Origin of the sequence: Moraxella canis, from assembly GCF_034424565.1 — a bacterium.
In the GTDB taxonomy this organism is placed as follows: Bacteria; Pseudomonadota; Gammaproteobacteria; order Pseudomonadales; family Moraxellaceae; genus Moraxella; species Moraxella canis.
Genome location: NZ_CP139961.1, coordinates 2,119,839 through 2,177,509, shown reverse-complemented (window position 1 = coordinate 2,177,509; position 57,671 = coordinate 2,119,839). Strand labels below are relative to the sequence as shown.

General features: G+C 44.5%; 57 protein-coding genes, 1 other RNA gene and 2 pseudogenes (2 of these 60 cut by a window edge). 36 read left to right on the top strand and 24 right to left on the bottom strand.

The window, feature by feature from the left end; translation table 11 throughout:
• The 6 genes from U0021_RS09890 to pheA all read right to left on the bottom strand — a co-directional run.
• Positions 1–387, bottom strand: partial view of an FMN-binding negative transcriptional regulator gene (locus U0021_RS09890; RefSeq protein WP_162816783.1) — the 5' portion only. Its footprint begins 48 nt before the window's first position; 387 of the gene's 435 nt are visible here — the first part of the coding sequence; it begins with the start codon at positions 385–387; its stop codon lies off the left edge, out of view.
• Between the two features lie 165 nt (positions 388–552).
• Positions 553–978: a 2-amino-4-hydroxy-6-hydroxymethyldihydropteridine diphosphokinase gene (locus U0021_RS09885; protein ID WP_114799956.1), complete on the bottom strand. Its 426-nt coding sequence runs from the start codon at positions 976–978 to the stop codon at positions 553–555.
• A complete protein-coding gene (folB, locus tag U0021_RS09880; protein ID WP_078256251.1) occupies positions 975–1,334 on the bottom strand; it encodes a dihydroneopterin aldolase in 360 nt (119 codons plus the stop codon). Before folB ends, U0021_RS09885 begins: the two co-directional genes overlap by 4 nt.
• A complete protein-coding gene (rarD, locus tag U0021_RS09875; protein WP_327037511.1) occupies positions 1,335–2,222 on the bottom strand; it encodes an EamA family transporter RarD in 888 nt (295 codons plus the stop codon). It lies immediately after the preceding gene.
• Between the two features lie 34 nt (positions 2,223–2,256).
• The gene (locus U0021_RS09870; protein WP_114799954.1) at positions 2,257–4,560 is read right to left on the bottom strand and encodes a bifunctional prephenate dehydrogenase/3-phosphoshikimate 1-carboxyvinyltransferase; all 2,304 of its coding nucleotides are present in this window, start codon (positions 4,558–4,560) and stop codon (positions 2,257–2,259) included.
• 30 nt (positions 4,561–4,590) lie between these two features.
• On the bottom strand, positions 4,591–5,703 hold the full coding sequence (gene pheA, locus U0021_RS09865) for a prephenate dehydratase (RefSeq protein ID WP_078256248.1): 1,113 nt from the start codon (positions 5,701–5,703) through the stop codon (positions 4,591–4,593).
• 203 nt (positions 5,704–5,906) lie between these two features.
• On the opposite strand from pheA, the gene U0021_RS09860 reads away from it, so the two are divergent.
• The 6 genes from U0021_RS09860 (at position 5,907) to U0021_RS09835 (ending at position 11,809) form a co-directional block, all read left to right on the top strand.
• Positions 5,907–6,821 carry a transaldolase gene (locus U0021_RS09860; protein WP_078256247.1) on the top strand — a complete coding sequence of 305 codons (915 nt, stop codon included), beginning with the start codon at positions 5,907–5,909 and terminating at the stop codon, positions 6,819–6,821.
• 203 nt (positions 6,822–7,024) lie between these two features.
• Positions 7,025–7,189 carry a rubredoxin gene (gene rd, locus U0021_RS09855; protein ID WP_003658257.1) on the top strand — a complete coding sequence of 55 codons (165 nt, stop codon included), beginning with the start codon at positions 7,025–7,027 and terminating at the stop codon, positions 7,187–7,189.
• Positions 7,190–7,195: 6 nt separating this feature from the next.
• Positions 7,196–8,185 (top strand): alpha/beta fold hydrolase, encoded by a 990-nt coding sequence (locus tag U0021_RS09850; protein WP_078256246.1) that lies wholly within the window; start codon positions 7,196–7,198, stop codon positions 8,183–8,185.
• A 108-nt stretch (positions 8,186–8,293) separates the two neighbouring features.
• Positions 8,294–8,926, top strand: a complete 633-nt coding sequence (locus U0021_RS09845; RefSeq protein WP_114799953.1) for a fumarylacetoacetate hydrolase family protein — start codon at positions 8,294–8,296, stop codon at positions 8,924–8,926.
• Positions 8,927–9,033: 107 nt separating this feature from the next.
• Entirely contained in the window at positions 9,034–10,305 is a 1,272-nt protein-coding gene (gene purD, locus U0021_RS09840; protein WP_114799952.1) for a phosphoribosylamine--glycine ligase, read from the top strand.
• 136 nt (positions 10,306–10,441) lie between these two features.
• Positions 10,442–11,809 (top strand): ABC1 kinase family protein, encoded by a 1,368-nt coding sequence (locus U0021_RS09835; protein WP_114799951.1) that lies wholly within the window; start codon positions 10,442–10,444, stop codon positions 11,807–11,809.
• 43 nt (positions 11,810–11,852) lie between these two features.
• Here the strand turns inward: U0021_RS09835 and U0021_RS09830 are convergent, their stop codons facing one another.
• Together U0021_RS09830 and trmB are read right to left on the bottom strand one after the other, a co-directional pair.
• The gene (locus U0021_RS09830; protein ID WP_114799950.1) at positions 11,853–13,061 is read right to left on the bottom strand and encodes a TIGR03862 family flavoprotein; all 1,209 of its coding nucleotides are present in this window, start codon (positions 13,059–13,061) and stop codon (positions 11,853–11,855) included.
• Positions 13,058–13,738, bottom strand: coding sequence for a tRNA (guanine(46)-N(7))-methyltransferase TrmB (gene trmB, locus U0021_RS09825; RefSeq protein ID WP_114799949.1), 681 nt, complete (start codon positions 13,736–13,738; stop codon positions 13,058–13,060). Before trmB ends, U0021_RS09830 begins: the two co-directional genes overlap by 4 nt.
• A 144-nt stretch (positions 13,739–13,882) precedes the next feature.
• Here trmB and rnhA point away from each other — a divergent pair.
• From rnhA to mnmD, 7 genes and pseudogenes are all read left to right on the top strand, one after another.
• Positions 13,883–14,977 (top strand): annotated as a pseudogene (gene rnhA / locus U0021_RS09820) (ribonuclease HI); the annotation flags it as partial.
• Between the two features lie 171 nt (positions 14,978–15,148).
• Positions 15,149–15,916, top strand: a pseudogene (dnaQ, locus tag U0021_RS09815) (DNA polymerase III subunit epsilon); the annotation flags it as partial.
• Positions 15,913–16,764, top strand: coding sequence for an NAD(+) diphosphatase (nudC, locus tag U0021_RS09810; RefSeq protein ID WP_114799948.1), 852 nt, complete (start codon positions 15,913–15,915; stop codon positions 16,762–16,764). The pseudogene dnaQ and the gene nudC, both read left to right, overlap by 4 nt.
• Positions 16,765–16,777: 13 nt before the next feature.
• A complete protein-coding gene (locus U0021_RS09805; RefSeq protein ID WP_114799947.1) occupies positions 16,778–17,632 on the top strand; it encodes an RnfABCDGE type electron transport complex subunit B in 855 nt (284 codons plus the stop codon).
• Complete coding sequence (locus U0021_RS09800) at positions 17,629–18,897, top strand: DUF2868 domain-containing protein (protein WP_114799946.1); 1,269 nt, start codon at positions 17,629–17,631, stop codon at positions 18,895–18,897. The genes U0021_RS09805 and U0021_RS09800 overlap by 4 nt, the downstream gene beginning before the upstream one ends.
• A gap of 21 nt (positions 18,898–18,918) precedes the next feature.
• Positions 18,919–19,215, top strand: coding sequence for a YciI family protein (locus U0021_RS09795; RefSeq protein ID WP_078256237.1), 297 nt, complete (start codon positions 18,919–18,921; stop codon positions 19,213–19,215).
• 11 nt (positions 19,216–19,226) lie between these two features.
• A complete protein-coding gene (gene mnmD / locus U0021_RS09790) occupies positions 19,227–21,173 on the top strand; it encodes a tRNA (5-methylaminomethyl-2-thiouridine)(34)-methyltransferase MnmD (RefSeq protein ID WP_114799983.1) in 1,947 nt (648 codons plus the stop codon).
• A gap of 30 nt (positions 21,174–21,203) precedes the next feature.
• On the opposite strand, the gene U0021_RS09785 is transcribed toward mnmD, so the two are convergent.
• A complete protein-coding gene (locus tag U0021_RS09785; protein ID WP_114799945.1) occupies positions 21,204–21,851 on the bottom strand; it encodes a MarC family protein in 648 nt (215 codons plus the stop codon).
• A 158-nt stretch (positions 21,852–22,009) separates the two neighbouring features.
• Between U0021_RS09785 and queC the strand changes: the two genes are divergently transcribed.
• Entirely contained in the window at positions 22,010–22,708 is a 699-nt protein-coding gene (queC, locus tag U0021_RS09780; protein ID WP_049235953.1) for a 7-cyano-7-deazaguanine synthase QueC, read from the top strand.
• Positions 22,709–22,781: 73 nt separating this feature from the next.
• Here queC and pyrF read toward each other — a convergent pair whose 3' ends face one another.
• From pyrF to U0021_RS09730, 10 genes are all read right to left on the bottom strand, one after another.
• Entirely contained in the window at positions 22,782–23,474 is a 693-nt protein-coding gene (gene pyrF / locus U0021_RS09775; protein WP_114799944.1) for an orotidine-5'-phosphate decarboxylase, read from the bottom strand.
• A gap of 128 nt (positions 23,475–23,602) precedes the next feature.
• Positions 23,603–24,004 (bottom strand): lipopolysaccharide assembly protein LapA domain-containing protein, encoded by a 402-nt coding sequence (locus tag U0021_RS09770; RefSeq protein ID WP_114799943.1) that lies wholly within the window; start codon positions 24,002–24,004, stop codon positions 23,603–23,605.
• 19 nt (positions 24,005–24,023) lie between these two features.
• Positions 24,024–24,323, bottom strand: a complete 300-nt coding sequence (locus tag U0021_RS09765) for an HU family DNA-binding protein (protein ID WP_114799942.1) — start codon at positions 24,321–24,323, stop codon at positions 24,024–24,026.
• 207 nt (positions 24,324–24,530) lie between these two features.
• Positions 24,531–26,207, bottom strand: coding sequence for a 30S ribosomal protein S1 (rpsA, locus tag U0021_RS09760; protein WP_114799941.1), 1,677 nt, complete (start codon positions 26,205–26,207; stop codon positions 24,531–24,533).
• Between the two features lie 214 nt (positions 26,208–26,421).
• Complete coding sequence (gene cmk / locus U0021_RS09755; protein WP_114799940.1) at positions 26,422–27,135, bottom strand: (d)CMP kinase; 714 nt, start codon at positions 27,133–27,135, stop codon at positions 26,422–26,424.
• 41 nt (positions 27,136–27,176) lie between these two features.
• Entirely contained in the window at positions 27,177–27,656 is a 480-nt protein-coding gene (tadA, locus tag U0021_RS09750; protein WP_227538668.1) for a tRNA adenosine(34) deaminase TadA, read from the bottom strand.
• A gap of 75 nt (positions 27,657–27,731) precedes the next feature.
• Positions 27,732–28,439 (bottom strand): uracil-DNA glycosylase, encoded by a 708-nt coding sequence (ung, locus tag U0021_RS09745; protein ID WP_114799938.1) that lies wholly within the window; start codon positions 28,437–28,439, stop codon positions 27,732–27,734.
• Between the two features lie 7 nt (positions 28,440–28,446).
• Complete coding sequence (locus U0021_RS09740) at positions 28,447–29,400, bottom strand: RDD family protein (protein ID WP_114799937.1); 954 nt, start codon at positions 29,398–29,400, stop codon at positions 28,447–28,449.
• Between the two features lie 152 nt (positions 29,401–29,552).
• The gene (locus U0021_RS09735) at positions 29,553–30,119 is read right to left on the bottom strand and encodes a flavodoxin family protein (RefSeq protein WP_078256227.1); all 567 of its coding nucleotides are present in this window, start codon (positions 30,117–30,119) and stop codon (positions 29,553–29,555) included.
• Positions 30,120–30,352: 233 nt separating this feature from the next.
• Entirely contained in the window at positions 30,353–31,498 is a 1,146-nt protein-coding gene (locus tag U0021_RS09730; protein ID WP_114799936.1) for a beta-ketoacyl-ACP synthase III, read from the bottom strand.
• A 309-nt stretch (positions 31,499–31,807) separates the two neighbouring features.
• Between U0021_RS09730 and argF the strand changes: the two genes are divergently transcribed.
• The 3 genes from argF to U0021_RS09715 all read left to right on the top strand — a co-directional run bounded on the left by argF (position 31,808) and on the right by U0021_RS09715 (position 34,819).
• Positions 31,808–32,731 (top strand): ornithine carbamoyltransferase, encoded by a 924-nt coding sequence (gene argF, locus U0021_RS09725; protein WP_078256225.1) that lies wholly within the window; start codon positions 31,808–31,810, stop codon positions 32,729–32,731.
• Between the two features lie 222 nt (positions 32,732–32,953).
• Entirely contained in the window at positions 32,954–33,655 is a 702-nt protein-coding gene (locus U0021_RS09720) for an SIMPL domain-containing protein (RefSeq protein WP_114799935.1), read from the top strand.
• Between the two features lie 102 nt (positions 33,656–33,757).
• A complete protein-coding gene (locus U0021_RS09715) occupies positions 33,758–34,819 on the top strand; it encodes a L,D-transpeptidase family protein (RefSeq protein WP_114799934.1) in 1,062 nt (353 codons plus the stop codon).
• 94 nt (positions 34,820–34,913) lie between these two features.
• On the opposite strand, the gene U0021_RS09710 is transcribed toward U0021_RS09715, so the two are convergent.
• Together U0021_RS09710 and U0021_RS09705 are read right to left on the bottom strand one after the other, a co-directional pair.
• A complete protein-coding gene (locus tag U0021_RS09710; RefSeq protein ID WP_114799933.1) occupies positions 34,914–36,395 on the bottom strand; it encodes an outer membrane protein transport protein in 1,482 nt (493 codons plus the stop codon).
• A gap of 196 nt (positions 36,396–36,591) precedes the next feature.
• On the bottom strand, positions 36,592–36,813 hold the full coding sequence (locus tag U0021_RS09705; protein WP_114799932.1) for a SlyX family protein: 222 nt from the start codon (positions 36,811–36,813) through the stop codon (positions 36,592–36,594).
• Between the two features lie 120 nt (positions 36,814–36,933).
• Here U0021_RS09705 and U0021_RS09700 point away from each other — a divergent pair, with 120 nt between their 5' ends.
• From U0021_RS09700 to ybeY, 19 genes are all read left to right on the top strand, one after another.
• On the top strand, positions 36,934–38,880 hold the full coding sequence (locus tag U0021_RS09700; RefSeq protein ID WP_114799931.1) for an ATP-binding cassette domain-containing protein: 1,947 nt from the start codon (positions 36,934–36,936) through the stop codon (positions 38,878–38,880).
• 26 nt (positions 38,881–38,906) lie between these two features.
• Positions 38,907–39,911, top strand: a complete 1,005-nt coding sequence (locus tag U0021_RS09695) for an LpxL/LpxP family acyltransferase (protein ID WP_227538663.1) — start codon at positions 38,907–38,909, stop codon at positions 39,909–39,911.
• Between the two features lie 23 nt (positions 39,912–39,934).
• Positions 39,935–40,318: an aspartate 1-decarboxylase gene (gene panD / locus U0021_RS09690; protein ID WP_114799929.1), complete on the top strand. Its 384-nt coding sequence runs from the start codon at positions 39,935–39,937 to the stop codon at positions 40,316–40,318.
• A gap of 357 nt (positions 40,319–40,675) precedes the next feature.
• Positions 40,676–41,299: an anthranilate synthase component II gene (locus U0021_RS09685; protein WP_114799928.1), complete on the top strand. Its 624-nt coding sequence runs from the start codon at positions 40,676–40,678 to the stop codon at positions 41,297–41,299.
• A gap of 42 nt (positions 41,300–41,341) precedes the next feature.
• Complete coding sequence (trpD, locus tag U0021_RS09680; protein ID WP_114799927.1) at positions 41,342–42,433, top strand: anthranilate phosphoribosyltransferase; 1,092 nt, start codon at positions 41,342–41,344, stop codon at positions 42,431–42,433.
• Between the two features lie 4 nt (positions 42,434–42,437).
• Complete coding sequence (trpC, locus tag U0021_RS09675; RefSeq protein ID WP_114799982.1) at positions 42,438–43,265, top strand: indole-3-glycerol phosphate synthase TrpC; 828 nt, start codon at positions 42,438–42,440, stop codon at positions 43,263–43,265.
• Positions 43,266–43,315: 50 nt separating this feature from the next.
• On the top strand, positions 43,316–44,374 hold the full coding sequence (gene trpS, locus U0021_RS09670) for a tryptophan--tRNA ligase (RefSeq protein ID WP_114799926.1): 1,059 nt from the start codon (positions 43,316–43,318) through the stop codon (positions 44,372–44,374).
• Entirely contained in the window at positions 44,371–45,246 is an 876-nt protein-coding gene (locus tag U0021_RS09665; protein WP_114799925.1) for a segregation and condensation protein A, read from the top strand. The genes trpS and U0021_RS09665 overlap by 4 nt, the downstream gene beginning before the upstream one ends.
• Positions 45,247–45,272: 26 nt before the next feature.
• Positions 45,273–45,839: an SMC-Scp complex subunit ScpB gene (gene scpB, locus U0021_RS09660; RefSeq protein ID WP_114799924.1), complete on the top strand. Its 567-nt coding sequence runs from the start codon at positions 45,273–45,275 to the stop codon at positions 45,837–45,839.
• Positions 45,840–46,017: 178 nt separating this feature from the next.
• Positions 46,018–46,956 (top strand): 23S rRNA pseudouridine(2605) synthase RluB, encoded by a 939-nt coding sequence (gene rluB, locus U0021_RS09655; protein WP_114799923.1) that lies wholly within the window; start codon positions 46,018–46,020, stop codon positions 46,954–46,956.
• 478 nt (positions 46,957–47,434) lie between these two features.
• On the top strand, positions 47,435–49,711 hold the full coding sequence (gene nrdA, locus U0021_RS09650; protein ID WP_114799922.1) for a class 1a ribonucleoside-diphosphate reductase subunit alpha: 2,277 nt from the start codon (positions 47,435–47,437) through the stop codon (positions 49,709–49,711).
• A gap of 160 nt (positions 49,712–49,871) precedes the next feature.
• Positions 49,872–50,204, top strand: a complete 333-nt coding sequence (locus tag U0021_RS09645; RefSeq protein WP_049235918.1) for a YbaB/EbfC family nucleoid-associated protein — start codon at positions 49,872–49,874, stop codon at positions 50,202–50,204.
• Complete coding sequence (gene recR / locus U0021_RS09640) at positions 50,205–50,798, top strand: recombination mediator RecR (protein ID WP_114799921.1); 594 nt, start codon at positions 50,205–50,207, stop codon at positions 50,796–50,798. It begins immediately after the preceding gene.
• Positions 50,799–50,806: 8 nt separating this feature from the next.
• Entirely contained in the window at positions 50,807–52,030 is a 1,224-nt protein-coding gene (locus U0021_RS09635) for a ribonuclease D (protein WP_114799920.1), read from the top strand.
• Between the two features lie 8 nt (positions 52,031–52,038).
• Complete coding sequence (locus U0021_RS09630; RefSeq protein ID WP_114799919.1) at positions 52,039–52,674, top strand: LOG family protein; 636 nt, start codon at positions 52,039–52,041, stop codon at positions 52,672–52,674.
• 192 nt (positions 52,675–52,866) lie between these two features.
• The gene (gene accB, locus U0021_RS09625; RefSeq protein WP_114799918.1) at positions 52,867–53,292 is read left to right on the top strand and encodes an acetyl-CoA carboxylase biotin carboxyl carrier protein; all 426 of its coding nucleotides are present in this window, start codon (positions 52,867–52,869) and stop codon (positions 53,290–53,292) included.
• Positions 53,293–53,304: 12 nt separating this feature from the next.
• Positions 53,305–54,648 carry an acetyl-CoA carboxylase biotin carboxylase subunit gene (gene accC / locus U0021_RS09620; protein ID WP_078256204.1) on the top strand — a complete coding sequence of 448 codons (1,344 nt, stop codon included), beginning with the start codon at positions 53,305–53,307 and terminating at the stop codon, positions 54,646–54,648.
• Positions 54,649–54,888: 240 nt separating this feature from the next.
• Positions 54,889–55,962, top strand: a complete 1,074-nt coding sequence (locus U0021_RS09615) for a PhoH family protein (protein ID WP_114799981.1) — start codon at positions 54,889–54,891, stop codon at positions 55,960–55,962.
• Positions 55,952–56,494 (top strand): rRNA maturation RNase YbeY, encoded by a 543-nt coding sequence (ybeY, locus tag U0021_RS09610; protein WP_114799917.1) that lies wholly within the window; start codon positions 55,952–55,954, stop codon positions 56,492–56,494. The genes U0021_RS09615 and ybeY overlap by 11 nt, the downstream gene beginning before the upstream one ends.
• An 88-nt stretch (positions 56,495–56,582) precedes the next feature.
• Here ybeY and ffs read toward each other — a convergent pair.
• The 3 genes from ffs to U0021_RS09595 all read right to left on the bottom strand — a co-directional run.
• Positions 56,583–56,679: signal recognition particle sRNA small type (ffs, locus tag U0021_RS09605), an RNA gene on the bottom strand.
• A gap of 66 nt (positions 56,680–56,745) precedes the next feature.
• Positions 56,746–57,243 (bottom strand): phosphohistidine phosphatase SixA, encoded by a 498-nt coding sequence (gene sixA, locus U0021_RS09600; RefSeq protein ID WP_114799916.1) that lies wholly within the window; start codon positions 57,241–57,243, stop codon positions 56,746–56,748.
• A gap of 32 nt (positions 57,244–57,275) precedes the next feature.
• Positions 57,276–57,671 carry the 3' portion of an NAD(P)H-dependent glycerol-3-phosphate dehydrogenase gene (locus tag U0021_RS09595; RefSeq protein WP_114799915.1) on the bottom strand. 933 nt of this gene lie beyond the right edge of the window, so the window shows 396 of its 1,329 coding nt (coding positions 934–1,329); its start codon lies off the right edge, out of view; the stop codon is at positions 57,276–57,278.

Genomic DNA, 57,671 nt, shown 5'->3' with positions numbered 1-57,671 from the left:
CGATTCATGCGTATTAAGCCTGGATAATCCATCAATGATGCCCTGCCTGTTTTGAGCATCTTTATTTTGGCTTAGCTTAAAAGCTGCTTGAATATCAATGACATCCAAATTAATCGCCGCCAACGCTTGGCACATCTTACGAATAAGCTCATCGGGCGCATCTGTCAGTCGCCATGGCGTATGCTCTGGATTGATATTGCTTAGATGATTTTCAAAGCAATCGGTGATCTTAGCCAAAATACGGATCGCATCCAAGCCTGTTGCGATACTTGGCATTGCACGGATATGAACCGCTTGGTAGTGATAAGTTGGCACTTCTTTGTGCGTGAGCGCCTTAGACGGATACCAAGTTGCACTGATGTAATGGCTGGCAACGACGAATGACAACAGCCAAGGCGTCTCAAGGTACTGCTAAATTGGATTGGCTTGATCGACATGGGTAAATAGCCAAATGCCATCATCACGACGCTCGGCAAGCACAGGCACATGACAAGCTTGAGCTGTGCCATCAGCCACATAACTCACTGTCGCCAAAAGTTCAATAATTAAAAGTCAATCAAGCAAAAACCCAGCCACTTGTTCTACGCCTGTCAAATCATGGCTTTTTAGCGGTAGTCGTGCCAAATTCATCTGCCACTCTTCATCAAAACGCACCGCTAAAATATCCAAATCCATCACCACCTCATAATCATATTCGGCACATTTTTTGGCAGGATGGCGCCCACAGCGACGTTCAATTTGTTTTAGCTTTTGTTCGATGTCTGTATATTGCATGGCTTTTGTCAGCACAATATAAGCGCAAGCATTATGATAAATGCGCTGACTGCGCCCAGTGAAATCTTTTCCGCAGATCACTTCTGACAGCATCACTTGCCCAAGCTCTTGAAGTGCTTTGATGGCGCAAGTAAAAGCGGCTTGGGCGTTATAATTACTACCCAAAGCGATGACAAGCTCATTGACACTTGCTTGACTACTCATGCGCCTGCCCTGCGGATGATTTTAACGCCCACACTATCGGCTTGTTTAATGGCATTGGGTTTATGTATGGTCAGCGTGATCTCGCGGCATGGATAATGGGTCAAAACATGGTGTGCAATTCTATCCGCCAAAGTCTCCAAAAGCTCGGCCTGCATCTCATGGCACAGCTTTTCGATATCCTCACAGACTGTTTTGTAGTTAATCACATGTGCCACATCATCATCGGCGATGGCGCGCGTCATATCACAAACCATCTGTGCATCGATAATGAGCCTTTGTTTGATGGCACGCTCCCAAGCATAGACGCCAATGACAGTATCAATTTTAAGCCCCTGGATAAATACAATATCACTCATTCACACTCCTTTTTTATTTTTGAACATATCCACGCTAAAGATCAAAAGCCCCACCCAAATCAATGAAAAAACCAACAATCGCTTGGCATTAAAAGGCTCATGATAATAAAAAACAGCAAATAAAAATATCAAGCTTGGCGTTAGGTAATTTAAAAAAGACAAGGTATTAAACTGTACCAGTTTGGTCGACATATTATATAAAAGCAGCGGCACCAATGTCACAGGACCTGCTAACATCAAAAGCCAAATCTCAGATGACACCCAAAACGCCATGGATGAGCTGGCAACATGGGCAAACTGCAGCCAAATCAGCGAGACAGGCACAAGCAGCGCCGTCTCAAGAAATAGTCCATCAAGCGCATCAAAAGGCGTTTGTCTTTGAATGACGCCATAAAATCCCCACGACAGAGGCAGCAGCATGCTCACCCATGGCAGCCCGCCCATCCATACGATCTGAATACCAACAGCAATTAAAGCCAATAGCACGGCGATTGTTTGCATCGGACGCAGCTTTTCTTTGAAAATCAGCATCGAAAACAGGACACCCACCAAAGGATGGATAAAGTAGCCCAAGCTTGCTTCAAGCACCTGATCGTGCGTCACTGCCCACACATAAACCAGCCAGTTGGTTGCGATTAAAATAGAAGCAACAAAGGTCAAAAGCAGCCATTTCGGCTGCTCTTTGATTTGACTGATCCAACTAAAGCGCCTTGTGATCACGATGATCCCAAGCAGTACAACAAAAGTCCAAACCACACGATGAACGATGATTTCGATGGCATCATATTCTGTCAGCTCTTTAAAATACAGCGGAAAACAGCCCCAAATCAAAAAGGCTGACAGCGCTGTAAGCAAACCCTTCGGTGTGGTTGTGACAGTTTTTGCCATAGAGATTACCGTTATCGATCAATCAGCGAATGGATTATTTTACTTCAATCGCAAGACCGACGCGATTGGCAAGTTCTGCAAAATTTGGGAAACTGGTATTGACCGTTTCGGTGCCCTGAATGATGATGTCATCTGTGGCGCGGCTACTTGCCACAGCAAAACTCATCGCGATTCGATGATCGTGATGGCTTTCGATCACGCCGCCGCCAAAGATGGCGTTTTTCTCGCCTTTGATACCCTTGCCTTGGATGATGATCCCGTCTTCTAGCACTTCCGAATCAACGCCAAGCGTTGCCAAGCCATCTGCCATCACTTGAATGCGATCTGACTCTTTGACTCTCAGCTCTTTTGCGCCAGTCAGCTTGGTCATGCCATGGGCGCAGCTTGCTGCGATGAATAATACAGGAAATTCATCAATCGCAAGCGGCACCAGATGCTCTGGTATGTCAATGCCATACAAATCAGAAGGTCGTACCGTAATATCAGCAATCGGCTCGCCGCCCACCACAGTTTCGTTCGCCACTGTGATATCGGCGCCCATCAATTTTAAAATATCAATGACGCCTGTGCGCGTTGGGTTCATGCCCACTTTTTCGATAGTTAGCCCTTCACCGCCACCAATCGCACCCAGCACCATAAAGAACGCTGCACTGGAGATGTCCGCTGGCACAATAATATCTGTAGCAGTCAACCTACCGCCACCCGTCACGCTGATTTTACGCCCATCAACTTGCACAGGATAGCCAAAAGCATTCAGCATACGCTCGGTATGATCTCGGCTCACTTCTGGCTCGGTGATGGTGGTTGTCCCCTCAGCCCACAGACTTGCCAAAATTAGACAAGATTTAATTTGGGCAGAAGCGACAGGTAGCTGATAATCGATGCTATGTAGCGTTTGTGAGCCTGTAATGGATAATGGCGCCGTGCCTTTTTCGCCTGTTGATTGGATTTTGGCACCCATATCGCGCAGTGGTGCAGCCACTCGCTCCATTGGACGCTTGGACAAACTGACATCGCCTGTCATCACGCTGTCAAAGGCTTGAGCGGATAAAATCCCTGCCAGCAAGCGCATACTGGTGCCTGAGTTACCCATATACAGCGGGGCTTTTGGCGCTTTTAGACCATCGATACCGACGCCATAAATGGTGACTTTATCGCCATCTCGCTCAATCTTAACACCCATATCAGCAAATGCTTGTAGCGTCGCTAGCGCATCTTCGCCCTGCAAAAATCCTGTCACATGAGTGACGCCATCAGCCAGTGAGCCAAACATGATTGAGCGGTGCGAAATCGACTTATCCCCTGGTACGCTAATCACGCCTGAGATGGCGTTTTGTGGTCGAATGTGATAGCTTTGACTCATAATAGTATCCTTGATGGCATCTGGAGTAATAATAACGTTAGGTTTATGCATTGGTTTTTTGGCGAGCATATGCCCAAAATGACGACGAGCATGGCGCGCGGTGGCGAGCCAATCGAGTAATTTTTCAGAGTCTTCTTGATCGATGATTTGGCGAAACTCTTGTAAATGACTCACAAATTCATCCAATGAATTTAAAAGCGCAGGCTTATTGGCGATAAAAATATCATGCCACATCACTGGATGGCTGGCGGCAATACGGCTAAAATCCCTAAATCCACCCGCTGCATAACGAAAAATATCCAAATTATCGTCATGACTGGCTAACTGATGCGTCAAACTAAAAGCAAGCAAATGCGGCAAATGACTGGTATAAGCCAAAATCTCATCATGGCGTGACGCGCTCATTTGTATGACCTCAGCACCGATCGCTTGCCATATTTTGGTAATCTTGGCAAGATCACTTGCCTGACTGTCAGCGCTTGGGCATAAAATCAGCTTATGCTGCACAAAAAGCTCGCCGTTTCGTGCATCAAACCCTGATCTTTCCGCGCCCGCAATCGGATGCCCGCCAATAAAATGATGGTGCGCACCAAAAATCTCATCAGCAGCTTGAGCGACTGATACTTTGGTACTGCCCACATCTGTGATGATGGCATGACTTGGTAAAGCACCCAAATCTATCGCGTGCTTTAGCAGCTTCATGATTGGATAAATGCTTTTGACAGGCGTAGCAATCAATATCAAATCACAGCCGACAACTGCACTCAAAACATCCGTACTGCCACTTGAAATCACGCCTGCTGCCAGCGCATCATCGATGCTTTTTTGGTTGGTATCTGCGGCTGTGATTTGACCGACCAAAGGGGTATCAAGCCGATGATTGGCATTATGCACCGCTTGCACAAACGATGCACCAATCAGCCCCAGACCGATCACGCACAATCGCTCAAACATCGGCTTTGCTGTATTATCCATTGGATTTTCCATGCGCTGCTATTTTAAAATTTATAAAACAGCCTTTGGATAAGAGCCTAGCACTCGCAGATCTTTCACCAAGGGTCTGATATCTTCGATCGCAGCAGCTACATGCTCATCCTCGATATGACCATTCATGTCAATGAAAAATACATAAGCCCATTTATTTGGGCGCTCAGGGCGCGTCTCGATACTCGTCATCGATACCCCATGACGGCGCAAAGGTTCCAAAATCTCAATCAGCGCACCAGCTTTATCTGGGCTTGAGACCATGATTGAGGTCTTATCTTGACCTGAAGGTGCGATGTCTTCTCGACCAATAATCAAAAATCTGGTGGTATTGCCTGGATTGTCTTCGATATTTTCATACAGCTTATGCAGCCCATATTCTGCTACTGCCACATCCCCTGCGATGGCTGCTGAGTGCCACTCATTTTGAAGGCGGCGAGCTGCCTCACCATTAGATGAAACTGCGACACGCTCAACATTTGGGAAATTAACATCTAACCAATGACGGCACTGCGCCAAAGCCTGCTGATGACTATAAATGCGGCTAAGGCTCTCAACGCGCGTATGCTCGGCCACCAAGAAATTATGATGAATCGGCAGCTCCACCTCGCCGATGATTTTTAGACTGGAGCTAAGAAAAGCATCCAGCGTATGATTCACCACACCTTCTGATGAGTTCTCAACTGGCACCACGCCATACATTGCACTGCCTGCTTCGACTTCACGGAACACATCAGTAATGGTCGTCAAAGACACTGTGGTTGCTGCTTTACCAAAGTGCTTTAATGCAGCTGCATGGGTAAATGTCCCAACGGGTCCCAAAAAAGCTACTTTTTGTGGGGCTTCAAGCTCAAGACACACCGACATAATTTCACGAAACAGGCGTGCCATCTTTTCGCCAGACAGCGGACCTTCATTGCGCGCCATCACTGATTTTAATACTTGAGCTTCACGCTCAGGACGATAAAAAATCGGATGATTTTCGTGATTTTTTTTGGCGACCGCCACCTGCTGAGCGACTTTGGCACGCTCATTGATGAGCTTTTGAATTTGTTCATCAATGGCATCAATTTGGGCACGATAGCTTTTGATTTCATCAGTATTAACAGGCAAAGCCTGGGTGGTTTCGCTCATGATGGCATTCCTTATACGCATTAAAATATGGCTAATGATACACGATTTTAAAGCTTAGTTGTAGTGATTTTATCAAACTTTATTTTATATCTGATATCGAATAATTTTTAGATGAAATTTAGATGACACCACCAAAAATTTCTAGCCAAATATCGTCAAGTGTGCTAATTTGTGGCAAACTTGACAACAAATCAGAGACCAAAATGAACAGCTTAGAACAATTAGCACAATACACCACCATCGTCGCCGATACAGGCGATTTGGGCGCCATCGCACGGCTAAAGCCTGTCGATGCTACCACCAATCCCAGTTTAATTACCGCCGCTTTTAGTGGTGGCGAAAATGCTGAGCTGCTACAGCAAATTCAAGGGATGGATGTGGACGCTGCCATTGATACACTCACCGTACTGCTTGGCGCGCAAATCAGTGAGCGCATTTCAGGGCGCGTCTCAACAGAAGTGGATGCGCGTTTGTCGTTTGACACTCAAGGCACGGTCGATAAGGCGCTTGACTATATCGATCGCTATGCCGCTGCTGGGGTAGATCCTAATCGTGTACTGATCAAAATTGCAGCTACTTATGAAGGCATTCAGGCTGCCCAACTCCTTGAAAAACAAGGCATTCATTGCAATTTGACTTTATTATTTACCGATATCCAAGCGCGCGCTTGTGCCGACGCTGGCGTGACTTTGATCTCTCCTTTTGTTGGGCGCATCACCGATTGGCAAAAAGCGCACGAAAGCCGCGAATCCATCCCTGTCAGCGAAGATATGGGTGTCAATTCTGTGAAACATATTTATCAATTTTATAAATCACATGGCTATGCCACACAAGTGATGGGCGCCAGTTTTCGCAGCATTGATCAAATCATCGCACTGGCAGGATGTGATCTTTTAACCATTTCCCCTGCTTTATTAGATGAGCTCTCTCAAAGCAGTCAAAAGGTCTCACGCATGCTAACACCAAGCGATTCAATCATCGAAAAGCCTGAGCCTTTAAGCCAAAGCAGCTTTATGGCTAAGCAAGATGATCATCCGCTTAATGCACTCCTACTCAAAGGCATTGAAGGGTTTATTGGTGCAAGACAAACGCTTGCCAAGCAGCTTTTGGATCGCTGATTTTGGCACGCTTTTAGTTATTTAAGCTAAATGATCCGCTTGGCTTTTTTGTGCAAAAATTTGTGATTTGATCAAATTATTTTCATAAATCACAAATTTTACTTGCAAAAATTCGATACATCTGTAAACTAATTGGATATTTTATTTACCCAATGACCAAATCTTTATGGGATTTGGTGGACTTTTCAAGGTCAAAGGTGATTATGAAAAAATATCAATGTATCGTATGCGGCTGGATTTATGACGAAGCGCTGGGCTGCCCTGAAGAAGGGCTTGCGCCGGGTACGCGTTGGGAAGATGTGCCTGATGACTGGCTTTGCCCTGAGTGCGGGGTTGGCAAAGAAGACTTTGAAATGGTAGAAATCTAAGCCATCATGAGCACCAATCGCCCTATGACACCGCCTGATAGCTGGCAAAGATTTGGGGATATTCACTGGTATCCTTCTGATCTGTCAGAACATCTGCTTCAAGCCATCATTGATATCGGTGAAGGCATTGAGCTTTGTGTGGAAGCGGGTGGCAACCCCATGCACCCACCGATGATCTTTATTACAGGTCTTGGCTCACAGATGATGTTTTGGTCTGACCAATTTTTAAAACTGTTTATGGATGCTGGATTTTTTGTCATACGCTTTGATAATCGTGATACAGGCTTATCAAGCAAAATCCAAATTGATGGGCTGCCCAGACTGAACACCTTCAAAATGATGCTAAAAATGCAGGCAGGTCTTTCCAATCGCTCAGAGCAAGTCGCCTATACGCTGACGGATATGGCAGAAGATGTGGCACGGCTGATCAAGACCATGCAGCTTAGCGATGTCAATCTTGTTGGAGCTTCGATGGGTGGCATGATCGCACAAATCGTCGCAGCGCGTTATCCCAAATATATCAAAAATTTATCACTGCTATTTTCTACATCCAATCGGGCATTTTTAAGACCGCCAAATCCCAAGCAGTTTATGACATTTGTCCGTCGCCCCGAAAGTCATTCTGAAAGAGATATGGTGCGTCATAGCGTATGGTTTATGACGGCGGTCGGATCGCCTGGGCATTTAGACATCAAAGGGACGCGCGCCATCGCTGAAAAGCGCTACCAAAGAAATTTTCATCCATTGGGCGTCTCGCAGCAGCTGACCGCCATTTTGGCATCAGGTTCGATATTGCGCTTCACCAAGCAGATCCGCGCGAATACGTTGGTCATTCATGGCGACAAAGACGGTTTGGTCGCGCCAAGCCATGGCAGATTTCTTGCTAAAGTCATCCCAAACGCTCGCTTTGTGCTGGTCAGCGGCATGGGGCATGATTTACCAGCCTATTACCACCCTTATTTGGCGGGACTGATCAGTGATCATTGCCGCTCATAGTTTTTGATGATCTTAATGGCTCATCTGGGTAATTGAAGATTGATTTGATGGATGAATGTTGCTACTATAATTTGGTAAAAACTGCCGACAAAACCGTTGAGGATTTTTATGAAGCACGTCATATTTAAAGATGGTAGCACCGCCCCTGTCAATAACATTTACTGCATTGGTCGTAGCTATGCTGAGCATATCAGTGAGCTTGGCAATGTGCCTACTGGTGAGCCTTTGGTCTTTTTAAAGCCGACCACAGCTTTGAGTACAGATGACACTTTAAGACTGCCAAATTATTCAGAGGATATCCATCACGAAGTTGAACTGGTAATATATATCGGTGAAGATGTGGCGGACGACCAAACGCCCGACCTAAGCTGTATTTTAGGATATGGCATTGGGCTTGATTTGACAGCGCGTGACGTCCAAAGTCATCTAAAAGCCAAAGGCATGCCATGGACGACCGCCAAAGGCTTTCGTGATGGTGCGTGGTTATCCATTTTGACCAAAGGCATACCAACAACGCATCAGATATCGCTGACGGTCAATGGTGATATCCGTCAAGATGATAGTACCAATAAGCTTTTATTTGATATCGCTTATCAATTAAATTTTTTGCATGAAAAGTTTGGCTTGCGTCAAGGCGACATCGTTTATACAGGCACGCCCAAAGGTGTTGGCAGGCTCGTCAGCGGTGATACGCTCATCGCTCGGCTCGATGCAGAGTCATACACCATCCATATCGCCTAACCATCACGCGCCAAAACAACTGGCGCTTTTTTTCATAACTTCATTGGCGATCTGTCAAATTTTTGTTACAATAAGCGCCAATTTCTTAACAAATCACTGGGGGAATGATGAATATTTTGGTACTTGGCACAGGGGGTCGTGAGCACGCTTTGGCTTGGGCTTGTGCAAAAGATGATGAAGTCAAAACCGTCTATGTTGCGCGCGGTAATGCTGGCACTGATATTGAGCCAAAACTACAAAATATTGATCTGGATGTTGCCGATCATGATGCGCTGATTGAATTTTGTCAAACGCATGAGATTAAGTTTGTGGTTGTCGGACCTGAGGCGCCACTGGTCGCTGGCGTGGTAGATGATTTGCGCAAGGCAGACATTGCCGTTTGGGGTCCGACCAAATACTGCGCTCAGCTTGAAGGCTCAAAAGCATTTGCTAAAGAATTCATGCAAAAACATGGCATCCCCACGGCGTATTATCAAGTCTTTACAGAAGTTGAAGCCGCCAAGAACTATGTGCGTGAAAAAGGCGCGCCCATCGTCATTAAAGCAGATGGCTTAGCAGCTGGTAAAGGCGTGATCGTCGCCATGGATGAAGCTGAGGCTTTCGATGCGATTGATGATATGCTTGATGGCAATAAATTTGGCGATGCAGGCAGCCGCGTGGTCATTGAGCAATTTTTATCAGGTGAAGAAGCATCATTCATTTGTATGATTGATGGCGAAAACATCCTACCGATGGCGACCAGTCAAGATCATAAGCGTATTTTTGAGGGCGATACTGGCGCTAACACAGGTGGTATGGGCGCATACTCGCCAGCGCCTGTGGTTACTCAAGCGGTGCACGATAAGGTGATTGAACGTGTCATTCGCCCTGTCGTTGAGGCGATGAAAGCCAATGGCACGCCTTATACAGGGTTTTTGTATGCAGGGCTGATGATTGATGAGCAAAGCGACCCTTATGTGATCGAGTTTAATTGCCGATTTGGCGATCCAGAGACTCAGCCGATTATGATGCGCCTTGAAAGCTCCTTGACCCGTCTGATCGAAGCTGGTCTTATGGGGAATTTACCAAGTGAAGCTAAGTGGTCGGATCAAGTGGCATTGGGCGTGGTTTTGGCAAGTCGCGGCTATCCTGAATCTAGCTCTAAAGGCGATGTCATTACAGGGCTTGACACCCAAACAGACCGCCTAAAAGTCTTCCATGCTGGCACCAAAAAATCAGGCAATGACATCGTTACCGACGGTGGACGAGTTTTATGTGTGACAGCACTGGCAGATGATATTCAAACCGCCCAAAAAGACGCCTTAGCAGCGATTGGGAGCATCCAATTTGAGGGAATGCAGTACCGCCGCGACATCGGCTGGCGTGCCATCAAGCGCTGATCTGATAAAAAAGGATGGTTTGACCATCCTTTTTTTTAATTTTGCAAAATCATCTTATCAGATTTGACAGATGTCAAATGAACAGAAATTTGCTATAATACAGCCATTTACAACTATTATTTATTCAATCGAAGCAATGAGCCAACCACTTAATAAACTTAAAACTTCACCATTTTCACGTCGTCTATCGATTGCAAAAACTTCTTTAAATATCGGTAAAAATTGGGCAAAGTCTAGCATGAGCGGTCTTTTGATGACTAAAGAAGAAAGGCAGATCGCTAAGCACACCTTAATGCAAGAGCAAGCAGACTACTTGGTGAGTGAACTTGGTAAATTAAAAGGCTCAGTGGTCAAAGTCGGTCAAATGCTTGCGCTATATGGCGAGCATTTTCTACCCAAAGAAGTCCTAAATGCCCTGCACACATTGGATGCTCAAACTGCTCCGCTGTCTTGGCATGTCATCTATGAAACACTCAAAGCAGAGCTTGGCGAACAAGTCGCCGACTTTGAGATCGATCGCACTCCCATAGGTACAGCAAGCTTGGCACAGGTTCATAAGGCTGTGCATAAGTTCAGTGGCCGAGATGTGGTGCTCAAAGTGCAGTATCCAGGGGTAGCTGATTCGATTGATTCTGATCTATCTATTTTTAAGCATTTATTAAAGATTACCAATGCTGTGCCACAGACCAAAGCTTTGGATGCTTGGTTTGAGGAGATCGGTGAGCTTTTGCACCGCGAAGTGGATTATCAGCTTGAGGCAGAGACCACCAAGCGTTTTGCTCGTTATTTGGCGGATGATGAGCGTTATGTTGTACCGACGATTTATGATAACTATAGCACCAATCGATTGATCTGCATGAGCTTTGAGGCGGGTGTCTCGCTGAATGATCCTGTCATCACCACCCTGCCCCAAGACCGCAAAAATGCGCTTGGACAAGCTGCCATTGAGATTGTTATCCGCGAGCTGTTTGAGTGGGGCGAGATGCAAACCGATCCTAACTTTGGTAATTATTTGGTGCGCTATGAAGATGGCATTGATAAACTGATTTTATTAGACTTTGGGGCAATCAAGCAATTTGACGATCATCTTTTGAGTATCGCGCGCGGACTAATCAGCGCAGGCTATCATCAAGACAAGCAAAAGATGATGGCTGCCATGACAGGCTATGATTTTTTTGATCAGCTAAACGGTAAGCCGAAGTCTGATATGGCAGAAGTGTTTTTGATGGCTTGTGAGCCCTTTGCTCATGCACAAGCACTTAATGAACGGCATAGCGGTCATTCTACACATCTTGATGAGCAAGGCTTATATATTTGGTCAGGCAGCGATTTGTATGCTAGAGTGATGAATACCGCCAAAAATGGCATGCAGTCGCGCGAATTTAGCCTACCGCCCAAAGAAATGATGTTTATCAGTCGTAAGTTCATTGGTGCTTATGCTTTGCTTGTGGCGCTCGATGCGCGCACCGACAGCGAAGCATTGGTCGCCAAATTCATTGATTAGCTCGTTTATGATCATAAGATACAAGCCAATGAGCTTAATGATTTTATTGATCAATATTTAAAAATCGTAAGACGCCATAAGCTGCCGCACGCCCTGTGGCCAAGCAAGCGGTTAATAAATAACCGCCCGTCGGCGCATCCCAATCAAGCATCTCGCCGGCACAAAATACGCCCGGTTCACAGATGAGCTGCAGATCGTCATCTAAAGCCATGCGCTTGATGCCGCCGCCAGTACTAATCGCCTCATCCATCGGTCGAAAGCCTGTGGCTTGTATCGTTAGATTTTTGATATGCTTTGCCATTTTCACAGCATCTGACCAGTCCGACTTAGGCGTGCATTCTCTTAAGACAGCGATTTTGACAGCATCTAGACCCGCTTTTTTGAGTAAGGTATTCAGCGACTTTCTTTTAGCTTGGCTTAAAGTTTGATAAATGGCATCGACAGACTTATCAGGCATAAGATCGACAGATAACCCAAAGCCGTTTTCGTGTTGGCTTTGGCGCATTGCTTGATTGAGACGATAAATGAGCCCGCTTTCAAGCCCATAGTGGCTGATGATGACATCGCCTTGATGCGACTCACCTCCCACACTGATCCGAACACGCTTTAATGGCTGACCAAATAACGGCGCCATAAAAGACGACCATTCAACCAAAACGCCGACATTGCTGGCATATAGCGGCGTTAAGCAATCTTTATCGAACCACTGCTGCCAAGCGCCATCACTGCCAAGCGCTCGATACGATCCGCCACCACAAGCCAAGATGACCGCGTCATAGTCAGCATAAAAAGAATCGATAACTTCAGCCTTAGCATCAAGTTTATCAAAGCTTAATACCCTGCCTGATATCTGAGTGCAGCGATGACGATAATAAAACTGAACACCTTGACCATCCAGCCGAGACAGCCACGCGCGAATGAGTTTTGAGGCTTTCATCTCCACTGGGAAGATTCTGCCAGATGAGCCAATGTAGCTTTTAATACCTAAAGAATTCATCCACGCAACGATCTGATCGGCATGAAATGACTCAAGATACCCAGTTAGCCAATCATTTGGTGTGTAGCGATTCACAAAAGTCCCAAAAGGCTCACTGTGCGAGATGTTTAAGCCAGTCTTGCCTGCCATGAGTATTTTGCGCGCGGCGGTTGGTTTGTGATCATAGACATGCACCGAGACAGGATATGAAGACAGCACTTCAGCCGCCATGAGTCCAGCGGCACCGGCACCGATCACAGCGATTTTTGGCTTCATACAGCCTGCTCTTTTACAAGCACATGATCAAATCTGGTCTGATAACCAGCAGGCTTGGTGAGGATAATTTCTTGACAATTTTCACCACGGGCCAGATATTTGATCTCAAAATGCGTGCGTGCCGAGGTAGGATCAATGGTATGCTTGGTATAAGGCAGCTGCCAAACTTCGTCCAAACGCTGACACGCTTCATCCATATAAGACTCAATGTTACTGGCAATCGTGATAAATCCCCCAACTTTCAGACGCGATAATAAAAATTCAAAAAACGGCATATTGAGCCAGCGCTGATTTTTATTATGCGGTTCAGGATTTGGATAAAGAATAAATACGCCATCAAGCGAATTGGGCGCAATAAAATGCACACAAAAGGCAATGGCATCAGCATGAATGACAGTGAGATTTTTAAATTCGCCTAGATCTGCTTGTTTTTGGAATGCGTTAAATTTTTCACGAGTTCTTTCAATGGCGATCAAATGCTTGTCCGTATTTGAGCTGGCAAATAGCATGGCGTGCTTGCCTTTGCCTGCACCGATTTCCAAAAAAAGCGGCATTTTCGAATCTAAGGCTTGAGAAATGCTTTGAATGTCTTGGTGTTGGACAGTTTTGGGCGCATATAAAAATTTGGTCTCAAATAAACGGTCAAAACGATGGCTTAGCATGGGCTGATGAGTCATAAATAGTCATAATTTGCGGTAAATAATGCATTATATCATACTCAAAGCTGCTCTCCATAGACCAAACCCAGACCAAAAAATTCGCACAAAGCCCTGCAATGATTTATAATATTCCGATTACTATAAATCATATGAGCAAGCATCATGAGCCAACTTAATATCGCTTATACCGACGGCGCCTGTAAAGGCAATGGAAAACAAGGCGCATCTGCAGGCGGCTGGGGCGTGTATTTGCAGTATTGCAATGGCGATGAACGGCGTCTGTGGGGCGGTGAGCCTGACACCACCAATAATCGCATGGAATTGATGGCTGCCATCACAGCGTTGGAGGTATCACCTGCACAGATACCTTTACAGCTTTGGACGGATTCAGGCTATGTCAAAGACGGCATTACTCAGTGGATCAGCGGTTGGAAGTCGCGCGGCTGGAAAAAAGCAGATGGTAAACCTGTCTTAAATCAAGATCTGTGGCAAAGATTGGATCAGCTGACCCAAAATCGCATCATTGATTGGCAGTGGATCAAAGGTCATGCCGGCCATGCTGGCAACGAAATGGCAGATCAGTTAGCCAATCAAGGCGTGGATAGTTTTGGAGATGAACTTTCCCCCAATCCCACAGCCCAAAATGACGAAAATTTCATGGTGGGTACGCCCAAACCAGAGCGCCATTACACGCACAATATCATCCAAAATCCCAATTATACGGGCGATACACAAAGTGCAGACAGTGAATTTTGGCCAATCCTACCAAAGCCTATCAATCGCGGTAATCCAAAGCGTCAATTAATTTTTGACACCGAAACGACAGGCATGTATGAGCTTGACGGCGATCGCATTGTCGAGATCGGTGTTGTTGAGATGATTGATCGCAAATACACAGGTAATGTGCTACATGTGTATCTCAACCCCCAAAGACCGATGGGCGATAAAGTCATGAGCATTCATGGCATCAGTAATGAATTTGCCGCGCAGCAGCCTACATTTGCCGAAGTGGCGCAGTTTATTTATGAATTTATGGTAGATAGCCAAGTCATCGCACATAATGCAGAGTTTGATATGCGATTTTTGAAGGCGGAATTTGACCGTGTTGGCTTGACTGACTTTTCAAATCGCGTTCAGGTGATTGACACATATGTCATCGCCAAGCAAAACTTCCCCAATCAAAAAAATAGCTTGGATGCTTTGGTCAAGCGGCTTGGCGTCGGTCAAAGGGATCGTACCTTTCACGGGGCATTGCTTGACTCAGAGATCTTAGCTGAAGTGTATTTGGCGATGACAGGTGGTCAGATGGATTTGGCAGAACCGCTCGCGCCTTATGATCAAGGTTTTTCAGGTGCGCCATATCCGCCCCACGATGAGATGACATCAGTAGAGCCGAATGAGCGCACTCAAGCGCCAAAAATTGGTGAATATAACACCATTCAAAACCCTGCTTATGATGGTGATACCAGCCGCGCTAATCCTGATTTTTGGCCAATTTTACCCAAGCCTGATAATCGAGGCGCGGCCGAAAGGCAGCTGATCATGGATACTGAGACCACAGGTTTTGATGAAGTTGGTGGCGATCGCATCGTTGAGGTCGGGATTGTTGAATTGGTTGGGCGTAAATTTACAGGCAATATTTTACATGTGTACATCAATCCTGAAAAGCCCATGGATGATGAGGTCATACAAGTTCATGGCATCAGTAATGAGTTTGTGTCGGATAAGCCCAAATTTGCTGAAGTTGCGCAGCAGATTTATGACTTTATGGCAGGCAGTGAGATTATCGCGCACAACGCCACATTTGATATGAAATTTTTGAACATGGAATTTAACCGTGCAGGCTTAAGCAATTTTGCAGCCAGTGTTCAAGTTACCGACACACTGGCGCTCGCCAAGCAGATGTATCCTGGTCAAAAAAACAGCTTGGATGCTTTGGTCAAGCGGCTTGGCGTCGGTCAAAAGGATCGCACCTTTCACGGGGCATTACTTGACTCAGAGATTTTGGCTGAGGTGTATTTGGCGATGACAGGTGGTCAGATTGCGATGGCAATTGATGATGACGACACTGCAGGTGGCGACACCCACGCCGGCGGATCCAAATTTAATGATCTATCGCAGTATGCAGATCTACTCACGCTGTCTAAGTCTGATAGCGAGGCTGATGCGGCATGGCGCGCCAAGGTGCTATCATGACGGCTAAAATCTGGCTCATCCAAGGCGATGGTATTTTGTGTACAAGCGATGGGCTGCCATTTGTGCTAAAACTGCCCGACGCGCCAAGCGAAGCTATCCATCTGGGTTTTGCAGAAACGCATGACGAGCAATCCTTATTTTTATGTCCATCAGATCAGCTACCGATCAGTCATGCCATGACTGTAGATGATGCCATCAAGCTTGGGTGTATTTTTGCTTATGGTCAAGGCTATGACACCAAAACCATCAGAAACCTAAAAATCATCAGTTTTCGTGAATTTTTGACCGTGATAGATGATGAGACGCTAAACTTGATGGCTCGCGCGATTATGCTGATCGGTTGGCACAATGATCATCAGTTTTGTAGTCGCTGCGGCGCTAAGACAGCTGCGCATCCCCAGGGCGAACATGCTAAAATTTGCCCAAAATGCCGTCACCGCGCCTATCCCAGAGTACAGCCTTGCGTCATTGTTGCCATTACTCGCACGCATCCTACGACCCACAAAAAACAGATTCTTTTGGCGCGTCATCATCGCCATAAAAGTGGTATTTATGGCTTGATTGCAGGCTTTGTGGAGGCTGGTGAAACGCTGCCCATGGCGGCTCACCGCGAAGTCTTCGAAGAAGCGGGACTGCATATTGACAATGTTCAATATTTTGACAGTCAGCCTTGGCCTTATCCAAGCAATTTGATGGTTGGATTTATCGCTAATTATAAACATGGTCAAATCAAAATTCAGCGCAATGAGCTTGCCGACGCTCAATTTTTTGATATCGATCAGCTGCCACCCATTCCAAACCAAGGCACCATCGCTCACTCACTGATTCAAGCGGTGGTGAACGCCTAATCAACAAGATACCATGATTACATACACGACAGAGCGCTTAGATAATTTACCCATCTTATTTAAGCCGTTAAATTTACAAAGCTTAGACGACACTGATCGTCAAGCCATTGCCGCCATTGATGCAATTTTACCGCAAACTCAATGTGGCTTATGTGGTCATCATGATGGCTGTCTGCCTTATGCGCATGGCATCGTGATGAACGGTGAAGCGATTAATTTGTGCGTCCCAGGTGGTCAAGCGGTGACTGATGCCATTGCAAACACACTTAACAGACCTACTAAGCCTGCCACCCCAAGCCAGTGGCAAATCGATCCGCTGACCAATCGACCCAAAGAAGTGCGAGCCACCATCCAAGAAGCCGACTGTATCGGCTGCACCAAATGCATACCCGCCTGCCCTGTTGATGCCATCATCGGCACCGCCAAACACATGCACAGCATCATTACCGATCTGTGTACAGGCTGCGAGCTGTGCTTGGCACCTTGCCCTGTGGACTGCATTGATGTCGTACCACACTTTCGTACATTAAGTGATGATGATAGAATCACAGAGCAAAACCATCTGCGCCGCCGTTATCATCAGCATCTTGATCGAGTCGCTACGACCATCGAACAAGGAGCAAAGCCAGTTGTAAGCACCATCGAGTCCGCCATGGTGAATGTACTTAGCCAACGTCAACATACCGAAATTGACGAAACCCATGCCAAAAATGCGATCGCTGCAGCTAAGCTACGCACTCAAATTAAAAAAATCAATAAACAATTAGCGCTCAAGACCGATCCAGACTTACAAAATAAACTGATCAAACTCAATGCCGAGCTCAGCGCCCTACAGCCTACGCCAGCGACCAGTGAGAATGCGACATGATAACAGACGATCCTATAAAAGCGCATCAGCACTTAGAAGTGATCAGACGGCTTGAAGATCAAAATTATATTTTCGCTCAAGACCCAAAAGTCATCACCCAAGTTGTCAAGTCAGAAAACGGCACGGCATTTGACAAACTGTTTATTCGCGCCCAAAAAATTGACAGCGATGGGCGCATCATAGAGACCTTATCAGAGGCACAGTATAGCGTCTTAAGTGTCATTAAATTGATTTATCTGCTTTATTTTATCTTGGCACTGATTGGTGTGGCGGGTCTGCTTGGCTCTCAAGCGATTAACTTTTTTTATTTGATGGTGGCTTTATTAGGTTGGCATACGCTTTCTTTGGTGTGGTGGCTGACATCACTTGCATTACCCCACCGCCCTTCGATGCTAGGCAGCGCGGTGGAGCATATCACCCTTAAAAACAAGCTATTTGATAAGCTAAGTGATGGCGATACCAGCATTCGCAAAGTTTGTTTTGGTGTATTAAATGATACGATCAAGCCTACTAAGCGGTGGCAGATTGCCAGTATCTTGCACGGAGCTTGGCTATTTGGGCTGATGGGCAGTATCTTAGGCATGCTCGGTTTGTTTTTATTCAAAAGCTATAGCTTTCATTGGGAATCAACACTACTGGCTGATCATCATTTTTATCGTATGATAAATATCATCGGCTATCTCCCCAGTCAGCTGGGGCTAACATTGCCCAATGAATCAAATCACACGCCTGCACAATTTGCCCTATTGGCAATGATAAGCCTGATGATTTATGGCGTTCTGCCTCGCTTGGCGGCATATTTGTACAGTCGCATGAGAGCTCGCCAACAATTTAGTATTGATATCAAAGCGCCCTATTATGCCAATTTGATGAATTTTTATAGCCAGACCATCATTGATGCGGATGATTATCAAGCGCCTACGCCCACGACTGCTGCACCTGTTGTATTGAGCGATCGATTGGTCATCGCCACACTTGAAAAACCTTACCACGATCACATTCCCATCAGTGCAATCAAAGATTTTGGGGTGATTGATACGCGCGCGCAAATAGATGCGCTGCTTTCAGACGCTCATCACTTATCAGCGCAAATTTATTTAGTGATCAATACCGATACCGCCCCTGATCGTGGAATTTTGCGCAAAGTGGAGCGATTGGCTCACCATCAATTTGGTATCATTGCCATGCTTGTTGGTGGGCAAGCGCACGATGACGCTTGGAGATCGGCGCTGAATGAACGCCGCATCCCCATATTTAATCACTGATTTTAAGTCAAAGGAGACAATATGCCGTTATTTGCCATTATTGGTCACGATGTCGCTGACAGTCTAGATAAGCGCACCGAAGCCAGACCTGCTCATCTTGACCGCTTGAACGCACTGATGGCGCAGAATCGACTCATCATTGCTGGTCCCACGCCCATCGCACATGGAGAGCCTGCCATGAGTGGCAGCTTGGTGGTGGCTGAGTTTGAGGATATTCATGCCGCCAAAGCTTGGGCAGCACAAGATCCATATATCATCGCAGGCGTGTATAGTCATGTCGATGTCAAGCCCTTTATCCAAGTCCTTCCTAAGTCATAGCGAGGCAGATGATGACAGACACGCTTAAAACCGCTGATATCGTCTGGAAAGAAGATCATAATGGCTGTTTTGTGCCCGCATCACGGCATTTTGATGATATATATTTTTCAAAAGCTGGCGGTTTGAGCGAGACTCATCATGTGTTTATTAATGGTAATCAGCTGACCGACCGATTTGGTCGTTTAAGTGATGGTCAGCGTTTTATTATCGCTGAAACTGGATTTGGGACAGGGTTAAACTTTTTAGCAGTTTGTCAGCTTTGGCAAAAACTAGCCCCAAAATCCGCTCGATTACACTTTATCAGCACCGAAAAATATCCGCTCAATCGTGATGATTTTGCACAGGCATTATCTGTATGGCGTACTGACGATGGCTTAAGTGATTGGGTGGATGCGCTGATTGAAAGTTACCCCCTACCTTTAGCAGGATGCCACCGCTTACATCTGAGTGAGCGGATTACTTTGGATTTATGGTTTGGCGAGGCTTTAGATAGCCTGAATGAAATTGCCAATAATCAACACGAACATAGTGCGCGGATCGATGCATGGTTTTTAGATGGCTTCGCTCCTGCTAAGAACTCAGACATGTGGAGCGATGATTTATTTAAGGCGATGGCACGGATTTCTCATAGCCAAACCACAGTCGCAACTTTTACTGCGGCAGGATTTGTACGCCGCGGCTTGATTGATGCAGGGTTTGATATGATTAAGTCGGCAGGCTTTGGACGAAAAAGGCAGATGCTGTGTACAGCACCAACGCCTAATCAGCCCACCCTAAGTCATGATCAAGCAGATTTTAAGCCCAAAAAAATCGCAATCATCGGCGGTGGCATCAGTGGCGTCAGCGCTGCCACTGCCTTGAGCCGTCGCGGGCATGAGGTGCATTTGTTTGAGCCTGATGCCATCATGACGGGCGCTTCGGGCAATCCATGTGCATTGTTCGCACCCAAATTAACACTGTTAGATCATGCTGCCACTCATCTGCCTACAGTCAGTTTTTTGTATTCATATCGCCATTACAAGGCAATGAATTTGCACTCACAAATATTTGACCATATTGGCGTTCTTGATTTTTTATTACCCAGTCAAAAAACGGTCAAAAAAAGACAGGCGCTGATTGATGATTATCCAAAATCACTCATCAGCACCCATCATCCACAAAAAGACAGCTCTGCACTCAGCCAAGACCTACTACAAACAGAGATCGTTGCGCACATCCCCATGGGCGGTATTTTATATCCAGCCAATATCGCTGCTACGCTCAAAGATCATTTTATACATCACCCTTATAGGGTCATGCAGATCCATGAGCAAGAAAATGGGGTCGATCTGACAGCATTTAATGGTGAGAATGATCAAAACTTCATCTTTGATCAAGTCGTGATCGCTGCAGGATTTGCCAGTCATTTCATTGATGATCGGCTTTTTAATTGCCGAAAAATTCGTGGTCAAGTCACTTGGCTTGCCCTTACCAACAATGACGATCCACATCAGCCAACTCAAGCTGCTAACGCCATCAAATATGATGGTTATAGCACTGAATTTTTTGATCCTAAGACTCAATCAAGATCCCTATTGTTTGGCGCAAGCTTTATACGCAATAGCACAGATACGACGGTCAATGACGATGAGCATCTTAGCAACTTCCAAAAATTCAGCCAAGCTCTGCCCAACTACTGCCATGCTTTAAATATTTCTAAAGATGCCAATTTTAAAGGTCGGGTTGGCATCCGTGCCCAAACGCCAGATTATCACCCTTTGGTCGGTAAGCTTGCCAATAGTAGCCATATATTTTGTCTATATGGCATGGGATCTAAGGGCTTTAGCTTTGCGCCGTTTTGTGCTGAAGTATTAGCTGATATGATGGACGGGGGGATTTTACCCATATCATCTGAGCTATCGGCAAAACTGTCGCCGAATCGTGACCGATTAAAAACACCCATCCAAGAAAAAGACTAAAGCTATCTTTAGTCTAAACTGTTTGGCTGATTATAATAAATTTGGGAAAATGGTTCTTAAGCCTGCCACAATGATTTCTATCGCTAAAGCCGCCAAAATAATCCCCATAATGCGGTTGATGATATTTAAGCCAGTATCTCCAAGCAGTCTACTAATCCGCCCTGCCGCCATCAAAGACAAATAACACAAGATACTGATACACAGCCCTGCAACAATGATCAGTGACATCCCAACAACACCTGTCACTTGAGACGAATAGATAATGACGGTGGAGATGCCGCCAGGTCCAACCATCATCGGGATCGCTAGCGGTACCACTGCAATGCCTGTCAAAGAGCTTGGATCTTTTGCCTTAGGCTGAGATAATTCTAGCTCATCTTCGTTGGGCTTGACGGGATTATTTCCATCATTCATCATACCAAGCGCGATCAAAAATAGCAAAATCCCGCCTGCAACTCGGAACGATCCCAACGAGATGCCCAAACCGCGCAACATGGTCTCACCAAATAATGAAAAAAATGCAATCGTGATAAACACTGTCGCACTGGCAATCCGCGCAACACGGCGCTTATCTTCATAGCTGTATCCATGTGTAAAATTAACGAACATCGCCAAGGCTGCCGATGGGTTAATCAGCACAATAAAAGCTAGAATAATTTTGATAATTTCGACTTCCATTCATCCCTCAGAACAGCAAATTTAGATCAATTATGGCTGCTCATTCTATCATGCTTTGATAGCATTTGTATTGATGAAAGAATCTTGGCTAAAAAAATAGTTGAAATATGCAACAATTTGGAGTATCTTTCTTAAAACTTTATCCAATGAAATATCATATGAATAACAATCAAAACGCCGTCGTATTATTTTCAGGGGGGCTGGACTCAACCACCTGCTTATACTGGGCAAAATCACAATTTAATACTGTCACTGCCGTCAGTTTTCGCTATGGTCAGCGCCATTCAAGCGAGCTTGACGCCGCTCAAAATATCGCCAAAAAACTTGGCATCAGGCATCATGTGATTGATATTGATATCGCAAAACTTGGCGGTTCGGCATTGACCGATATGACTCTATCAGTACCAGATCACGATGAATCCATCATCTATAACGATGATGATCAAGTTGCACCGATCACTTATGTGCCAGCGCGCAATACGATCTTTTTGTCCTATGCGCTCGCAGTCGCTGAAGTAACACAAGCTTCCGCCATCATCATCGGCGTAAGTTCGGTGGATTATTCAGGATATCCTGACTGCCGCCCTGACTATATCGCTGCCTTTGAAACCATGGCAAACCTTGCCACTGTTGCAGGCAGACAAGGCAACCACTTATCCATCATTGCGCCATTACAAAATTTATCGAAAGCTGAAACCTTAAAGCTGGGTGTCTCATTAGGCGTGGACTATTCACTGACCGTTTCTTGCTATCAAGCGGATGAGTCTGGACGCGCTTGTGGTCACTGTGACAGCTGTCACCTGCGCAAGCAAGGCTTTATGGATGCCCAGATCGCCGATCCAACGCGTTATCAATAAGGCAGACTTACCAATTATCATAAACTAAGCCCTGTTTGGTCACAGGGCTTAGTTTTAGTGGATGCTGAATTAATTAAATACCAGCTAAGATTGTCCGAAGCTTATCGTTCGGGTTAGGCGCGTTTGTGATTGAGCGCCCTATGACCAAATAATCCGAGCCGTTTTGCAGTGCTTGATTTGGAGTGCAAATACGCGCTTGATCATCTTTGGCATCTTCTAACAAGCGAATACCAGGAGTAACTAATTTAAACTGTTGGCCAAATTTTCGTTTCAAAAGCTGCGCCTCATGAGCTGAACAGACAACCCCATCCAATCCTGAATCATGCGTCAATCCCGCCAAATGCAAGACCTGCTCGCTCAACGGACGCTGAATACCAAGCTCAGATAAGTCAGCCTCCGTCATAGAAGTCAGGACAGTTACCGCAATCAGTAGCGTATCATAGCCGCCATCTTGTAAGCGGGTCTTACATAAGCGCATCGCGTCGGTGCCGACCATGGCATGAATATTAGTCATCCATACGCCCATATCAGCCGCCGAAAGCACCGCTTGTGCTGTGGTATTTGGGATATCGTGGAATTTTAGGTCCAAAAACACCTCGAATTTACGTTCATGAAATGCCTTGACCACTTGGGTACCGCATGCAGTAAATAGCTCTTTACCCACTTTTAGACGACATAGTGCCGGATCTAAGCTGTCCGCTAAAGCTAATGCGTCGTTTAAGTTATGCTTATCAACCGCTACAATAATGGGTGAAGTAATCGCCATAAGATATCCTTGTTATCAATATAAAAAGCCGCAAATAACGGCTTTTTATTAAAATTATGGCGGCAATCATAGCATATTTCACTTGCTTTCGCAATTTACCAAAAAGCCGCCATTGATAAGAATTTAATTTATAAATTCGGATTATGGTAGTTATCATTGGTCACTTTTGGTGACATGGATTCAGCTAAGGTTGATGCATTTGGCTGATGTTCAAGCTCCAATCTGCGAATCTCTTCAGCTTGCTGGGCTAACTTAAGATTGGCTTCACTAAGTTCGGCTTGAATGGCAGCTTTTTCTTTTTTGAGACGACTGATTTCCCATTTATTTTGAAAGACGCGAAACAATAAAAGCGCAAGCAAAATTCCAATCAAAACGCCTAGAAAAATTGTTGCAACCAAAACCAAGCCTAAGCTCATATTTGCAACGCTTGAAAATAATAAATTGACAGCGATTGCTTGATTATTCAGAACGACAAGTGCCAAAGAATAAGCGAATGCCAATACCAAAAGGATGATTAAAATAATATGCATAATTAACTCTTATTTTTAGTCAGTCATTAACCGAATTCACTGCTTTACGCAGCGCTTTACCGGGCTTAAAATGGGGAACCGCTTTGGCTTTGACAGAAACGCTCTCGCCTGTACGCGGATTGCGGGCGATGCGTGCAGAGCGGTGATGTAAACAAAAACTACCAAAGCCTCTGACCTCGATACGCCCATCATGCACCAACTCATTTACCATCATTGCAATCATTAAGCGCACCGCTTCATCAACGACACGCTCTTCTAAATCTTCGCAGACTGATGCCAAATTTGAAATCAAATTAGATTTATTTATTACCGCCTGCATACTACCTACCTCAATCACAAGTCAAGCTTTTATAAAATAACCTTAAAATAAAATAATAACTTAAAACACAAAAAAAGAAAATGCTTTTTTTGTTAATACATAACACATTCAAACATTTGCAACTACTATTTGAGTAGTTTACTGCAATAAAAAAGAGCGATGACTAACATCGCTCTTTTTTATTAGGCTTAACAATACTTAGGGCAATTAGCCTTTCAGCTGCTCGCCGAAAATATCGCCAAGCGTTTTTGGCTGTGCTTCAGCTGCTGTATTAGAAAGCTCTTTGATCGCTTGTCGCTCATCCGCTTCATCTTTTGCCTTGATTGATAGGCTGATGTTACGAGATTTACGATCAACGCCAACGATCTTAGCTTCTACTTCATCGCCAATGCTTAAGACTTTAGAAGCATCTTCGGTACGCTCACGAGCAATGTCTGCAACGCGCAAATAACCTTCAACTTCATCAGCCAAAGTAATAACTGCGCCTTTAGCGTCTACTTCTTTTACCGTACCTTTAACGATAGCGCCACGATCATTTGATAGTAGGTATTCGTTAAATGGATCAGAATTTAGCTGCTTAATACCTAAGCTGATACGGTTTGCTTCTGCATCAACAGACAATACGACCGCTTCAACGGTATCACCTTTTGAGTAATTGCGGATGGCTTCTTCGCCAGACTCAGTCCATGAAATATCAGACAGATGTACCAAACCATCAATACCGCCTTCTAGACCAATGAATAGACCAAAGTCAGTGATTGATTTGATTGTGCCGCTGATTTTTTGACCTTTTTCATGGTTCTTATCAAACTCAGCCCATGGGTTTGGCATAGTTTGTTTGATACCAAGGCTGATGCGACGACGCTCGCCATCAATCTCAAGAACCATCACATTGACTTCATCGCCAACTTGAACAACTTTTGACGGATGGATGTTCTTGTTGGTGTGGTCCATTTCAGACACGTGTACCAAACCTTCGATACCTTCAGCGATTTCAGCAAAGCAGCCATAATCTGTTAGGTTGGTTACGCGTGCTTTGGTGATGGTACCTACTGGATAAGTTTGCTCAACTTCAGTCCAAGGGTCAGCACCAAGTTGTTTTAGACCCAAGCTAACACGGTTGCGTTCACGGTCAAATTTAAGAACTTTTACTTTAAGGTCTTGACCAACTTCTACCGCTTCTGATGGATGCTTAATACGCTTCCACGCCATATCGGTGATGTGCAATAGACCATCGATACCGCCCAAGTCAACGAATGCGCCATAGTCGGTTAGGTTCTTAACGATACCTTCTACTTCCATGCCTTCTTCTAGCTTGGCTAGTAGTTCATCACGCTCTGCTGAGTTTTCAGCTTCCATAACGGCACGACGTGATACAACGATATTGTTGCGTTGTTTGTCAATTTTAATGACTTTGAATTCAAGCTCTTTACCTTCTAGGTGAGTTGTTTCGCGAACTGGGCGAACATCTACCAATGAACCTGGAAGGAAGGCACGAACCGAACCAATCTCAACAGTGAAACCGCCTTTAACTTTAGATGAAATAACACCTTTAACGATTTCATCGTTTTCGTGAAGCTGTTCAAGCGCACGCCAGCTTTCTTCACGCTTCGCTTTTTCACGCGAAAGCACAGTTTGACCCATGCCGTTGTCCACAGCTTCAACCACAACGTCGATGCTGTCGCCTACTGCTACTTCAAGCTCGCCAGCTTCGTTTAAGAACTCTTCACGAGCAACGATACCTTCAGACTTAAGACCTGTATCAACTGTGATCCAATCGCTATCGATTGCAACCACAGTACCTGAGATCACTGAGCCACGCTCAATGTTAAGACCTTGTTCTGATTGGCTTGCTTCAAACAGTTCAGCAAATGATAAACTCATTAGTAATACCTTAAAATTAGCCGTATCCTGTCCAGCACAGTACGGTTCAAGTGATGTGCGCCATTAAGGAATGCTGGTTTTAAACTTAATGACGACACAAAAATACAGTAAACCTGTTAATTATATCAGATTAAAATCGCAATGAGTAGTATTTTTTATGTTTTATTGCTTAACTAACACTGCTTAATCAGATTTATCCCATGCCAAACTTGCATTAGTGGGATAACTTTTGATTGATGAATTGCAAGACTTCTTCAAAAACCAAGTCAGCCGATTTACTTGAACTGTCAATGAATAGCGCATCATCTGCAGGGCGACTTGGTGCAACCGATCGATTTTCGTCTCGTTCATCTCGCGCGATGATGTCTGCTAAGATGTCATCAAAATTCGCTTCTTTACCCGCTTGAGTCAGTTGGATAACACGCCTTTTGGCACGAGCTTGAGCGCTTGCACTGAGGTAAATTTTTGCATGTGCATCAGGAAAAATTACCGTGCCCATATCTCGCCCATCCGCTACCAAGCCAGGCTTTTGATCAGCGATATTTCTTTGTAAATCAAGTAGCGCCGAACGCACTTTTGGGAATGCTGCGACAATAGAAGCATAACCGCCTACAGTTTCATTACGGATATCATCAAGCAGTGGCTTTTTATCGATATAGATATCAATGGCGCGGGTTTTTGAATTTGGAAGAAAACTCAAATCAAGCGACTGTGTCAAGTCAGACAAAGCCAGCTCATCTGGGGCATCATCAAGCAGTCCTGCCTGATGCGCCATCAGCCCAACAATGCGATATAACGCACCGCTATCTAATAGCTCAAAACCAAAATGCTCTGCCAGTCGATAAGCGAGCGTGCCTTTACCTGCCCCACTTGGACCGTCAACGGTGATGATGATTGGTTTATTTAGGTTTGCTTGTGAATAAGTCATAATAATTTGGCTATATTTTAATAGATGATGAATTGTAATTTTTAGGCTTGGGCTTTGGCTGCTCTTTTTTCTTGGCGGCGCTGCCTAAAAAAACCGCTCAACAAGGCGCTACTTTTCCCTGCCAAAAGTCCGCCCTGTATATCCAAGCTATGATTATAAAAGGCTTGGTTTGGCAATGTTAGCTGACTGACCACAGCGCCCGCCTTTGGTTCAAATGCACCAAACACAACACGACTCACCCGAGCATGAATCAGGGCGCCAAAGCACATCGTACAAGGCTCCAGCGTCACATAAAGTACAGAGCCTTTTGGTAGGCGATAATTATTAAGACGCTCACAAGCGCGCCGAACTGCCACAATTTCAGCATGAGCCGTCGGGTCTTGGGTAGTAATTGGGCAGTTATAGCCCTCACCCAAAATCCTACCCTCATGCACAACCACCGCACCCACGGGAATCTCGCCAAGCCGAGCACCCTGTTTGGCGATTTCCAAAGCACGATCCATCATTTGCACATCACCCATCGACCAAAAGTGATACTGATCATAACTGATCTTGGAATGATGAGCCCAATTAAATGGTGCTATCATATGTGGCAACTATTGAGGCAGAGCCCAATTGATCGGCGTTTTGCCATGGCGCTGCAGATATTCATTCGTGCGTGAAAATGGTCGAGTGCCAAAAAATCCCCCACGATTTGCAGCCAAAGGCGAAGGATGGCTTGCGGTCAGCACCAAATGTTTTGAAGTATCAATAAATCGACCTTTATGTTTGGCATAACTGCCCCATAAAATAAAAACCGTGCGGTCGGTATGATTATTAATGGCTTCAATCACGGCGTCTGTGAACTCTTCCCAGCCTTGTTTTTGATGACTACCAGCAATCCCTGCCTCGACGGTCAAAGTGGCGTTAAGTAGCAACACGCCTTGCTGCGCCCAAAAGCTAAGATCGCCATGATGACTGACGGGTACGCCCAGATCATTTGATAGCTCTTTTAAGATATTTTGAAGACTGGGCGGCTTTGGGATAACTTTGGGTACAGAAAAAGACAACCCCATGGCTTGACCCATACCATGATAGGGATCTTGACCCAAAATAACCACTTTAACTTCAGATAAAGGCGTTAGCTGAAATGCGTTAAATATTTGATTTTTTGGCGGATAAATGTTTTTTTGCTGATTGTATTGCGCCTTTAAAAAATCGCGCAGTTTATCCATATTTTCGCTAAGCAAAGCAGGCGCAAGTGCTTGCTTCCAATCATTAGGCAGCTGCACTCGATCAAGAATCGCTTGTTGTTCTGGCGTCATTATTCTCTCACTGATCTGATTTTTTCTTAAATTTTACTTCAGATGTCTTTACAACTACGGTACCTGCCAATTTATCATGCCAGCCTTGCTTGATCGGACTGCGCGCTGCCATAATATAATTAATCATCAATAAAATCAGCGCCATATTAATCGCGATCGGCAAGGCACTCGCTAATTGATAGATAAAAAATAGCACCACAACACGCAACACAACTCGTTTGAAAAAATTTGGTTTTTCTAGTGTTTGTGCGTCCACAGTGCGAATACCTGCAACCAATTTACCAAACGACTGTGCACGAGAGACAATTAATACAAACTGGATGAGAAGATAGGCGATAATCAAAATACTTGATAGCGTCATCGTCTGTGCAGGCATCTGAGCTGCCAGCTCTTGGGCATAAGCCATGCGGGCTTCAAAATCACCTGTATTCAATAAAACTGGATCGGGATTTAGTGCCATAAATTGCTGCAAAAAAGGCATTAGTGCTAACATAAACAGCACAAAGTTAATCATCACCGCCATGAATCTAGAACCAATGCTTGCCAAGACTGCCTGCGTATCTTTACTGACGACGACATCAGACGACTGATTAGGCTGCTGATGAGATGGATTGGCAACTGGCTGAACGGGTTTTTTACCATACAGCTCTTCGACGCTCACTCGCTTAGGTTTATCGGCTGATTGAGCGTGATTTGGGTTAAAATCCACATTATCACCAAACCCCCTTGGCTCAGTTTTTTCTTTGATCTCAGCCAAGGTTGCCGGCTCAGGCGGCAGTGTATTATTAGGCTGATAATAGGATTGATTTTGGGTCAAGTCGCCCAAGCGTTGCCAAGTGGTCATTGGCGAGTGCCAAATCAAATCATCAAGCACCACCTCGCCAGACGCCAACATGGTATTAAGCTCTTCAATCGTATACGGTCCTGCTTGCACTTGATTTCTTGCCAAATAAATTTTCATAAATCACTCAATTAAAATAAATTCTTATCATCTGGCTATTGTAAACCAAAAGCCTAAAATAAAAAAGACATGATCGCCATGCCTTTTGTCTGTACAAATGCTTATTTGAGTGCTTGCCTGCCAAGCAAAAGCCTCTTTTAAGAATAGATGGATTAGCCTAACTTAAGTATCGTTTTCGCCAAGTGATTACCAAACCACTCGGCTGTCTTAATATCGCCATCACAAGGCGTCACCTCTGGGGGCGCATCAATAGACTGAGTCATCAGCCCCAAGAAACTGCTGAGGCGGTTTAAATCCTGCTCACTGCTACCCGTCGGCATCAGTGGCAGACCAACCCAATTCATGCCATGCTGCATGGCATAAAGACACAGCTGCTGTAGCACTGCTAACTTGTCCCCACTAAGCCCACCTGAATTGGCAAATCCTGCCGCAAATTTACCTTGCCACCGACGATCCACCCAGCGCTTTGAGGTGCTATCCATAAAAATCTTAAATTCGGCGGTCACACTGCCCATATAAACAGCACTACCAAATACAATTAATGAAGCCTCATCAATTCGCTGCCAGTCCGCTTCGCCAAAGTTGGCAATATCCACCAAATACACAGGTAAAAGCATTTCAGCGCCGCGAGCGATGGCTTGGGCGACACGGCGAGTATGCCCATAATTTGAATGATAAACAATCGCCATTGATGGATTGTGAGGTTTAAGCTGATTCATATTGTGTTAAAATTTTAAATAAACGAACAATCATAGCATAAGCATAAATATCTGGCAAATAAAGGCACTACCTAAATTTATTGACCGTATTTTTAATTAATACAACAATCCATCCACTGCAATTAATTTATATAATTTATATGCAAAATATCTAAAGCATCCCAACTGATAGAGGGGATGCTTTAGATTTGGTCGTATTAATTAATCTATTAAATTAAAAATTAATAAATAATTTATATTTTTTTAAGCAGTACCGAGCCAATTGAATAACCAGCACCAAAAGAACACATCACGCACAGATCTCCGCTTTCAACTCCCTCTTGAGTTTCGTGGAATGCCACCACCGGGCTTGCCGAACTGGTATTACCATATTCTGCAATAACCACAGGCGCGATGGATTTATCAGCATCTTTACCCACGACTGTGCGCAAAATCAGGTCAATCATATTGATATTGGCTTGATGTAGCCACATGCGTTTAATTTGATCGGCTGATAAATTATTTTCGCTCAAATGCGTGGTAATGATTTCTGAAACTTTTGGGCAGACTTCACGGAATACCTTACGCCCTTCTTGTAAGAATAGCTTATCAGTGACCGGCTCTTCGATGTCGCCATACATTTGGGTGCCCGCCGCCAAAAACTCGCTGCGATCCATAAAACCGTATTCGTTTTTGATATTGGCGGAAAATTGCGTGTAGAGCTTACTATCAAGAATTTCATAGCCTTTTGGCGTTTGTAATTCCTCAACAATCGTCGCAGCTGCCACATCACCAAAAATAAAATGGCTGTCGCGATTACGCCAATTTAGGTGTGCTGAGGTGATCTCCACATTTAGCACAGCGATTTTTTTGCCAAGTCCTGCTTTGATGCTACCCACCGCTTGAGCAATGCCGAAAGTAGCCGCACTACAAGCCACGTTCATATCATAAGCAAAGCCATGCTCCATACCAATGGCATGCTGAATTTCGATAGCAATGGCAGGATAGCAGCGCTGAAAATTCGATGAAGCACAAATGATACCATCTAAGTCATCAGCCGTCAGATCAGCACTTGCCAAAGCATCTTTAAGTGCTGCCAGCCCCATTTCAGCCATCACAGACAGCTCCTCGCCAAGCTTGCGAGCAGGAAAAATAGGTGCCATGATCTTTGGATCCAAAATCCCTTTTTTATCGATGACATAGCGAGATTTAATGCCAGATGCCTTTTCGATGAATTCACTGGAGGAATGCTGAAGCGCAGCTCTATCGCCTGCTGCGATTGCATCGGCATGTTCGGCATTATAATTATCGACATAAGTATTAAATGTAGCCACCAACTCATCATTGCTGATTTGATAAGCAGGCTTATAAAGACCGGTTGCGGTTAAATAAATTCCCATGAATTACTCCTAGTCATCATCGGCTTAGCATGGGCAAAACCCATGACATATCCTTTTGGTAAATTTTGAATCTAAATAATTTTATCACAAATAAATGTAACGAGTTGTAAAAATATACGCTTGTTTACATAAAATATTGATCAAATCCAAATAACTGCTTTATTTTCATTGAGTTATGCTAAATAAAGAAGCGTCTAAATAATCGCAATTCCTATTAATCGCAAAACAAATTATCGCCAAATGATAGCCAAGCCCCAAATCCAATGCTATACTACAAATTTGCCCTGATCGTTAAAGGAACACTTCATCATGAGCGTACGCCATTTTCGCAATCTCCTAGATATGACGCCTGCTGAGCTTGAGGCTATCATCAGCCGTGCAAGCGAGCTGCGTCAAATGCAGCACCGCGGTGAGATTTATCGTCCATTTGTGGGGCGTACGCTTGGCATGATTTTTGAAAAGTCTTCAACTCGTACACGCATCTCATTTGAGGCTGGTATGGGTCAATTTGGCGGTCATGCCATCTTTTTATCGCCTAAAGACACGCAGCTTGGTCGCGGAGAACCTATCGAAGACTCCGCCAAGGTGATTTCAAGCATGGTTGATATCATCATGATTCGCACCTTTGAGCATGACAAGCTGGATTTATTTTGCAAGCATTCGTCTGTGCCTGTGATCAATGCACTCACTGATGATTTTCATCCCTGCCAACTGCTTGCTGATATGCAGACCTTTCATGAGCATCGCGGCAGCATCAAAGGCAAAACTGTCACTTGGGTCGGCGATGGCAATAATATGTGTGCCTCTTACATTTTGGCAGCACATCAATTCGGCTTTCAGCTGCGTGTGACAGCGCCATATGGATTTGAACCCAACCCTGAACTCATCGAAGAATACAGCCACTGCGTGACCTATGTTGAAGACCCTCAAGAGGCTGCCAAAGGTGCACATCTGATTGCTACCGATGTGTGGGCAAGTATGGGTCAAGAATCTGAGCAAATGACGCGTGCGCGCCGATTCGCTCCTTATCAGGTCAGCCCTGCCATGCTTGATAAAGCCGATCCTGATGTCCTATTTATGCACTGCTTACCTGCCCATCGTGGCGAGGAAATCAGCTTTGATCTATTAAATGATCCACGTTCTGTGGTTTGGGATGAAGCCGAAAATCGACTGCATGCCCAAAAAGCACTCATGGAATTTCTTCTTAAAGACAAAATCAATCTAAATTCATAAATTAAAGATGATTCTTAGGTAAAGTCCAATCAGCTAGCTAATGCCTATGCTGTTTTAAATAACCCTGCTGAATAAGCTAGGTATTAGCATAATTTTACAAATATGATTAAAGTCAGATACAAATTATAATAAAATAAGTTTTATAATGATGGCTATCCTTTATATAAGTATCAGTTAGTAATTTTATAACTGTTTATTCAACTGTTTGGCGAGGTTTGAAAAATGACAAAAATTCCCTTTGCTTTATTTGGCTCTGCTTTAATCGCGAGCGCCTTTGCCATGCCAGCGCAAGCGGAAGGATACAACCGTATTAGCTTTAACACCGAAGTCAGAAGCGAAATTGCTAATGACGAAATGCGCGCTGTCATGACTAAAACCACTCAAGCATCGACAGCTGCTGCGATTGCTAAGGAATTGAACAATAGCATCAATGCGGCGATGCAGATTGCCAAGCGTTATCCAGAAGTTGTCGTCACAACCGGCAGACAAAGCACTTATCCAAGATACGCCAACAATAGCTCAAAAATTATTGGCTTTACGGGCACAGCATCTATCAATATCAAAAGCAATAATTTTGAAAAAGCCAGTCAGCTTATCGCCGATCTACAGTCTACTTTGGTGATTCAAGATATCGGGTTTGGCGTTTCTGATGAGCTGCGCGATTCTGAAGAAAAACGCTTGAAGCTACAAGCCATTGCTCGCTTTACTAGTGATGCACAAATCATTAGTCAAGCTTTTGGTGCTAATAGTTATAAGATTGTCAATGTTAATTTGGGTGGTAATAATTATTATCGCCCCACGCCTGTGATGGCAACGGCAAAACTTGCGGATGCCTCTGCAGAAGGTATTGCTGCCCAAAATTTGGAAGCAGGTACGACGACGCTGAATTATTTTGCCAATGGCACCATTGAAGTTGATAAATAATGATCAAAAAACCTTATCCACCAAAAAATCCACCAGCAATGTTTAAAATTGTGGTGGGTTTTTGGTCATGATATAATGGCGCATATTTTTTTAGGATTTACTATGACATTCATTAAGCCCTTAAGTTTGGCTATGGCAAGTTTATTGATTATCGTCACAGCGCATGCAAATACTGATGGTGACATCGTATCTGGCGAGGTGGTTATCCAAGCCCAAAGTGATAACAGCACAATCAACAGCATCGAACAAGGTGGCAAGCGCACTACTATCCATGGTTTGGATGAATATGCTCGCCGTGTCAATGAGTCGGTTTGGACAGAAAATATGAAAGTCAATACCGCCATGACCGTAAAAATGCAAGTGCTGCTTGATTGGAATCATGCGTCGCCAGGTCCTATTGATGGTGGCTGGGGCATGAATTCCAAAAAGGCATTGACAAACTTTCAAAAAATCAAAGGCTTGGAACCGACTGGTAAGATGAATCAAGCAACTTGGGATGCATTGATTGGTGACATTCCTGCCGATCAGCCAGTCTTGGTCAGTTATACCATCACTGAAGCAGATGCAAAAGGACCTTATCGAAAATTACCAAGTGACGCAGAATCTCGCTCTAAACTCAAGGCTTTGGGCTATGAAAGCATTCAAGAGATGCTCGGCGAAAGATTTCATATGGATGTGGCATATTTAAGAAAACTGAATCCAAATAAACGCTTTGTCGCTGGCGAAACCATCACCGTCATCAATACAGGTCAGCCTTTTGAAGGTGTGGTGGATCGCGTCGTTGCGGATCGTAAGGATAAGATTTTATATGCCTATCACGGCAATCAACTTGTCGCCACCTATCCAACGACAGTCGGTGGTGAAGCAAGTACTACGCCAGGCGGTAAGTATAAAATTATCAATAAAGTCAAAATGCCAACTTACAAGGCCACGGTAAATCGTGAGGGCGAAGATAAGAAAGTCTATTATTTACCACCAGGACCCAATAGTCCTGTCGGTGTGGTGTGGATGGGTTTGAATAAGCCAAGCTATGGTATCCACGGTTCGCCGGTACCAGAAGGCATCAGTCGCCAATCATCCCTTGGCTGTATCCGCCTGACCAATTGGGATGTGCTTGAATTGGTCGCTGTCATCGAAAACGGCGCCACTGTTGAAATCCGCTAATCGGCTGAGCTTAACACTTTTTAGACTTTAAAATAAAAATAGCTTGAAAATATTCAAGCTATTTTTATTGAGCAGTTTAATGGGATTGCTTAAATTATTTGGCGTGATAAGCCAATTTAACACCCACAGCATAGCCGTCATTATCCTCGAAACGACCCGATGTGCCAGAATTATCGACCACTTGTGGAGGAATACGAGCGTCTGCATCACCAAATTTAAAGTATTTCCCACCCAAAGACAGTGACCATTCAGGCGTGAAATTATAACGCGCACCTAGACCCAGTGAATAGTATCCTTTAATTGGACCTAATGTACTTGTAGGATTACCTGCACCACTATCCCAGCCTACCGCACCTGAAACTGCTAAGCGGTCAGTCACACGCTTACCCAAACCAACTTCAGCCGACCACTGGTCTTTATCATAGCTAACGATTGGCAAGCCCTGCGGATATAGACGTTTTGTAGTTTCTGTATACTGTGTTGGGCGAATGTCAAAATCAGACCATGGCACATAGCGTACTTTGGCTGTTAATAGCGTCGTTGGATTTACGCCAGTTTGGAAGTCTAAGTTCCATGATTCAGGTAACGTAACCTTAAAATCTTGTGTACCTTGATAACCAGTTACTGGAATAACTTCAGCAATCTCAGTTTCATGATCAATTTCAGAGCGGTAGGTCAAAGCAGCTTTTAAGGCAATTTCAGGCTTATAAAATGCCATACCAGCGACCCATCCCACTTCAGTGTCGGTAGCAATCTTAGCATCATAACCTGTCATCGTCTGATAAGCAGGTCCGCGTAAATGAACTTGACCTGTCACTCGTTGTGCTGCAGGACCACCATAAATTTGGAAATTTTTGTTGGCGCCCAGTTTTGCACCCACAAGCATCGTTAAATTATTGGTGCGAATCTCTACGTTGGTACCTTGACCTTCGTGCGTTTCAGCAGTTTTTGCAATATTGCCGACAGCGACGATTTTGGTCAATGCATCTGCAACAACTTCGTCAGTAACCGCTTGTCTGGCCAATTCATTGACTTGACTAGCAGGTAAGTTTGGATTTTGGGCACGGATTTGTACTTTGGCGGCTTCGGTCAAGTCTCTTTTGACAATACTGGCAATTTGTCGCTTAACCAAATTACCAGCATTTTGATATTGTTGAGCAGTCTGAACGATTTCAGCTCTGGGCTTAAGTGCCAAAGGTGTGCCTGCAACCAAGGCAGCATAAGCAGAATCAGCGCTTTCAGTGACAAAATTACTATTACCGTCATATTGAACCGCTGCACCAAATGGCTCGTCGTATAACACACCGATACTAAAGGTGTCGTTTAGGTCAGCTTTAACGCCATAACGGAAAAAATCATAAGCTTCAGCGGCATCACCAGTATCTCTGCCCAAAGTGTCCTTACCTGACACATCAGCGTCAATATAGGTATAGACAGTTTCTGCATAGGTGCCTTCTTGTAAGAATGCGGTGATATCCTGACCTGAACGGTCTAGACCTGCAGCATGAGCTGCTGTAGCGGTTAATGTTGAGATGACAGCTAAGCTGAGCGCTTTATATCCAAATTTTAAGCTCATTATTTTCTCCAAAAGATCAGTCCTTAGAAATATGCAAAACTGTCTATACTTCCTTATTATAGAACAGTACAAAAAGTCTTACACGTTTGTATCTTAAATGAAATTTAATCACAAAACAAGCGAAATATGCCTATTTTTTTACAATTTTTAATTTATTTTTTACCAAGACCGATTTTTTCAGACAAATCCCTACGACTTAATAATGTGGCGGTCTGTCCGCCATCACATCAAATGGTGCGATGCCGACATCGTCAGTTTTAGCCTGGATTTGCTGATAAATTATTTTTAGCTGATCTTGTAAATCGATCAATTCACGGTCTTGGCGAGCGATGATTTCGCTCAATCGATCACAAGTATCTTCCAAAAAACTGATCCGCGTTTGAAGCTCAACCAAAGCTGAGTCGTTAATTTTTAACATAAATTCACCTAATGATTAAATGACACAATCAAATGGCTTATTTTACGACATAACACACCATTTATGCTTAAAAATTTGATATGATAGTCAATTCATTTACTATAGTATCAATACACTTTTATGGCTTTGATTCAATTAAAAAATATACATTTGGCGTTTGGTGTTGCTCCGATTTTAGATGGCGTTAATTTCAGTCTTGAACCGGGTGAACGCGTTTGCTTAATTGGACGAAACGGAGAAGGTAAATCGACCTTATTTAAGCTCATTATGCGTCAAATACAAGCCGACGATGGCGAAGTTTTGATCAAAGATGGCACAAAGATCGCCATGCTGGCTCAAGATGTGCCAAATGACTCAGCCAGCGTGCTCGATGTGGTAATGGGCGGTGATGATAAGGTCGCTCAGGCGCTCAAGTCTTATCAGCTTGCCAGTATCGATTGCGCGTCAGGTAATACTGACGCTTGCCAAGCCATGAGCCAACTTCAGCAGACCTTAGATGCGCTGCACGGTTGGGATTTTGAGCGCAGAGCGCGCGCACTGATTGATAGCATGGGGCTCGAAGCAGATGCCTGCCTTTCTGAATTATCAGGTGGGCGTAAGCGCCGTGTGCTACTAGCTCGCGCACTGGTAACAAATCCAGATGTGCTACTGCTAGATGAACCGACCAACCATTTGGATATTGAAAGCATCGACTGGCTTGAAAAATTTTTGTTAAATGAGCGATTGACCGTCTTATTCATTACTCACGACAGAAGATTTGTAGATGCGCTAGCCACTCGCATCGTTGAGCTTGATCGCGGTCAGCTGTCTAGTTATGATGTTAATCAAGGTGTTGGCGGCTACGCTCGCTATCAAGAATTAAAAGCCCTTGAGCTTGCTAGCGAAGAAAAATCTTTTGCCGAATTTGATAAAAAACTCGCCCAAGAAGAAGCTTGGATTCGCCAAGGCATCAAAGCACGTCGCACTCGCAATGAAGGTCGCGTCCGCGCTCTAAAAGCCATGCGCGAAGAGAGAAAAGCGCGTCGTGATGTCGTAGGCAATGTTCAAATTAGCCAAAGTAGTAGTGAAAAATCTGGAAAAATTGTTTGTGAAGTCAATCACTTAACTTTAGAATACGAAAATAAAACCTTGGTTAAGGGGTTTTCGACCGTACTGATTCGCGGTGATAAGGTTGGCATCATCGGCAAAAATGGCGTTGGCAAAACTACGTTGATCAAAAGCATCTTGGGGCTGGATAGTGCAGCGATTCAAGCAGGTTCGGTTAAGCTTGGTACCAATCTTAATATCGCTTTTTTTGATCAGCTAAAAGATGATTTGGATCCTGAAAAATCCGTCGCAGACAATGTTTCAGAGGGCTCCGATCATGTTGAAGCAGGTGGACGAAAGACGCATATTTTGGGGTATTTGCAAGATTTTTTATTCACACCAAATCGTGCTCGAACTCCCGTTAAGGCGCTGTCAGGGGGCGAAAAAGCACGCGTTTTATTAGCCAAATTATTATTAAAACCTGCCAATGTGTTAGTCCTTGACGAGCCGACCAATGATCTGGACATGGCAACGCTTGAGCTTTTGGAAGATTTTGTGGTGAATTTTGAAGGCACGGTATTGCTCATCAGCCATGACCGCGCATTTATGGATAATGTCGTCACCCAAACTTGGGTATTTGACACCGACCAACATGGCGATGGTGTAGTTTTGGAATATGTTGGCGGTTATCAAGATTATCTTGAGCAGCACCAAAGATGGCTTGCCAGTCAGCCCGTAAGTCTGTCTAATTCCCCAAAAGATGATAAAGCCGAGCCTGCTACTCAACCCAAGCCAAGCACAAATACTGCACCAAAACGCAAGCTCAGCTACAAAGAGCAGCGCGAATTGGACAGCTTGCCTGACGAGATCGCCATGCTAGAACATGAACAGTCAACACTGGCTGCCAAGCTTGAAGACGGTTCATGGTTTAACACCGATCTGGCAGTCGCAACCAAAGCCAGTGAGCGCTTGGCACAGATCGATGAGCTTTTGATGACAAAACTTGAAAGATGGGATGAGCTTGAGAGTATTATTAAATGAGCTACCCCAACAAAAGCAAGTCCACGATGCCTTCAATCAAAGATATGCCAAGTCTGACAGACACTCACAAGCAGACAAGCCAAGCCAATCCCAAATCATTTGAGTGGCAATTTTTACACCTCAAATATTGGGGGTTTTGGTTGGGTTTTGTCTTAATTTTACCCTTAATCTATTTGCCGCTTCGTTGGCAATTTTGGATCGGTAAGCGCATTGGGATCTTAGCTTTTAAATTATCCAAAAGCCGCGTCCAAGATACGCTCACGAATCTAAAGCTTGCTTTTCCCAATCAGTCAGATTTGGAGCGCTTATCAGTCGCAAGGCAGGTATTTATTAACCAAGGCATTGGTATTTTTGAAAGTTTGTGCGCATGGTTTCGGCCCAATGTCTTTAAGCGCACGTTTAGCATCTCAGGCCTACACCATCTAATTAGCGCACAGCAGCAAGGCAAAGCGGTGATTTTACTTGGCGGGCACTATACCACACTTGATTTGGGAGGTCGGCTATGTACACAATTTTTTGCGGCGGACTGTGTGTATCGCCCACAAAATAATCCTTTGCTTGAATGGTTTATTTATAACGCGCGTCGCCGAATCTTCGATGAACAAATCTCAAGCCGCGATATGAAAAAGCTCATCACGCGCATCAAGCAAGGTCGTGTGATTTGGTACTCGCCTGATCAAGATTTTGGTCTTGAGCATGGTGTGATGGCGACTTTTTTTGGTGTGCCCGCGGCGACAATTACCGCTCAGCGCCGCCTTGCAAAACTGGGGGATAAAACCAATCCCCCTGCAGTCATCATGATGGATATGCTCAGACAAACCCCTGATCATATCCCAAGCGGTCGTCGCCCACATTATCATATCAGTCTAAGCGCCGCTTTAGAAAATTATCCAAGTGCTGACGAAGTGGCAGACGCTGAGCGCATCAATCGCTTGATTGAGTCTAGTATCAAAAAAGACATCAGTCAGTGGATGTGGTTTCATCGCCGCTTTAAAAACCAAGCCGATGACACCAACTACTATCAACATTAATCTTTGATTTGGAAACTAAAGCTATGATTCGCACTCTTTTGGGCGGTAAAATTCACCGCGCCACCGCTACCCAAGCCAATCTAAACTATGTTGGCAGCATCACCGTTGATGTTGATTTGTTGGATGCTGCAGGTATTTTGGTGAATGAAAAAGTCAGTATCGTTAACAATAACAACGGTGAGCGATTTGAAACTTATACCATCGCAGGTGAGCGTGGTAGCGGTGTGGTGTGTCTCAATGGTGCTGCCGCGCGTAAGGTGCAGCCAGGCGATGTCATTATTATTATGAATTATCTGATGATGAATGACAGTGAAGCTCAGACACATCAGCCCAATGTGGTACTTGTCGATGCAAACAATCACATCACCGATGTGCTGCATTATGAGCCTGCCAATACGGTATGGTAATTAAAAATCACTCATAGAAGGCGGCCATCATCACCGCCTTGCTGTTTGTAACTAGGTTGCTTTGCTGGCTTATAAATTAGTGCTTATTTAATCACCTTTAAAGCCGATAGACAGGTCAGCATTTGTCTGACTTAGCTTAATTATTGGTTGTTTTTATTAAGATTAATTTTTAAACTATTTAACCAAATCAGCTCGCTTAATAAAAGGCTTAGTGGCAGCAAGTCTGAATGAATTTATCAGCGATATCTGGCGCGTGCAGTTTTGGGATATTTGACTTTTAACCGTCGCTCCATCGTGCTAAAATAGCCAATTTATTCGATGAGATACTCATAATATCAAGCACCAAGGAATGCAAGCATGATGCTAATGATCGATAACTACTGTAGCTTTACTTATAATATTGTTCAGTACTTTGGAGAGCTTCAACAAGAGATTACCGTTTGGCGGAACGATGAAACCACTTTAGATCAAATCATTGAGCTTGCGCCCCAAGCGATTGTTTTGGGTCCTGGTCCATGCAGTCCAAGTGAAGCGGGCGTCACGCTTGAAATTTTAGAAAAATTATCAGGAAAAATTCCAATTTTGGGCGTTTGCTTAGGTCATCAAGCCATTGGACAAGCTTTTGGCGGTCAAGTTGTGCGTGCTGGCGAAGTAATGCATGGGCGCCTGTCAGCTGTCCACCATACCAATCAAGGCGTTTTTGCTGATATTCCAAATCCTTTTAATGCCACACGCTATCATTCATTGGTAATTGATAAAGCCACCTTGCCCGACTGCTTAGAAGTCACCGCTTGGACAAATAATCCCGACGGCTCACTACAAGAAATCATGGGCGTGCGCCACAAGTCGCTTGATATTGAAGGCGTGCAGTTTCACCCTGAATCCATTTTGAGCGAACACGGTTATCAGATATTTAATAATTTTTTAAAACGCTGTGGTCTGGCAAAGCTCGATAATGACGCCCTGCCTGAAGTCGCTTAAAAATATTGACTTAATTTTATAGTTAAATGATTGCAAAGTACCATGACCCATACTCCCATAACGCCTGAAGACATCACCTCAATGAGCGATGATGAGATTTTAGCCATACTTACCAAAGCTTTGGCGCGCTTACTGAAACATATCGAGCTTACCGCTCATGAAATGCGCCAAGTCATGCTCATTATCATGCAAGGTCGCTGCCCTGATGCCTTGATGGGGGCGATTTTAATTGCGCTGCGCCAAAAAGGCGAATCGATTGATGAAATTAGCGCCTGCGCCAAGACCATGATTGAGCTTGCAGACACCATTAAGATTGAAGATGATCATGCAGTCGATATCGTCGGCACAGGTGGTGATGGCTCAAATTTATTTAATGTATCCACAGCATCTGCTTTTGTGGCGGCAGCGGCAGGCGTGACCATTGCCAAGCATGGTAACCGCGGCGTGTCGACTTCGTCAGGCTCATCGGATATGCTAAGTCTTGCAGGTGTGCGCTTAGATATAGGTAAATCGAGTACCATTGATGCCATCAACACGCTTGGCATCGGCTTTTTATTTGCACCCAATCATCACCCTGCCATGCGCCATGCCATCGGTGTCCGACGACAGCTCAAAGTGCGCACTATTTTTAATATTTTAGGTCCACTGACCAATCCTGCCAATGTTAAGCGTGCTGTGGTTGGGGTATTTAGCCCTGAGCTGTGCGAGCCTTTGGCGTATGTTTTTGATAAACTTGGTCTTACCCATGTGATGGTAGTACACTCCCAAGATGGCTTGGATGAATTTAGCCTTGCGGCAGGTACGCATGTCGCTGAGCTTAAAGATGGTGTGGTGCGTACTTATCTTTGTCAGCCCGAAGATGTTGGAATTGCCTCAAAGACCTTACATGGACTGAACGTTACCGACTCCGCCCAAAGCCTTGATATCATCCAAAATGCACTTGGCGGCAAAGCCTCTGATGACATCACCTTAAAGGCTCGCGATCTCATCGCCATCAACGCAGGCGCTGCCATTTATGTAGCAGGTCGTGCCAAGACACATGCCGAAGGCGTCGCCATTGCCAAGCAAGTTATGACCACATCAGATGCTTTAGATAAACTAAATGCACTGGCTAAATTTACTCAATCAACCTAATATTATGACCACAAATACACCAAGCATTTTACAAAAAATAGTTGCAACTAAGCATCAAGAAATCGCGGCTGCCAAAGCCCGTCGATCTGCAGATGAGCTATTAAACCTTGCCAAAGCGCATAAGCCGCGCGGATTTGCCAAAGCGCTGCAGGCAGTGGATATCCAGGCAGGTCATATTGGCGTGATCGCTGAAATTAAAAAAGCCTCACCCTCAAAAGGCATTATTTGCCATAATTTTGATCCCGTTTTAGCAGCGCAAGGCTACCAAAAAGCCCAAGCCACTTGCCTATCTGTTCTGACAGATCGCGACTATTTTCAAGGTCATGATGACTACCTGATCAAATCCCGTAATGCTGTTAGCCTGCCTGTACTTCGTAAAGATTTTATGGTTGATGAGTATCAAATTATTGAATCGGCTGCAATGGGCGCGGATTGCATTTTGTTGATTATGGCTTGTTTGGACGATGCTACCGTTTTGCATCTGCATCAAACAGCGATAGATTTGGGTTTGGATGTGCTGATTGAGATTCACACCGATGAAGAATTGACTCGCGCGCTCAAGCTACCCAAATCATCGCATAACATTTATGGCATCAATAATCGTGACTTAAATACTTTTGAAGTTGATCTGGCACATAGCATTCGCCTCTGTCAGCGACTGTTTGATGAACTTGGACAAGATGCACTTGTTGTCAGCGAAAGTGGCATCAATGACGCTGCTGACATTCATTTGATGCAAAAAAATCACATTCACCATTTTTTGATCGGTGAGCAGTTTATGAAGACAGGCGACGCAGGCGACGCCCTATCCAATCTATTAAAGACAATCTGACATATTTTAATTAGTTTTATTAATTTTAAGCATAAAATAAGAGTAAAATTATGAGCGAAACCAAAAAACGTATTTTGACAGGCATCACGACGACAGGTATTCCGCATCTGGGAAATTATGTTGGCTCTATTCGTCCTGCGATCGCATCAGCCGCTACAGCTTTTGAAAATCATGAGGGTGATGCGTTTTTCTTTTTGGCGGATTATCATGGTATCATCAAATGCTTTGATCCGGATGAGATTCATCGATCGACACGAGCCATTGCTGCGACTTGGATTGCGTGTGGACTTGATCCTGAAAAAGTGACCTTTTATCGCCAATCGGATATTCCTGAGATTCCTGAGTTAGCATGGGTGCTCAACTGCTCATGCGCCAAGGGTTTGATGAACCGCGCTCATGCTTATAAAGCTGCAGTTGATATCAATTTAAGTAAAGAAGATACCGATCCTGACTATGGGATCAGCATGGGTCTGTTTGGCTACCCTGTGTTAATGGCGGCTGATATTTTGATGTTTAATGCCACGCATGTTCCTGTGGGCAAGGATCAGATTCAGCATATCGAGATGGCAAGGGATATCGCTGGGACATTTAATTTTAAATATAAGCCATTATTTACCGAGCCTTTAGCGGTTGTTGATGACAATACGCCGTTACTGACTGGTTTGGATGGGCGAAAAATGTCAAAAAGCTACGGTAATACCATTCCACTGTTTGGCGATGGCAATCCGCAAGTCGATCCTGAAAAGGCACTAAAAAAGGCTGTCATGCAAATTGTTACCAATTCACAGCCACCCGAAGAGCCAAAAGACCCAAATGACTGCACCATTTTTGAAATTTACAAAGCCTTTGGGACACCTGAAGAGATCGACGCACTGGCAGCGCATTATCGCCGCGGGATAGGTTGGGGTGAAGCCAAAGAAATTTTATTTAATAAAATCAATGACGAAATCGCCCCGTATCGCGCTCGCTATTTAGAGCTTATGAGTAATCCAAAAGAACTTGAAGAGATTTTGCAGATGGGTGCCGCTAAGGCTCGTCGTCAGGCACAAAAGCAGCTGGACAAAACTCGCCGCGCCATTGGCATCAAGCCCCTTGCTAAGCTAAAATGAGCGATACTCTTAAGGCAAATCCTGTCAATTCACCAAGCCAGCCAAGCGTTAGAATTTTTGATACGCCAGTCTTGAGCTTGCCTGAGGATTTATACATCCCACCGCAAGCGTTCGCCATTTGGCTTGAGCAGTTCGCAGGACCATTGGACTTTTTATTATATTTGGTTAAGAAAAATAACTTTGACTTGACTGAGACAGCGATTTTGCCCATCACAGAGCAGTATTTGAGCTATATCAATGACTTGGATGAAGCATATTTTGAGCTGGCAGGCGATTATTTGTTGATGGCAAGTACGCTGATTGCCATCAAATCGGAGCTATTACTGCCTCAGCCTGAGATTAGCGATGAAGAAGCCAGCCCAAAAGCCAGACTGATTCAAAGGCTTGAGGAATATGCACAAATCAAAGAAGCCGCTCAGCGCATTGATCGCCTACTTCGACTTGAAAGAGATGTTTTTTTGGCATTTGCTAGCATGCCAAGTCCTGAAGCCATGCAAAAACAACTGCCCAATTATTCGCCTGAGATTTTGGTAAACAGCTTGGTCAATATGCAAATCCGTCCCGAAACTGCCGCTCATACCGTTCAAGCAGACAGCGTGCCATTGCCTCAGCGTATCGCGAGCATCACACGACTGATGAGCGAAAAAGGCGTGAGCACGTTTGCCGAACTGATTGACAAATCTCAAGGTAAAATTGGCATTGTGGTGAGTTTTGTCGCTGTGCTTGAGCTGATTAAGCGCGGCTTAATTGGGTTTGATGAATCTGAGTTAAATGATCATACCAAAGCTTCGACCACCAATCCAAAATCTACACCCGAAATATTCAATCACGGACAGAATTTGGCTGAGCAAAAGCTGCATTGGCTACACTAACTGTCACCACCATCATATGACTCTTTATGACCCAAAATACTTCTTCAGAATTTTTGCAAGCACATAAGCAAGCCGAAACATTCAGCCGCTATATTGAGGTGCTTTTGCATGCCAGTGAGACGCCACTGACTGATAATGACCTAAAAAAGCATCTTATGATTGATAGTAGTGAGCTCGAAGATGCTCTGGCTGTCCTTCAAGAGCGGCTGTCTCATGGCGTGCTGACACTCAATCAGACCGCCAGCGGCTATCGCTTGCAAATTAAAGACAGCTATAGCAGCCTGATTCAGCAGGTTTTCCCTGAGCGGCTAGAAAACTTAAGTCAAGCCCTGCTTGAAACCTTGAGCGTGATCGCTTATAGGCAGCCGGTCACTCGTTCAGACATTGAACAGGTGCGAGGCGTCACAGTCTCTAGCAATATTTTGCGTCAATTATTTGATAAAGGCTGGATTGTTGAAAATGGGCATAAGGACACTTTGGGGCGTCCTGCGCTATTGCATACCACACAGGCATTTTTAGATGCGTTTGGGCTTAATAGCTTAGATGAGCTGCCGCCGCTGCCTGACCTTGAGCGCCTAAAAGTCAGACAATAAATTGATAATTAACTTGTCAAAATGAGATAAATCACGTATGATGGCAAGTTTACTAGCCGATTTATCGAGCTGGTAATCAAATCGTCTTAAATGAGCAACTTTACTTAGGTTCATCGATCATTGAACCGATTATATTTTACATTGAGATAATGTTATAACCAATTTTCTGGAATTTTTTATGAATAACCCAACCATACAAACCGAAGCTGAGCTTGAAAAGCCTGTGGGTGAAAAACTACAAAAACTACTCGCTAGAATGGGTCTGGGCTCACGCCGCGGACTTGAAGAAGTCATCAAAGCTGGTCGCATCTCAATCAATGGCAAAGTCGCCACATTGGGCGATAGAGCTGTCCTAACGGATGAGATACGCATCGATGGTCGCTTGGTACGCCTAAAAGCCGAGCGTGAAAAACGCCGCCGCGTCATTGCCTATTATAAGCCTGAAGGTGAGATTTGTTCAGCGTCCGATCCAGAAGGTCGCCCTACTGTATTTGATCGTCTGCCTAAGCTTACCGGTGATCGCTGGGTGATGGTGGGTCGGTTAGATATCAATTCATCAGGCCTGCTGCTATTTACTAATGATGGAGAACTTGCGCATCGCTTGATGCACCCTTCAAATGAAGTGGTCAGAGAATATGCGGTACGAGTGCTGGGCGAAGTCACACCGCAAATTGCCAGTCAGCTGACTCAAGGCGTGGCGCTTGAAGATGGCATGGCTAAATTTGATGACATCAAAGAAGGCGGCGGTACTGGCGTCAATAAATGGTATCATGTCACCATCAAAGAAGGTCGCAAGCGTGAAGTTCGCCGGATGTTTGAAAGCCAAGAGCTAAAAGTATCTCGCCTGATTCGCACCAGATACAGTACGGTCATCTTGCCTAAAGAGCTGCGCACAGGTCGTTTTATTGAGCTTGACGCCAAAGATATTGGCAAACTTGTTGAGTCTGTAGGTCTGCGTCAGCGCCAAGGCACTGGCTTAAATACTGCCGCCAAAGAAAAGCAGGCGCGTATTCATAAAAAACCTTTAAAATCTCGCGAAGTTCGCCGCCAAAAACATGAAGCTTATGAGCGCCGTGAAGAGCGTAAAAAAACGCACCCCAAATCTAAAAACTGCTAAATTTACGCAAATTTAATTAGCTATTCTAAATGATTGATAAAACATAAAGCTGCCACTGGGCGGCTTTTTTGTGTTTTAATTTTTTCATTAGCACACAGTGATGATGATTTTATGACAAAACCATTTGAATAAACTGATTTATAAACATTGTTATTTTTATAAAATTTATCATAAAAATTATTCATGATTCGTTTACAAAAAAGTTGACAGAGCTTTTATGAAGCAACGCTTTGATTTGCCTAGTATTATACAATAACAGCCATTTTGAATCACAAATTTTTTAAATAATCAATCTTTTATTTTAACAAAAAATAGGCTATATTGTTGCCTCACAAGCATCCACACACTAGATATAGTGTATAACTTGCCAAAACAGATGATAAGCCTTATTGGACTATACTCACTCATTTTCTCACAACATTGAGTGTAATGCTAAAAATCCACTTGGCAAAACTGCATAAAAAACTTTGGAGCAATAATGACACATATTGATCAAATTAAAGTTACCAAGAGAGATGGTCGCCTTGAACCCATTGATCTTGATAAGATTCACCGAGTCATTACTTGGGCGTCTGAAGGCTTGGACAATGTGTCAGTTTCTCAAGTTGAGCTAAAGTCTCATATTCAGTTTTATGATGGGATTCGTACGCGTGATATTCACGAAACCATCATCAAAGCGGCTGCCGATTTGATCTCGGTGGAGACACCAGATTATCAATATTTGGCAGCGCGTCTTGCGATTTTCCATCTGCGCAAGATTGCTTATGGAGAGTTTGAGCCACCACATCTTTATGATCATGTTAAGCATCTCACCGAACAAGGTAAATATGATAAGCACATTTTGGCAGATTATAGCATTGATGAGTTTAACGAGCTGCACGATTACATTGACCATAGCCGTGACATGAACCTAGCCTATGCTGCCGTTGAGCAGATGATGGGTAAATATTTGGTGCAAGATCGTGTCACCAAACGCGTTTACGAAAGCCCTCAATTTTTATATATGTTGGTTGGTATGTGTTTATTTGCGGGCTACGATCAGGCTGAGCGTCTTGACTATGTTAAGCGGTTTTATGATGCCACATCAAATTTTTACATCTCGCTACCCACACCGATCATGTCTGGTGTGCGTACGCCGACACGTCAGTTTAGTTCATGCGTTTTGATTGAATGCGGCGATAATCTTGATAGCATCAATGCCACCACGTCTGCCATCGTGCGCTATGTCTCACAGCGTGCTGGCATTGGGATCAATGCTGGCGCCATCCGTGCGCTTGGTAGCCCAATTCGTGGCGGCGAAGCTCAGCACACCGGCTGCATTCCATTTTTTAAAATGTTCCAAGCCGCTGTTAAATCATGCTCTCAAGGCGGCGTTCGCGGCGGTGCAGCGACTTTATTTTACCCAATTTGGCATCTGGAAGTTGAAAGCCTATTGGTGCTAAAAAACAACCGTGGTGTCGAAGACAATCGAGTACGCCACATGGATTATGGGGTACAGATTAATAAGACAATGTATGCCAGATTAATTAAAGGCACTGACATTACTTTATTTTCACCATCAGATGTACCAGGGCTTTATGAAGCATTTTTTGCTGATCAAGAAACTTTTGAGCGTTTATATACGCAATATGAAGCTGATGAGAGCATCCGCAAGCGTAAAGTACCTGCCCGTGATTTATTCAGCCTAATGCTGCAAGAAAGAGCAAGCACGGGTCGTATTTATATCCAGAATGTCGATCACTGCAACACACACAGCCCCTTTGATCCAACAGTCGCTCCGATTCGCCAATCTAATTTGTGTATGGAAATTGCCCTACCAACAGCGCCTTTGGATAACATCAATGATGAAAAAGGCGAGATCGCCCTGTGTACTTTATCAGCGATTAATTTGGGTAAGATCGAAGAATTATCTGATATCGAAGAGCCTGCTGAGCTGATCGTGCGTGCGCTTGATGCGTTGCTTGATTATCAAGACTACCCTGTCATCGCCGCCAAAAAAGGCAGTATGAATCGCCGCACTTTGGGTGTGGGTGTGATTAATTATGCTTATTATTTGGCAAAAAATGGGACGCGTTACTCCGATGCGGCGGCACTTGGTTTGACCCACCGCACCTTTGAAGCACTTCAATATTATTTGCTCAAAGCATCAAATAAGCTTGCCAAAGAGCAAGGTGCTTGCCCTTGGTTTGATCAAACCACTTACAGCCAAGGCATTTTGCCCATTGATACCTATAAAAAGGATTTGGACAGCATCTGCACCGAGCCGCTACATCTGGATTGGGAGAGTCTGCGCGCGGACATCCAAGCCCACGGTTTGCGCAATTCCACCTTGTCCGCCTTGATGCCATCAGAGACAAGCTCTCAGATTGCCAATGCCACCAATGGCATTGAGCCGCCGCGTGGTTTGGTATCAGTCAAAGCTTCTAAAGACGGTATTTTAAAGCAGGTGGTTCCTGAGATTGAGCGTTTGGCAAGTCAATATGAACTGCTTTGGAACATCCCTGATAATAATGGCTATCTGCGCTTGGTTGGGATTATGCAAAAATTCATTGATCAGTCCATCTCTGCCAATACCAATTATGATCCGACCAAGTTTGAAGGTGGCAAAGTACCGATGAAAGTATTGATCCAAGACCTGCTAACTGCCTATAAATTTGGTGTCAAAACCTTGTATTACCATAATACTCGTGATGGCGCCGACGATGCCCAAGGTGACTTAGACGATGGTTGTGCAGGTGGTGCGTGCAAGCTTTGAGAGTTAGCCCAATTTGTTTGACAAGTTGGGCTAATTTTATTGTGTGTAGCATGACATATCACCCAGTCATTGATCAGCCAGTTTGGATTTTCTTGCATTTTTATCGCTCAGATTATATGCTATAATGTGTCAATTATTTATATCACTAGGAAGATTACCCATGAATATTCAAGCATTAATGCAGCAAGCCCAAGCCATGCAAAAACAAGTTGAGAAAAATGTCGAAGCTGCCAAAGCAAGCCTTGCAACCAAAGAAGTACAAGGCGAAGCAGGCAATGGCTTGGTCAAAGTTACCATGACAGGTCGCCATGTGGTTAAGCGCTTATCCATTGACCCAAGTCTTATGGATGATGAGCCTGATATGATAGAAGATTTGGTAGCTGCAGCGATCAATGATGCTGTGCGTCAAGCAGACGAGCTGTATGAAGAAGTGATGGCTGGCGCGACAACTGGCATGGGTCTACCACCTAGCATGAAAGGCTTGTTTGGCTAAATGCTGACCCCAAAGCTAGACAAGCTCATCAAAGAGCTGCAAGTGCTGCCCAGCGTGGGACAAAAATCCGCGCAGCGTATGGCGCTACAGCTTTTGACAAAAAAACGCACTCAAGGGCTATCTTTGGCGGCGGCACTTGAGACTGCCATGCACGACATCAAAGAATGTTCCCATTGCCACTCCTTTAGTGACGATGAGATTTGTCCCATCTGTACAGATGCCCGTCGTGATGATGGGCTGCTATGTGTCGTTGAGAGTGCCTCAGATGTGATGGCAATTGAGCAAAGCGGCGCCTATCGTGGTAAATATTTTGTGTTAGGCGGGCATTTATCGCCCATCGATGGCATCAATGCCAGTGATTTGCACATTGATCAATTGGTTCATCGCATCAGACATGAGCCGATTCATGAAGTCATCTTAGCCACTGGCGCCACAGTCGAAGGTCAAACGACCGCTTTTTTTATTCATGATGCCATCCGTACCCATGTGCCCAAGATCACCCGTCTTGCTCAGGGCATCCCTATGGGCGGTGAACTTGAATATGTGGATAGCATCACCCTTCATCAAGCGCTACAAAATCGCGGCAATATATAATTACAATTATGACGACACCAACTTTTGAGTTCCCAAAATTTACAATCGATCAAACGGCTTGTGATGATTTGCCCACGCTATGGGTGCGCACTGATGATGAATTATACGCTTTGATCGATGAGATTGATGATAGCGATGTGGTGGCGCTCGATACCGAATTTATCAAACGAACCACCTACTATCCAATTTTGGCACTGATACAAATTAATACTGGTAGCGCAATTTATTTGATTGATGCGCCTAAGCTTGATTTAACCGAATTTTGGCAAGCGCTTGCTGAAGTGCCGACAATGGTGTGGTACGCCTGTGGTGAAGATTTGGGGATTTTTTATTTACTTGCTAAATGTCCGCCACTGACCAATGTGTTTGATGTGCAAATTGGTGTGGCGTATTTATCAGGTAAATTGCAAGCCGGCTATAGTCAAGCCATCAATGAGATATTGGGCATTGAGATTGATAAAGGCGAAAGTCAATCAAATTGGTTGGCTCGCCCCTTGTCTCATGAACAAGAAACTTATGCTGCCAATGACGTGCGCTACCTGCTCAAACTGTATGAAGCCGTCAAGGCAGAGCTAAGCAATCGTAAAATCCTAGAGTGCGTCATCGAAGACAGTCGCCACTATGCTCGTGAATTACACACCATTCAAAATCAGCCTGATGAGACATTATATTTAGACTTATTAGCGCCGATTTATAATCGCCGTCAATTGGGCGTGCTTCAGCAGCTGACCATCTGGCGCGAAGCTTTGGCACGAGCAACCAATGAGCCTAGAAGCTTTATTATCGGTAAACAAGCACTCAGAGAAATTGTCCAAGAGATGCCTGATAGTATCAAGCTTTTGGCTCGCACGACCATCAACCGAGCTGTATTAAGGCGCTATGGTGATGAAATCGTGCGTATTATCAGCCAAGTCAAAAGCGCCAATGAAGACGCACTGCCACCGTTGCCACCACCGACTTATCACAGTAAAGCCAAGCCTTTTAAGAACGACTTAAATGATGTGATTAATACTTACAGTCAAAGCCATCACATTCCCTCCAATTTATTATTAAAAAATCGTTGGGTGAACGACTTATTGCTCTTGGTTGCTTATGATGGCTCGGTCGAAGAGTTACCGCCAGAATTACTAGGTTATCGTAAGGATTTGATCGTAAACGACATTTTACCGACGCTAAGACCTTATAAAGCACATATTTTAGAAGTTTTAAATACACCTGAATATAATTACTGATCATAAACATGAATTACCAAGACAAATTTGCGCACGTGGTCGTGTATTGCGGTTCAAACTTTGGCGATACACCCGCTTATTATCATGCCGCCCAAAACTTGGGTAAAGCCTTGGCGGAGCATGGCATCACGTTGGTGTATGGTGGTGGCAATGTCGGTTTAATGGGCACGATTGCAGACAGCATCATCGCACATGGCGGCAAAAGCATCGGTGTCATTCCCAGATTTTTGAAGGATAAAGAAGTGGCGCACCATGGCTTGAGCGACCTGATCATCACAGAAGATATGGCAAGTCGTAAGCTTAAAATGATTGCTTTAGGCGATGCGTTCATCGCTTTGCCTGGTGGTATTGGCACTTATGAAGAGCTTTTTGAGGTGATCTCACTTGCGCAGTTGCGTCAGCACGCCAAACCGATCGGCGTTCTTAACATTGACGGGTTTTTTAATCCGTTTCTTAAGCTACTTGAGCAGACGGCAGAGGCAGGATTTATGCCCATTTCAAACATTGATTTGATTTGTGTGGCTGATAACATCCCTGCACTGCTGACAAAAATGGCAAATTATCAGTTTACCGAATCTCAAAAATGGGTTAAGCCCAGTTGGATGGATGATACATCGGCTTATACTGCGCCCAAATTTACTTAAGCACGCATCAGTTTGCCAAATTGTACCAAAATATTACAAAAAACACTTGCAATAAAATAAAACGAATGTACACTATATAAAGATAATTTTAGCAATCGCGCAAGCTGATTTACTGATTGTATTTCTTTGCTCGCTTTAGCATATCAGCTAGTGGTTGGTTTTGTATTAACATTCATATTAAAGGTGATGCAGATGGACATCAAAAAAATTCGTGAACTGGTAGATCTGATGGAAGAAAAAGATCTGTTAAATTTGGAATACGGTCATGATGACAAATACATCAGCCTCACGCGTAACACAGCAGTCCACACCGTCGCCGTACCTCAAGTTGCCCCTGTCGCTACGCCAGCGCCGCCTCCTGCCTCAGCCGCTACGCCAAGTGGTAAGCTTGAAACCTCACCAATGGTTGGCGTATTTTATTCGGCACCAAGCCCTAACGACCCTCCTTTTGTGAAGGTCGGTCAAAAAGTCGAAGCCGGTGATACGCTTGGTATCATCGAAGCCATGAAAATTATGAATCCCCTAGAAGCCACCCAAAGCGGTATTATTGAAGAAATCTTGGTCAATAATGCCGAAGTGGTCGAATTTGGTCAGCCTGTCATTCGCTACAAAGCCTAACAGGAAGACATCATGATTAAAAAACTTCTCATTGCAAACCGCGGCGAGATTGCTTTACGCATCGTGCGCGCATGCAAGCAATTAGGCATCGCGACTGTAGGCGTATATTCCACTGCCGATAAGGATTTGATGCATTTACGCTTTGTTGATGAAGCGGTGTGTATCGGTAACGCCCCTTCTGCTCAAAGCTATCTGGATATTAATGCTCTTTTGGCAGCCGCTGAAGTCACTGCTGCAGATGCCATACATCCTGGCTATGGATTTTTATCAGAAAATGCTGAGTTTGCTGAGCGCGTCGAAGAAGCTGGCTTGACTTTTGTCGGTCCACATCCAGAGCACATTCGCCTAATGGGTAACAAAGTCTCAGCCATCAATGCCATGAAAGAAGCAGGCGTGCCGACTGTACCAGGTTCTGTGGGTGCGATCACTCTAAGCAATGCCGAAGAACAAGCTCGCAAGATTGGCTTTCCTTTAATTGTCAAAGCCGCAGCCGGTGGCGGTGGTCGTGGTATGCGTGTTGTTGAGCGTTTTGAAGAGCTATTAAACCAAGTACAAGCCGCTAAAACAGAAGCGCAAAGTGCTTTTGGTGATGATACGGTGTATATGGAGCGCTTTTTGAAAAACCCTCGCCATGTGGAAGTTCAAGTGCTCGGTGATGGCAATGGTAATGCACTCCATCTTTTTGATCGTGATTGCTCGCTTCAGCGCAGACACCAGAAAGTCCTCGAAGAAGCGCCTGCACCTGATATTCCTGATGAAGTTCGTACACCGATTTTGGAAGCGTGCGTGCGTGCTTGTAAAAAAATTGGCTACCGCGGCGCAGGGACATTTGAATTTTTATACGAAGACGGGGAATTTTTCTTTATTGAGATGAATACCCGCGTTCAAGTTGAACATCCCGTAACCGAGATGATTACAGGCATAGACATTGTGGTTGAACAATTAAAAATCGCTGCAGGCTATGGACTGTCTTATCATCAAGATGAGATTACCATTCGAGGTCATGCCATCGAGTGCCGTATTAATGCCGAAGACCCACAGACCTTTATGCCATCGCCTGGTCAGATTCAGCAGCTATTTACACCAAGTGGCTCCGGGATTCGTTTTGATTCTCACCTTTATCAGGGGTATACCATTCCAAGCTATTACGACTCTTTGATCGGTAAGCTGATATGCCATGCCCAGACCCGCCGTCAAGCCATTGCCAAGACCCTGCATGCGCTTGATGAATTGGTCATTGAGGGCGTCAAAACCAATATTCCTTTGCACCGAGATGTGATCTTACAAGACGAAGCATTCTGTGAGGAAGCACAAAATATTCATTATCTTGAAGGTCATATGCTAAAAGCGCAATGATGTTTTGTGTTTAATGTGTTAAAAAGCAGTCGAATTTTGACTGCTTTTCATCATTTTGGCACAATCATTTGCTATACTAAAAAGACGATAGGTAAAATCTGCCCAAAAGATTGAATTTATCGTTTATGACCCCAATGTAGAAATTGTTCATTTCGATAACATGGCGCTTGGTTGATGATTCATCCCATCATGATCTGTCACCGTCAGCCAAGTCATTTGCCGCAACAAAAGGAATACTCTTTGAGCATCACTCGCACCATTCAAACCAATTTAAACACGCATGAATTACGCACCTTGCTTGGCGAATATAACAAGCACATCAAATACATCCAAGACCGACTTGAAGTCCAAATCGCTCAGCGACAAGATAAGTTTATTGTCACAGGCGAGCTTACTCCTGTTGAGCGCACCGAAATCATCATAGATAAATTGGCAGAGCTTGCCGGAGAACAAAATGACATCACCGGAGAAGAGCTTCATTTGATTGTTCAATCCAGCTTATCGCGTGATAGTGATCATGATGAAACTTCAGGCAAGAAAAATGGCAGCAACTCAAAAGACAAAAGCTATGCCGATATCTCTTTGCGCACACGCAAAGGCAAGATCACACCAAGAGGCTACAATCAGCAAGAGTACGTCAAAAAAATCTTAGTTTCGGATGTGTCTTTTGGCGTTGGTCCAGCGGGTACGGGTAAGACTTATCTAGCGGTAGCCTGTGCAGTCGATATGCTTGAGCGCGGAGAGATCGAACGGATTTTATTGGTTAGACCAGCGGTTGAGGCGGGTGAGAAATTGGGATTTTTGCCGGGTGACTTGACTCAAAAAATTGACCCTTATCTGCGCCCTTTATATGATGCACTGTATGAAATGCTAGGCTTTGAAAAAGTTGGCAAATTACTTGAGCGCCAAGTCATTGAAGTTGCGCCGCTTGCTTATATGCGCGGACGGACGCTGAATAATTCATTTGTGATCCTTGATGAAGCGCAGAACACCACCCCAGAGCAGATGAAAATGTTCTTGACGCGTTTGGGTTTTGGTTCTCGAGCGGTAATTACAGGCGATATGACACAAGTTGATTTACCCCGCGGTCACAAATCTGGCTTGGCTCAAGCCTTGCAAATTTTATCCAAGATTGATGAGATTCACATTACTCGCTTTGATAGTAAAGATGTGGTGCGTCATCATTTGGTTCAAAAAATCGTTCAAGCTTATGATCAATTTGACGAAGAACAAGAGATAGCAGCTGCCGAAAGAAAAGCGGCGCGTATCGCTGAAAAGCTTGCCGCCAAAGCAGGTGATATTGATGCCAAATGAGATTGATTTGGGATTTTCCGATGAGTTGGAGCCCGCTGTTCGATCGGTATATTCAAGTCAAGATTGGACAGCGGTCTTGGACACAGCATTATCGGTCATGACCCAAAAGCTTCATCAAGGCACCCAATTCCCCTACTTTCCCGATGTGCAGATGATCTGGAATAAGCCCAAATCATTAAGCCTGTACATCGTTGATACCGCTGAGGGTCAAGCTTTAAATCTTGAAGCACGCGACAAGGATTATGCCACCAATGTGCTGTCATATCCAAGCGCCCTGCCATCAGAGATTTTAAACATGATGGAAGTGATTGAGCTTGGAGAATTGGTGCTGTGCCACCAAGTCATTGAGGATGAAGCACGCACACAAGGCAAAACGTTAAAAGCGCATCTGACCCATTTGATCATCCATGGCGTACTCCACTTATTGGGCTTTGATCATGAGATCAGTGATGCTGATGCTGATGAGATGGAAGGCTTTGAGATCCAAATCCTAGAAAAGCTTGGAATACAAAACCCCTATCTTGAACCCTGACTAAGTATTTGCTTTACTAAAAAAGTCTCGCTGAATGTGGCGAGGCTTTGTCTTTATTGGTCTTACCAATTAATAAGCAAAAAAATGACTTCATCAGCACATCTCCGGCACACTGTGTATCTACTACCGTTGCTACCTTCCGGTCCTGGCGGGGTTCATAGTACATAGTTGCGAAGCTACCGATGAAGCCAAGTCAGTATTATAATTAATCTCTTGCTAATTTGCAAGTAAAATTTGATCATTTACAACGGCTATTGGGGCTGATCAGGAATAAATGTATCTTGGATCGTTGCCAAGCCTTGAGCCAAAACTGACATCTGCAAAACCCGCGCTTCTGCTAACTCAAATGACGCAGGACTTAAATTCTCAAGCTTAGCAACGATAGATGCGACAATCGGCATATGGCAAACCACCGCAACACATTTACCCGTCAAGTCTTCGCCTAACTTGGTGCGCACTGCATACTCAAGATCATCGATGGCAATCACAGGATCATCGTCAGGCGTAATGCTGCTTAAGCTAAGAAAGCTTGGATTTTGACCTAAGGCAAGCGCCTGTGATAATAAAATCTTGGCAGTCTGATCGGCACGATTGTAGGGACTGGCGATGATAAGATCAAGCTGATAATGCTCGGTAAGATACTCAGCTGTCTGCTGTGCTTGCAGACGCCCAAATTCGGTGAGATCACGCCCTGCATCATCTTCACAATATGGCGCAGCTTTTCCATGTCGTACAAAAATAACTTTCATAATTTATCCTTGATACAGTTAATGCCCAAAGTCTAAGGCGTATGACTGGTTTCAACTTCATCTTTAGGGCTGGCATCGGCACTGCTCTTGAGCACTTCGCTAAACTCATGGCTCAGGCGTACATTGCTTTCATCATGCGGCAAAACAAATTCCACATCACTTCTAAAACCTGTCTCCATCAAATTGAGTGCCACACCAAGCGCAGATTTATCCTCATATAATACGGCGTGTAGAGCATGAGTGATGGGCATATAAATACCCAGCTCTTTGGCGCGAGAATGCACCTGAAGAATGGTATTGACGCCTTCGGCAGTCTGACCCAGTTTTTTGATGGCATGATCGAGACTGACACCCTGACCAAGCATATAACCAATGCGATAGTTTCGGCTGAGCACCGAGCTACACGTGGCATATAAATCCCCCACGCC

Coding starts and splice junctions, on each gene's coding strand:
- U0021_RS09885 (WP_114799956.1), bottom strand. CDS start 978: ATGAGTAGTCAAGCAAGTGTCAATGAGCTTGTCATCGCTTTGGGTAGT.
- folB (WP_078256251.1), bottom strand. CDS start 1,334: ATGAGTGATATTGTATTTATCCAGGGGCTTAAAATTGATACTGTCATT.
- rarD (WP_327037511.1), bottom strand. CDS start 2,222: ATGGCAAAAACTGTCACAACCACACCGAAGGGTTTGCTTACAGCGCTG.
- U0021_RS09870 (WP_114799954.1), bottom strand. CDS start 4,560: ATGGATAATACAGCAAAGCCGATGTTTGAGCGATTGTGCGTGATCGGT.
- pheA (WP_078256248.1), bottom strand. CDS start 5,703: ATGAGCGAAACCACCCAGGCTTTGCCTGTTAATACTGATGAAATCAAA.
- U0021_RS09860 (WP_078256247.1), top strand. CDS start 5,907: ATGAACAGCTTAGAACAATTAGCACAATACACCACCATCGTCGCCGAT.
- rd (WP_003658257.1), top strand. CDS start 7,025: ATGAAAAAATATCAATGTATCGTATGCGGCTGGATTTATGACGAAGCG.
- U0021_RS09850 (WP_078256246.1), top strand. CDS start 7,196: ATGAGCACCAATCGCCCTATGACACCGCCTGATAGCTGGCAAAGATTT.
- U0021_RS09845 (WP_114799953.1), top strand. CDS start 8,294: ATGAAGCACGTCATATTTAAAGATGGTAGCACCGCCCCTGTCAATAAC.
- purD (WP_114799952.1), top strand. CDS start 9,034: ATGAATATTTTGGTACTTGGCACAGGGGGTCGTGAGCACGCTTTGGCT.
- U0021_RS09835 (WP_114799951.1), top strand. CDS start 10,442: ATGAGCCAACCACTTAATAAACTTAAAACTTCACCATTTTCACGTCGT.
- U0021_RS09830 (WP_114799950.1), bottom strand. CDS start 13,061: ATGAAGCCAAAAATCGCTGTGATCGGTGCCGGTGCCGCTGGACTCATG.
- trmB (WP_114799949.1), bottom strand. CDS start 13,738: ATGACTCATCAGCCCATGCTAAGCCATCGTTTTGACCGTTTATTTGAG.
- nudC (WP_114799948.1), top strand. CDS start 15,913: ATGACGGCTAAAATCTGGCTCATCCAAGGCGATGGTATTTTGTGTACA.
- U0021_RS09805 (WP_114799947.1), top strand. CDS start 16,778: ATGATTACATACACGACAGAGCGCTTAGATAATTTACCCATCTTATTT.
- U0021_RS09800 (WP_114799946.1), top strand. CDS start 17,629: ATGATAACAGACGATCCTATAAAAGCGCATCAGCACTTAGAAGTGATC.
- U0021_RS09795 (WP_078256237.1), top strand. CDS start 18,919: ATGCCGTTATTTGCCATTATTGGTCACGATGTCGCTGACAGTCTAGAT.
- mnmD (WP_114799983.1), top strand. CDS start 19,227: ATGACAGACACGCTTAAAACCGCTGATATCGTCTGGAAAGAAGATCAT.
- U0021_RS09785 (WP_114799945.1), bottom strand. CDS start 21,851: ATGGAAGTCGAAATTATCAAAATTATTCTAGCTTTTATTGTGCTGATT.
- queC (WP_049235953.1), top strand. CDS start 22,010: ATGAATAACAATCAAAACGCCGTCGTATTATTTTCAGGGGGGCTGGAC.
- pyrF (WP_114799944.1), bottom strand. CDS start 23,474: ATGGCGATTACTTCACCCATTATTGTAGCGGTTGATAAGCATAACTTA.
- U0021_RS09770 (WP_114799943.1), bottom strand. CDS start 24,004: ATGCATATTATTTTAATCATCCTTTTGGTATTGGCATTCGCTTATTCT.
- U0021_RS09765 (WP_114799942.1), bottom strand. CDS start 24,323: ATGCAGGCGGTAATAAATAAATCTAATTTGATTTCAAATTTGGCATCA.
- rpsA (WP_114799941.1), bottom strand. CDS start 26,207: ATGAGTTTATCATTTGCTGAACTGTTTGAAGCAAGCCAATCAGAACAA.
- cmk (WP_114799940.1), bottom strand. CDS start 27,135: ATGACTTATTCACAAGCAAACCTAAATAAACCAATCATCATCACCGTT.
- tadA (WP_227538668.1), bottom strand. CDS start 27,656: ATGGGTGATGTGCAAATGATGGATCGTGCTTTGGAAATCGCCAAACAG.
- ung (WP_114799938.1), bottom strand. CDS start 28,439: ATGACGCCAGAACAACAAGCGATTCTTGATCGAGTGCAGCTGCCTAAT.
- U0021_RS09740 (WP_114799937.1), bottom strand. CDS start 29,400: ATGAAAATTTATTTGGCAAGAAATCAAGTGCAAGCAGGACCGTATACG.
- U0021_RS09735 (WP_078256227.1), bottom strand. CDS start 30,119: ATGAATCAGCTTAAACCTCACAATCCATCAATGGCGATTGTTTATCAT.
- U0021_RS09730 (WP_114799936.1), bottom strand. CDS start 31,498: ATGGGAATTTATTTAACCGCAACCGGTCTTTATAAGCCTGCTTATCAA.
- argF (WP_078256225.1), top strand. CDS start 31,808: ATGAGCGTACGCCATTTTCGCAATCTCCTAGATATGACGCCTGCTGAG.
- U0021_RS09720 (WP_114799935.1), top strand. CDS start 32,954: ATGACAAAAATTCCCTTTGCTTTATTTGGCTCTGCTTTAATCGCGAGC.
- U0021_RS09715 (WP_114799934.1), top strand. CDS start 33,758: ATGACATTCATTAAGCCCTTAAGTTTGGCTATGGCAAGTTTATTGATT.
- U0021_RS09710 (WP_114799933.1), bottom strand. CDS start 36,395: ATGAGCTTAAAATTTGGATATAAAGCGCTCAGCTTAGCTGTCATCTCA.
- U0021_RS09705 (WP_114799932.1), bottom strand. CDS start 36,813: ATGTTAAAAATTAACGACTCAGCTTTGGTTGAGCTTCAAACGCGGATC.
- U0021_RS09700 (WP_114799931.1), top strand. CDS start 36,934: ATGGCTTTGATTCAATTAAAAAATATACATTTGGCGTTTGGTGTTGCT.
- U0021_RS09695 (WP_227538663.1), top strand. CDS start 38,907: ATGCCTTCAATCAAAGATATGCCAAGTCTGACAGACACTCACAAGCAG.
- panD (WP_114799929.1), top strand. CDS start 39,935: ATGATTCGCACTCTTTTGGGCGGTAAAATTCACCGCGCCACCGCTACC.
- U0021_RS09685 (WP_114799928.1), top strand. CDS start 40,676: ATGATGCTAATGATCGATAACTACTGTAGCTTTACTTATAATATTGTT.
- trpD (WP_114799927.1), top strand. CDS start 41,342: ATGACCCATACTCCCATAACGCCTGAAGACATCACCTCAATGAGCGAT.
- trpC (WP_114799982.1), top strand. CDS start 42,438: ATGACCACAAATACACCAAGCATTTTACAAAAAATAGTTGCAACTAAG.
- trpS (WP_114799926.1), top strand. CDS start 43,316: ATGAGCGAAACCAAAAAACGTATTTTGACAGGCATCACGACGACAGGT.
- U0021_RS09665 (WP_114799925.1), top strand. CDS start 44,371: ATGAGCGATACTCTTAAGGCAAATCCTGTCAATTCACCAAGCCAGCCA.
- scpB (WP_114799924.1), top strand. CDS start 45,273: ATGACCCAAAATACTTCTTCAGAATTTTTGCAAGCACATAAGCAAGCC.
- rluB (WP_114799923.1), top strand. CDS start 46,018: ATGAATAACCCAACCATACAAACCGAAGCTGAGCTTGAAAAGCCTGTG.
- nrdA (WP_114799922.1), top strand. CDS start 47,435: ATGACACATATTGATCAAATTAAAGTTACCAAGAGAGATGGTCGCCTT.
- U0021_RS09645 (WP_049235918.1), top strand. CDS start 49,872: ATGAATATTCAAGCATTAATGCAGCAAGCCCAAGCCATGCAAAAACAA.
- recR (WP_114799921.1), top strand. CDS start 50,205: ATGCTGACCCCAAAGCTAGACAAGCTCATCAAAGAGCTGCAAGTGCTG.
- U0021_RS09635 (WP_114799920.1), top strand. CDS start 50,807: ATGACGACACCAACTTTTGAGTTCCCAAAATTTACAATCGATCAAACG.
- U0021_RS09630 (WP_114799919.1), top strand. CDS start 52,039: ATGAATTACCAAGACAAATTTGCGCACGTGGTCGTGTATTGCGGTTCA.
- accB (WP_114799918.1), top strand. CDS start 52,867: ATGGACATCAAAAAAATTCGTGAACTGGTAGATCTGATGGAAGAAAAA.
- accC (WP_078256204.1), top strand. CDS start 53,305: ATGATTAAAAAACTTCTCATTGCAAACCGCGGCGAGATTGCTTTACGC.
- ybeY (WP_114799917.1), top strand. CDS start 55,952: ATGCCAAATGAGATTGATTTGGGATTTTCCGATGAGTTGGAGCCCGCT.
- sixA (WP_114799916.1), bottom strand. CDS start 57,243: ATGAAAGTTATTTTTGTACGACATGGAAAAGCTGCGCCATATTGTGAA.